54 protein-coding genes and 2 riboswitches (1 of these 56 cut by a window edge) are annotated in these 55,627 nt (G+C 61.7%); of the genes, 38 read left to right on the top strand and 16 right to left on the bottom strand.

Annotation, left to right across the window (positions count from 1 at the left end):
* The 20 genes from HMPREF1022_RS11755 to HMPREF1022_RS11660 all read left to right on the top strand — a co-directional run.
* A protein-coding gene (locus tag HMPREF1022_RS11755) for a PP-loop family protein (RefSeq protein WP_232221597.1) crosses the window boundary here: on the top strand, positions 1-280 show its 3' end. The gene continues 566 nt to the left of window position 1, outside the view; the window shows 280 of its 846 coding nt (coding positions 567-846); the start codon falls outside the window, past its left edge; the stop codon is at positions 278-280.
* Positions 281-898: 618 nt separating this feature from the next.
* Positions 899-1,291, top strand: coding sequence for an FmdB family zinc ribbon protein (locus HMPREF1022_RS11750; RefSeq protein WP_232221596.1), 393 nt, complete (start codon positions 899-901; stop codon positions 1,289-1,291).
* A gap of 306 nt (positions 1,292-1,597) precedes the next feature.
* Complete coding sequence (purB, locus tag HMPREF1022_RS11745) at positions 1,598-2,908, top strand: adenylosuccinate lyase (RefSeq protein WP_009303272.1); 1,311 nt, start codon at positions 1,598-1,600, stop codon at positions 2,906-2,908.
* Between the two features lie 15 nt (positions 2,909-2,923).
* Positions 2,924-3,481 (top strand): orotate phosphoribosyltransferase, encoded by a 558-nt coding sequence (pyrE, locus tag HMPREF1022_RS11740; protein ID WP_009303270.1) that lies wholly within the window; start codon positions 2,924-2,926, stop codon positions 3,479-3,481.
* 55 nt (positions 3,482-3,536) lie between these two features.
* A complete protein-coding gene (locus HMPREF1022_RS16660; protein ID WP_009303268.1) occupies positions 3,537-5,651 on the top strand; it encodes a L,D-transpeptidase family protein in 2,115 nt (704 codons plus the stop codon).
* Entirely contained in the window at positions 5,648-6,400 is a 753-nt protein-coding gene (locus tag HMPREF1022_RS11730; protein WP_009303267.1) for a hypothetical protein, read from the top strand. Before HMPREF1022_RS16660 ends, HMPREF1022_RS11730 begins: the two co-directional genes overlap by 4 nt.
* Before the next feature lie 735 nt (positions 6,401-7,135).
* The gene (locus tag HMPREF1022_RS11725) at positions 7,136-8,509 is read left to right on the top strand and encodes an alanine/glycine:cation symporter family protein (protein ID WP_009303266.1); all 1,374 of its coding nucleotides are present in this window, start codon (positions 7,136-7,138) and stop codon (positions 8,507-8,509) included.
* A 332-nt stretch (positions 8,510-8,841) separates the two neighbouring features.
* Entirely contained in the window at positions 8,842-9,369 is a 528-nt protein-coding gene (locus HMPREF1022_RS11720; protein ID WP_156802959.1) for a hypothetical protein, read from the top strand.
* Positions 9,370-9,407: 38 nt separating this feature from the next.
* Positions 9,408-9,551 carry a hypothetical protein gene (locus HMPREF1022_RS11715; protein WP_232221595.1) on the top strand — a complete coding sequence of 48 codons (144 nt, stop codon included), beginning with the start codon at positions 9,408-9,410 and terminating at the stop codon, positions 9,549-9,551.
* 5 nt (positions 9,552-9,556) lie between these two features.
* Complete coding sequence (locus HMPREF1022_RS11710; RefSeq protein ID WP_009303263.1) at positions 9,557-10,246, top strand: GGDEF domain-containing protein; 690 nt, start codon at positions 9,557-9,559, stop codon at positions 10,244-10,246.
* A 471-nt stretch (positions 10,247-10,717) separates the two neighbouring features.
* Positions 10,718-11,518: a cytochrome c3 family protein gene (locus HMPREF1022_RS11705; protein ID WP_009303262.1), complete on the top strand. Its 801-nt coding sequence runs from the start codon at positions 10,718-10,720 to the stop codon at positions 11,516-11,518.
* A gap of 7 nt (positions 11,519-11,525) precedes the next feature.
* On the top strand, positions 11,526-12,806 hold the full coding sequence (locus tag HMPREF1022_RS11700) for an electron transporter RnfC (protein ID WP_008682753.1): 1,281 nt from the start codon (positions 11,526-11,528) through the stop codon (positions 12,804-12,806).
* Complete coding sequence (locus HMPREF1022_RS11695; protein WP_035061508.1) at positions 12,803-13,759, top strand: RnfABCDGE type electron transport complex subunit D; 957 nt, start codon at positions 12,803-12,805, stop codon at positions 13,757-13,759. Before HMPREF1022_RS11700 ends, HMPREF1022_RS11695 begins: the two co-directional genes overlap by 4 nt.
* A gap of 2 nt (positions 13,760-13,761) precedes the next feature.
* Positions 13,762-14,337 carry an RnfABCDGE type electron transport complex subunit G gene (rnfG, locus tag HMPREF1022_RS11690; protein WP_008682750.1) on the top strand — a complete coding sequence of 192 codons (576 nt, stop codon included), beginning with the start codon at positions 13,762-13,764 and terminating at the stop codon, positions 14,335-14,337.
* 37 nt (positions 14,338-14,374) lie between these two features.
* On the top strand, positions 14,375-15,049 hold the full coding sequence (gene rsxE / locus HMPREF1022_RS11685; protein WP_008682744.1) for an electron transport complex subunit RsxE: 675 nt from the start codon (positions 14,375-14,377) through the stop codon (positions 15,047-15,049).
* A 53-nt stretch (positions 15,050-15,102) separates the two neighbouring features.
* Positions 15,103-15,678 carry an electron transport complex protein RnfA gene (locus HMPREF1022_RS11680; RefSeq protein ID WP_008682742.1) on the top strand — a complete coding sequence of 192 codons (576 nt, stop codon included), beginning with the start codon at positions 15,103-15,105 and terminating at the stop codon, positions 15,676-15,678.
* Between the two features lie 372 nt (positions 15,679-16,050).
* The gene (gene rnfB, locus HMPREF1022_RS11675; RefSeq protein ID WP_008682741.1) at positions 16,051-16,959 is read left to right on the top strand and encodes an RnfABCDGE type electron transport complex subunit B; all 909 of its coding nucleotides are present in this window, start codon (positions 16,051-16,053) and stop codon (positions 16,957-16,959) included.
* A gap of 12 nt (positions 16,960-16,971) precedes the next feature.
* The gene (locus HMPREF1022_RS11670) at positions 16,972-18,027 is read left to right on the top strand and encodes an FAD:protein FMN transferase (RefSeq protein ID WP_009303260.1); all 1,056 of its coding nucleotides are present in this window, start codon (positions 16,972-16,974) and stop codon (positions 18,025-18,027) included.
* A gap of 855 nt (positions 18,028-18,882) precedes the next feature.
* A complete protein-coding gene (locus tag HMPREF1022_RS11665; protein WP_009303259.1) occupies positions 18,883-19,869 on the top strand; it encodes a glycosyltransferase family 10 domain-containing protein in 987 nt (328 codons plus the stop codon).
* Between the two features lie 52 nt (positions 19,870-19,921).
* Positions 19,922-20,863, top strand: a complete 942-nt coding sequence (locus tag HMPREF1022_RS11660) for a glycosyltransferase family 2 protein (RefSeq protein WP_009303258.1) — start codon at positions 19,922-19,924, stop codon at positions 20,861-20,863.
* 9 nt (positions 20,864-20,872) lie between these two features.
* Here HMPREF1022_RS11660 and HMPREF1022_RS11655 read toward each other — a convergent pair whose 3' ends face one another.
* Together HMPREF1022_RS11655 and HMPREF1022_RS11650 are read right to left on the bottom strand one after the other, a co-directional pair.
* Positions 20,873-22,222 (bottom strand): sugar transferase, encoded by a 1,350-nt coding sequence (locus HMPREF1022_RS11655; RefSeq protein ID WP_008682730.1) that lies wholly within the window; start codon positions 22,220-22,222, stop codon positions 20,873-20,875.
* A gap of 10 nt (positions 22,223-22,232) precedes the next feature.
* Positions 22,233-23,369 (bottom strand): glycosyltransferase family 4 protein, encoded by a 1,137-nt coding sequence (locus HMPREF1022_RS11650; protein WP_008682728.1) that lies wholly within the window; start codon positions 23,367-23,369, stop codon positions 22,233-22,235.
* 226 nt (positions 23,370-23,595) lie between these two features.
* Here HMPREF1022_RS11650 and HMPREF1022_RS11645 point away from each other — a divergent pair, with 226 nt between their 5' ends.
* The 4 genes from HMPREF1022_RS11645 to HMPREF1022_RS11630 all read left to right on the top strand — a co-directional run bounded on the left by HMPREF1022_RS11645 (position 23,596) and on the right by HMPREF1022_RS11630 (position 26,790).
* Positions 23,596-24,618, top strand: a complete 1,023-nt coding sequence (locus HMPREF1022_RS11645; protein ID WP_008682727.1) for an SDR family oxidoreductase — start codon at positions 23,596-23,598, stop codon at positions 24,616-24,618.
* Between the two features lie 417 nt (positions 24,619-25,035).
* A complete protein-coding gene (locus HMPREF1022_RS11640; protein ID WP_008682725.1) occupies positions 25,036-25,419 on the top strand; it encodes a CidA/LrgA family protein in 384 nt (127 codons plus the stop codon).
* A complete protein-coding gene (locus HMPREF1022_RS11635) occupies positions 25,407-26,102 on the top strand; it encodes an LrgB family protein (RefSeq protein WP_008682724.1) in 696 nt (231 codons plus the stop codon). The genes HMPREF1022_RS11640 and HMPREF1022_RS11635 overlap by 13 nt, the downstream gene beginning before the upstream one ends.
* Before the next feature lie 19 nt (positions 26,103-26,121).
* Complete coding sequence (locus HMPREF1022_RS11630; RefSeq protein WP_009303257.1) at positions 26,122-26,790, top strand: YiiX family permuted papain-like enzyme; 669 nt, start codon at positions 26,122-26,124, stop codon at positions 26,788-26,790.
* An 85-nt stretch (positions 26,791-26,875) separates the two neighbouring features.
* On the opposite strand, the gene HMPREF1022_RS11625 is transcribed toward HMPREF1022_RS11630, so the two are convergent.
* Genes HMPREF1022_RS11625 through HMPREF1022_RS11615 form a run of 3 tightly spaced genes read right to left on the bottom strand, consistent with a single transcriptional unit; the run spans position 26,876 to position 28,775 of the window.
* Entirely contained in the window at positions 26,876-27,586 is a 711-nt protein-coding gene (locus HMPREF1022_RS11625) for a septal ring lytic transglycosylase RlpA family protein (RefSeq protein ID WP_009303256.1), read from the bottom strand.
* Positions 27,583-28,509, bottom strand: coding sequence for a hypothetical protein (locus HMPREF1022_RS11620; protein WP_009303255.1), 927 nt, complete (start codon positions 28,507-28,509; stop codon positions 27,583-27,585). Before HMPREF1022_RS11620 ends, HMPREF1022_RS11625 begins: the two co-directional genes overlap by 4 nt.
* Positions 28,506-28,775 (bottom strand): hypothetical protein, encoded by a 270-nt coding sequence (locus tag HMPREF1022_RS11615; RefSeq protein ID WP_008682719.1) that lies wholly within the window; start codon positions 28,773-28,775, stop codon positions 28,506-28,508. The genes HMPREF1022_RS11620 and HMPREF1022_RS11615 overlap by 4 nt, the downstream gene beginning before the upstream one ends.
* Before the next feature lie 431 nt (positions 28,776-29,206).
* Here HMPREF1022_RS11615 and dsrA point away from each other — a divergent pair, with 431 nt between their 5' ends.
* The 6 genes from dsrA to ribB all read left to right on the top strand — a co-directional run bounded on the left by dsrA (position 29,207) and on the right by ribB (position 34,133).
* Positions 29,207-30,520, top strand: coding sequence for a dissimilatory-type sulfite reductase subunit alpha (gene dsrA, locus HMPREF1022_RS11610; RefSeq protein ID WP_008682717.1), 1,314 nt, complete (start codon positions 29,207-29,209; stop codon positions 30,518-30,520).
* Between the two features lie 19 nt (positions 30,521-30,539).
* Entirely contained in the window at positions 30,540-31,685 is a 1,146-nt protein-coding gene (dsrB, locus tag HMPREF1022_RS11605) for a dissimilatory-type sulfite reductase subunit beta (protein WP_009303254.1), read from the top strand.
* Positions 31,686-31,740: 55 nt separating this feature from the next.
* A complete protein-coding gene (locus HMPREF1022_RS11600; RefSeq protein ID WP_008682714.1) occupies positions 31,741-31,977 on the top strand; it encodes a dissimilatory sulfite reductase D family protein in 237 nt (78 codons plus the stop codon).
* A 155-nt stretch (positions 31,978-32,132) separates the two neighbouring features.
* On the top strand, positions 32,133-32,366 hold the full coding sequence (locus HMPREF1022_RS18215; RefSeq protein ID WP_147568367.1) for a hypothetical protein: 234 nt from the start codon (positions 32,133-32,135) through the stop codon (positions 32,364-32,366).
* 45 nt (positions 32,367-32,411) lie between these two features.
* Complete coding sequence (gene amrA, locus HMPREF1022_RS11595) at positions 32,412-32,996, top strand: AmmeMemoRadiSam system protein A (protein ID WP_008682713.1); 585 nt, start codon at positions 32,412-32,414, stop codon at positions 32,994-32,996.
* Positions 32,997-33,066: 70 nt separating this feature from the next.
* Positions 33,067-33,219: riboswitch (FMN riboswitch) on the top strand.
* A gap of 233 nt (positions 33,220-33,452) precedes the next feature.
* Complete coding sequence (gene ribB / locus HMPREF1022_RS11590; protein WP_009303253.1) at positions 33,453-34,133, top strand: 3,4-dihydroxy-2-butanone-4-phosphate synthase; 681 nt, start codon at positions 33,453-33,455, stop codon at positions 34,131-34,133.
* Positions 34,134-34,248: 115 nt separating this feature from the next.
* Here ribB and HMPREF1022_RS11585 read toward each other — a convergent pair whose 3' ends face one another.
* Positions 34,249-34,440, bottom strand: a complete 192-nt coding sequence (locus tag HMPREF1022_RS11585; protein WP_009303252.1) for a hypothetical protein — start codon at positions 34,438-34,440, stop codon at positions 34,249-34,251.
* A gap of 187 nt (positions 34,441-34,627) precedes the next feature.
* Between HMPREF1022_RS11585 and HMPREF1022_RS11580 the strand changes: the two genes are divergently transcribed.
* From HMPREF1022_RS11580 to HMPREF1022_RS19185, 3 genes are read left to right on the top strand one after another with little or no spacing between them, the layout of a single operon-like run.
* Positions 34,628-34,972 (top strand): helix-turn-helix domain-containing protein, encoded by a 345-nt coding sequence (locus HMPREF1022_RS11580; protein WP_009303251.1) that lies wholly within the window; start codon positions 34,628-34,630, stop codon positions 34,970-34,972.
* Positions 34,973-34,980: 8 nt separating this feature from the next.
* The gene (locus HMPREF1022_RS11575; protein ID WP_232221594.1) at positions 34,981-35,697 is read left to right on the top strand and encodes an IS3 family transposase; all 717 of its coding nucleotides are present in this window, start codon (positions 34,981-34,983) and stop codon (positions 35,695-35,697) included.
* Positions 35,664-35,786 carry an IS3 family transposase gene (locus HMPREF1022_RS19185; RefSeq protein ID WP_009303249.1) on the top strand — a complete coding sequence of 41 codons (123 nt, stop codon included), beginning with the start codon at positions 35,664-35,666 and terminating at the stop codon, positions 35,784-35,786. Before HMPREF1022_RS11575 ends, HMPREF1022_RS19185 begins: the two co-directional genes overlap by 34 nt.
* 87 nt (positions 35,787-35,873) lie before the next feature.
* Here HMPREF1022_RS19185 and HMPREF1022_RS11570 read toward each other — a convergent pair whose 3' ends face one another.
* From HMPREF1022_RS11570 to aroC, 5 genes are read right to left on the bottom strand one after another with little or no spacing between them, the layout of a single operon-like run.
* Positions 35,874-36,977 carry a hypothetical protein gene (locus tag HMPREF1022_RS11570; RefSeq protein ID WP_035061503.1) on the bottom strand — a complete coding sequence of 368 codons (1,104 nt, stop codon included), beginning with the start codon at positions 36,975-36,977 and terminating at the stop codon, positions 35,874-35,876.
* An 8-nt stretch (positions 36,978-36,985) separates the two neighbouring features.
* Positions 36,986-37,273, bottom strand: a complete 288-nt coding sequence (locus tag HMPREF1022_RS11565) for a hypothetical protein (RefSeq protein ID WP_009303247.1) — start codon at positions 37,271-37,273, stop codon at positions 36,986-36,988.
* 48 nt (positions 37,274-37,321) lie between these two features.
* Complete coding sequence (gene recD2, locus HMPREF1022_RS11560; RefSeq protein WP_009303246.1) at positions 37,322-39,616, bottom strand: SF1B family DNA helicase RecD2; 2,295 nt, start codon at positions 39,614-39,616, stop codon at positions 37,322-37,324.
* Positions 39,616-39,921, bottom strand: coding sequence for a helix-hairpin-helix domain-containing protein (locus HMPREF1022_RS11555; RefSeq protein ID WP_009303245.1), 306 nt, complete (start codon positions 39,919-39,921; stop codon positions 39,616-39,618). The genes recD2 and HMPREF1022_RS11555 overlap by 1 nt, the downstream gene beginning before the upstream one ends.
* A complete protein-coding gene (aroC, locus tag HMPREF1022_RS11550; RefSeq protein WP_009303244.1) occupies positions 39,918-41,006 on the bottom strand; it encodes a chorismate synthase in 1,089 nt (362 codons plus the stop codon). Before aroC ends, HMPREF1022_RS11555 begins: the two co-directional genes overlap by 4 nt.
* A gap of 1,011 nt (positions 41,007-42,017) precedes the next feature.
* On the opposite strand from aroC, the gene HMPREF1022_RS11545 reads away from it, so the two are divergent.
* The 4 genes from HMPREF1022_RS11545 to HMPREF1022_RS11530 are packed head-to-tail and all read left to right on the top strand — an operon-like array spanning position 42,018 to position 44,995.
* Positions 42,018-42,656 (top strand): ABC transporter permease, encoded by a 639-nt coding sequence (locus tag HMPREF1022_RS11545; protein WP_009303242.1) that lies wholly within the window; start codon positions 42,018-42,020, stop codon positions 42,654-42,656.
* 14 nt (positions 42,657-42,670) lie between these two features.
* The gene (locus HMPREF1022_RS11540) at positions 42,671-43,588 is read left to right on the top strand and encodes a glycine betaine ABC transporter substrate-binding protein (RefSeq protein ID WP_009303241.1); all 918 of its coding nucleotides are present in this window, start codon (positions 42,671-42,673) and stop codon (positions 43,586-43,588) included.
* Positions 43,585-44,361 carry an ABC transporter ATP-binding protein gene (locus HMPREF1022_RS11535; protein ID WP_009303240.1) on the top strand — a complete coding sequence of 259 codons (777 nt, stop codon included), beginning with the start codon at positions 43,585-43,587 and terminating at the stop codon, positions 44,359-44,361. The genes HMPREF1022_RS11540 and HMPREF1022_RS11535 overlap by 4 nt, the downstream gene beginning before the upstream one ends.
* Positions 44,354-44,995: an ABC transporter permease gene (locus HMPREF1022_RS11530; RefSeq protein WP_009303239.1), complete on the top strand. Its 642-nt coding sequence runs from the start codon at positions 44,354-44,356 to the stop codon at positions 44,993-44,995. Before HMPREF1022_RS11535 ends, HMPREF1022_RS11530 begins: the two co-directional genes overlap by 8 nt.
* A 236-nt stretch (positions 44,996-45,231) precedes the next feature.
* On the opposite strand, the gene metK is transcribed toward HMPREF1022_RS11530, so the two are convergent.
* Entirely contained in the window at positions 45,232-46,404 is a 1,173-nt protein-coding gene (gene metK, locus HMPREF1022_RS11525) for a methionine adenosyltransferase (protein WP_009303238.1), read from the bottom strand.
* 30 nt (positions 46,405-46,434) lie between these two features.
* Positions 46,435-47,283 carry a pantoate--beta-alanine ligase gene (panC, locus tag HMPREF1022_RS11520; protein WP_008682686.1) on the bottom strand — a complete coding sequence of 283 codons (849 nt, stop codon included), beginning with the start codon at positions 47,281-47,283 and terminating at the stop codon, positions 46,435-46,437.
* Positions 47,284-47,435: 152 nt separating this feature from the next.
* On the opposite strand from panC, the gene HMPREF1022_RS11515 reads away from it, so the two are divergent.
* Positions 47,436-48,005, top strand: a complete 570-nt coding sequence (locus HMPREF1022_RS11515) for a hypothetical protein (protein ID WP_008682684.1) — start codon at positions 47,436-47,438, stop codon at positions 48,003-48,005.
* A 141-nt stretch (positions 48,006-48,146) separates the two neighbouring features.
* On the opposite strand, the gene metE is transcribed toward HMPREF1022_RS11515, so the two are convergent.
* The 3 genes from metE to HMPREF1022_RS11500 form a co-directional block, all read right to left on the bottom strand.
* Positions 48,147-50,411 (bottom strand): 5-methyltetrahydropteroyltriglutamate--homocysteine S-methyltransferase, encoded by a 2,265-nt coding sequence (gene metE / locus HMPREF1022_RS11510; RefSeq protein WP_009303237.1) that lies wholly within the window; start codon positions 50,409-50,411, stop codon positions 48,147-48,149.
* A gap of 286 nt (positions 50,412-50,697) precedes the next feature.
* Positions 50,698-50,875, bottom strand: a riboswitch (cobalamin riboswitch).
* 178 nt (positions 50,876-51,053) lie between these two features.
* Positions 51,054-53,282 carry a bifunctional diguanylate cyclase/phosphodiesterase gene (locus HMPREF1022_RS11505; protein ID WP_009303236.1) on the bottom strand — a complete coding sequence of 743 codons (2,229 nt, stop codon included), beginning with the start codon at positions 53,280-53,282 and terminating at the stop codon, positions 51,054-51,056.
* Between the two features lie 111 nt (positions 53,283-53,393).
* Positions 53,394-55,583 carry a putative bifunctional diguanylate cyclase/phosphodiesterase gene (locus HMPREF1022_RS11500; RefSeq protein ID WP_035061494.1) on the bottom strand — a complete coding sequence of 730 codons (2,190 nt, stop codon included), beginning with the start codon at positions 55,581-55,583 and terminating at the stop codon, positions 53,394-53,396.
* Positions 55,584-55,627 lie beyond the last annotated feature (44 nt).

Here is a 55,627-nt window from a genome sequence, read left to right as displayed (position 1 = left end):
CTACGGCCTTTCCCCGGATGCCGGAACGCTGGCGCGGCTGGCGCGGGCCGAATCAACCCTGGCGCAATTGTCAGCGCCTGGGCACGCGCCGGGTGGTACGCCGGACAGTGCGCCGGTTTGGGGAGACTTTCGTCTGCGCCTTACGCCCGCCCCCCTGCTCCAGGTCACGCGCCTGCCCGGCAATGCGGGGCCTTTGGCCGAAGCTGTTTTGTCCGAGCACGGTTTCACCCCCTGCGAGATATGCCTGACGGACAAGATCAGCGGTTTTTTTGACGGGTAATGTGCGGCCTGTGACAGCGGAATCGGGCCGGGGCTGGACTTTGCAATTGAAAAGGTCTATGAATAACAGCTTAATCATATGGGTTCATCTGGAGGAACTATCATGGCACATAAGAAAATCGAACGGAAAAAAGAGCTGGATCGTCGCCGTCAACGTCGCGCCGAGCGCCTGAAGCTGCGCGCGCGCGAAGCCAAGGCCGCAGCCAAGGCCTAGGGCAACGCAGCCTTTCAAGGCCACTTTGTTCCGGCGGCTGCGGAATGTCGTCTTTTCATGGGGCGAATGTCGCGGGGGATGCGCCTTATAACGGGTTCATCGCCTTTCGGTCAGCGGTTTTCCGCAGTGCCAACAACCGGTATGCCGCCCGCTCTGCGCCGTCCGCGCTCCTCTCGCGGGGCGCGTGCATTCGGTGTGGATTTTTCTGCTTATTCCGGCGGATCCCGTGCTGACAGGATCCTCGCCCCTTGACGGGCGACGGAAAAGCCGTATCTGCTGTGGCGGTAAGCCGCAAGGCGGCGCGGCGGCGGTCGCCCCGCGGACCTTCGCGCCCGGTCCGAAGGGGCGCGTCACTCCAACACAGCGGTTGTTCCGTTAATGGAACAGGCCGTCATCGGCGTCATCATGCCTATTTACGAATATCAATGTCCCAAGTGTCAGCGCGTGTTTGAGGAGTGGGTCAAGGCGTCGGACGCGCATGGGCAGGAACCCTGTCCCGACTGCGGCACGCCTTCACCCCGGATTATTTCGCAGACGTCCTTTGTGCTCAAGGGCGGCGGTTGGTATGTGAGCGACTACGGTTACCGCAAGGGCATTTCTGAGGACGGCGGCGCTCCGGCTGGTTCCGCTTCCGACGCGTCCGCCGGAGAGGCCAAGCCCGCCGAGGCGGCCAAAACCGACAAGGCCGAGGCTGCGCCCGCAACTGCGGAAAAGAGCGCCCCGGCGGAAAAAACCGTCGCTAAAGCCACACCCCCGTCCCAGGCCGCTAAGGCCAAGGGCGGCGCGGCGGCTTCATAGCCCGGAACCTGGTGTCTGATCTGAAAAATTAGACACACAAAATTCGTTAGGGTTGTGTGGCGGCGCAGCCGCCGTGGGTCAGCTAAAATTGAGAGCATAGCTACGCTCGAAATTTTTGCAGTAGGACACCAGGACAGTTGCGGCGGCAACGGCGCTTTGTGCGGCTTTTTCGGGAAAATTTGCGGCGCGAATCCTTGCCGCGTAATGCGAGCTGGCGAGCTTTGCTCGTCGTAAACAAGCATTCAAGTGGTAAATGCTCCAACGGCGCGCGGCAATCTCAAGCGCAAGATTTCTAAAGGGGAAGCCATGATCGAACGCTACACCCGGCCGGAGATGGGTCGGATCTGGACCCTGGAAAACCGTTATCGGGCTTGGCTCGCGGTGGAAGTGGCCGTGTGCGAGGCCTGGGCCGAGCTGGGGCGCGTCCCGGCGGAAGCCGTGAAGACGATCCGCGACAAGGCGGACATCGATGTGGAGCGCATCCTGACCATTGAGGAAACCACGCGCCATGACGTCATCGCCTTTCTGACTTCCCTGGAGGAAAAAGTGGGGCCCGAGGCCCGCTTCATCCATCTGGGCTGCACCTCCTCTGATATCGTGGACACGGCCAACGCCCTGTTGCTGGTCCAGGCCGGGGATCTGATTCTCAAGGATCTGCGCGCCCTGCTGGAAACTCTGGAAGACCTGGCCCGCCGCCACAAGGGCATGCTCTGCATGGGCCGCACCCACGGCATCCACGCCGAACCCACCAGCTTCGGCCTGAAAATGGCCGGCTTTTACGCGGAATTCGCGCGCCATCTCAAGCGGGTGGAAGCGGGCCTGGAAAGCGTGCGCGTGGGCAAAATTTCCGGCGCGGTGGGCACCTATGCCTTCCTTTCGCCGGAGCTGGAGCAGAAGGCCCTCAGCCGTCTGGGTCTCAAGGTGGACCCGCACTCCACCCAGATCATCCAACGAGACCGCTACGCCCATTTCTTCACTTCTCTGGCGATCATGGCCGGGGGCGTGGAGCGGCTCTGCGTGGAGCTGCGCCATCTCCAGCGCACCGAGGTGCTGGAGGTGGAAGAAGGTTTCGCCAAGGGCCAGAAGGGCTCTTCGGCCATGCCGCACAAAAAGAATCCCATTTCCGCCGAAAACATGAGCGGCCTTTCGCGCCTGCTGCGCTCCAACGCCCTGGCGGCCCTGGAAAACCAAGCCCTCTGGCATGAGCGCGACATCAGCCATTCCTCGGTGGAGCGGGTGATCATGCCCGATTCCACCATTCTGGCCGATTACGTGCTGACCCGCCTGGCCCGTCTGCTGTCCGGCCTGGTTGTCAAGCCCGAGCGCATGCGCGAAAATATGGAGCGTTCCTTCGGCCTGTATTTCTCGCAGCGGGTGCTCACGGCCCTGATCGCCGCCGGACTGCCCCGCCAGCAGGCCTATGAGGCCGTGCAGCGTCTTGCCATGCAGAGCTGGGAAACCCGCCGTCCCTTCCCGGACCTGGTGCGGGAGAACGCGGACATGCGCGCCCGCCTGGGCGAAGCCGCCCTGGCGGAGTTGTTCGACCCGGCCTATTATCTGCAACACGAGGACGCCGTCTTCACGCGCGTCTTCAGCGCCGATGCGGCGGAAAACTGAGCCGGGAGCAACGCCATGCTGGAACTCAAGCGCCGTCTGGCCCGCCTGCTGGTGGAAAAATCCTACCGCGAGGGGGATTTTGTGCTGGCTTCGGGCCGCAGGAGCGATTACTATTTTGACTGCCGGGTCACTGCCCTGCACGCCGAAGGGGCCTGGCTCATCGGCACGCTGTTCAACGACATGCTCAAGGGCCTGGACATCAAGGGCGTGGGCGGCATGACCATGGGCGCGGACCCGCTGGTTTCTGCCACCACGGTTATTTCGCATGAGCAGGGGCGGCCGCTGCACGGGCTGCTGGTGCGCAAGGAGGCCAAGGGCCACGGCACCGGACAGTTTGTGGAAGGGCTGGGCAATTTCAGCGCCGGCGATTCCGTCGCCATGCTGGAGGATGTGGTCACCACAGGCGGTTCGCTGCTCAAGGCCTGTGACCGGGTGCGCGCGGCCGATTTGTCCATTGCCGCCGTCTGCGCCATCCTGGACAGAGAGGAGGGGGGACGTGAAAAGCTGCAAGAGGCGGGCTACGACCTGCTGGCGCTTTTCACACGCAAGGAGCTGGTCGATCTGGCCTGCTGAGGCCGGAGGCGGGCTACCCTGCCGCGCCGCTGTTGCGGCGTCTCTTCGCGCGTCCATGTCCAGGTTGCTGGCGGGGCTGGCGTTGTCCTTGGTGCTCGCCGTCGTAACGGTTGCTCCGGCCCGCGCCGACAACTGGCAGGCCAATCTGTATAACGAAGGCCTGCCTTCCCATCTGGTGGCGGTGGACAAAAATCGCCGCGCCTTCCTCTTCTTCGAGAAAAAAAGCCCTCTCAAACTCAAATATTCCTTCCCCTGCGTCACGGGCCAGCTGGCGGGCGACAAACAGGAGCTCAATGACCTGCGCACGCCCGAGGGCATCTATTTTGTGGAATACAAAATCGCCAGCGGCCTGGACTTCAAGGAATACGGGGGCATCGCCTATACCCTCAACTATCCCAACCCTGTGGACCGGCTGCGCGGCAAGACCGGGCACGGCATCTGGATTCACAGCAAGGGCTTCGGCCTGGTGCCCACGCGCGGCTGCGTGGCTATCGGCCTGAAAGAAATCGACACGGTGGGCCCGCAGCTCACGCCCGGCACTGCCGTGGTGCTGGCCGAGCAATTTGACGAAAGCAGGGTTCCCCAGCCGGACAACGGCACGGCGCGCGAGCTGCGCCGTCTGATGCAGGCCTGGAGCAACGCCTGGGCCGCGCGTTCGCGCAAGATGTTCGACTATTACGACCCCGAATCCTACTCCAAAGCCACCGAGAACTTCTCGGCTTTCCGTCAGAACAAGGAACGCCTGTTCAAGATGCTCGGCTTCGTCAAGATCTATAATCGTGAGATCCATGCCCTGGAAGGGCCGGGCTACTGGGTGACCTGGACCGAGCAGTTCTACGCCGCTTCCAATCTCTCCACCGAAGGCGTGCGCCGTTTGTACTGGCAGCGCGGCAAGGACAAAAAATTCCGTATCGTGGGCATGGAATGGACCCCGCGCGATGTGGGCATGCGCGCCGATTTCCAGAAAGGCCGCCTGGTGGCCGCGAGCGTGCCCGCGGCCACGGATGCTTCTTCCGAAGCGCCCCTGCCGCCGCGCCTGGACATGCCCGAAGCCCCGGACGAAAAAACCGCGCCCGCCGCGCCTCCGGCGGCCGTGGCCGAAAAACTGCTGGCCGTCAGCGAACCCCTGGTTCCCCGCCGCGCTCCCGCGCCGCCGCCCGCTGAAATCAACTGGGGCGCCAAGCCGGGCATGGATGCCGCCCAGGGGGAACCCCCCGCCGCCGCGCCCGCTCCGGTTCCCGCCGCGCCCGTAGCTCTCTCGGCTCCCGAGACCTCGGCTGCCCCCGCAGCGTCAGCGTCATCCGCGCCCGTTACGCCCGAAGCCCCGACCCCTGCCGCGCAGCCGGTGGCTCCGGTCCTGACTCCGGAGACGCGCGTCGAGCTGGAAAAGGCCGTGCAAGCCTGGAACAAGGCCTTTGCCGCGCGTTCCGCCGACATCGCCGCCCTGTATGACCAACAGCAGTATAATCGTGTGCCCGGCGTGCCGCGCGGGCATTCCTACAACAGCGTGCAGCGCGAGTTGGAGCGTCAGTTCCGCGCCCCCTGGCTGAGCCTGATCAGCCGCGCGCCTGTTCTTGAGATTCAGGGGCCGTTGGCCGTAAGCCGCAGCGAACAACTTGTGGTCGGGCCCACCGGCACGGAGCAGGGCGTGCGCACCTTCTGGTGGCGCAGGGAGGCGGACGGGAGCTTCCGTATTGTGGGGTCGGAATTCAAGCCCGCCGAACTGGGCTTGGCCGCCAACTATCTGGAGGACGTCAGCGCCGCTGTCAGCGCGGATCTGGAATCCTGGCGCAAGGCCTGGGAGGCGGGCCGCCTGGATGACTACATGGGTTTTTACGCCGCCGACGCCGTGCAGCAGGGCCGCTGGGGAGCCAAGAACATCCGCCGCCAGAAGGAAACTCTCTGGGCGCGGGTCAAACCCACCTTGGTGCAACTTTCCGGCCTTCGCCTGGCCATGGACAAGCACGGCATCCGTGCGGACATGAGCCAAACGTATGCGGACAGCGCGGGCCACACCGACCGGGGCACCAAGACCTTGTTGTTGCGTTTTGACGGTAAAAACTGGCGCATCCAGCGCGAGGATTGGGCCCCCCAGGCTCCGGCTGCCCCGGCCCCGGCCGGACAGAGCGCCGCGGCATCCCGCCGGAGTGCGCAGAGGACTCTGCCTTGAGATATCGGGAGCGGCTCTGCATCATCTTTATGCGTGACAACGGCCCCCGGCACAGCTTTCGCGTGCGCCGGGGTCGTTTTTTCCTGATGCTGGCCTTTTTCGCCTGCCTGCCGCTGGTTTGCGGCGTGCTGGGCTGGCAGACCTGGCGGCTCTGGCAGGAAAACAAGGCCCTGCGCGAAAACGTGCTGCGTTTTGAAAGCGACTACCAGACGGCCCAGGCCACAGCCGAGCGGCTTGAAAATCTGGAGGAACTGCTGCGCGAGGAAGGCGTGCAGGGCCGGGAGCTGGTCTTGCGCAAACTGGCCAGCGCCGAGCAGGCTGAAACGCCGCCCCAGGCCTCCGGCGCGGAGGCCGCTTCGGCTCCCGAAGGCGCTCCGGCCATGAGTGAGGGGCCGGGCCATGAGGAATTTCCGGCCATCGACACGGGCTATGTGAAGGTGGGCAATGTACAGGCCCGCGCCCTGCGCGGCGGCAAGCTGCGCATTGCCCTGGATCTGCGTAATGCCGACGCTCAGAGACTGGCTTCCGGCACGGTGCTGGCGACCCTGGTGACGGCGGACGGCCAGAAGCACACGCTTTCTTTTGACCCGGACGACGTGGGCAATTTCCGCATCAGCCGCTTCAAACGCACGGTCATGGTGGCCCGCCTGCCCGAACGCTTGAGCCTGGTCAACGCCCAGATCATCCTGGAGGTCAAAAGCCAGGACCGGGCTGTGGCTTACCGCAATATTTTCGCTGTGGAGCATTAGGAGCTGTCGTCACGAACGTCTTTTCGGTTATCGCCGCGCCGAACATCGCCTTTTATTCCGGTCGCACACTCCCTGCATACTTTAGGGTCTGTTGGCACTACGTTTTTTTGTCCGCTGGCTTTGTTGAACTTCGCCTTTTATTCCAGTCGAGTACCATAGCTCTGCTGTCCTCATCCGTAAGCAGCTTCGCTGCAACGGCTGAGGCAAGAGTACACTCCTTTCATAAAAGGCTCGTTCTCCTTGCCAGCGAACAAAATCCCAGTAGTGTCATCAGCCCCTAGCCGTTATGCGAGGACGGGCATTACGGATAAGGACAGCAGCTCTAACAGGCTCGCTCTCCTTGGTATAACGCAAAAATCCATCTCGTGACGACAGTCTCTAGAATAATCCACATTTCAAGTGTGAGCTGCTGCAGAGCAGGGCATGGCACTGTTCACTCTGTGGATCCTGTCGAAAAGCAAACTCCCGCTTTGTTACTGCCGCCATTGGGCAGTCCCGCTTCTTTCACGCACGTGCGGTGAAACTTTTTTGCGTGCATGCCTTGTGGTATGACAACCCGCTTGCTCTGCCGTCGGATTCCATTGATCGAACACTCAATAGTAAAAAGCGCTTGCCTCTTTTCTTTTTTCAGGTGTACCTTCGTACTATTCCATAAAACGTGTGAGGGGGCGTTCTCTGCGGGAACGATGCCGGTCTGCGGACCGGCGCTGGAATTGTGAACAAGCGGAGGTGGCGATGGAAGCATTGTACGGTTTTTTGCAAGAGGTCAGCAATGTGGTCTGGGGCCCGATCATGCTGGTCATGCTGGTGGGCACGGGCCTGTATCTGACTATCAGCCTGCGGTTTTTCTCTTTCCGGAACTGGATTACGGCCTATAAATGTCTGTGGCAAGGCCGCAAGCACCAGTCCGAGCACGGCGAAGTTTCACCCTGGAACGCCCTGATGACCGCCTTGGCGGCGGATATCGGCACCGGCAATATCGTGGGCGTGGCCACGGCCATCGCGCTCGGCGGGCCGGGCGCGCTGTTCTGGATGTGGGTGACCGCCCTGGTGGGCATGATGACCAAATTTTCGGAAGTGCTGCTCTCCGTGCACTTCCGTGAAAAGACCCCGGCCGGTAACTGGGTGGGCGGGGCCATGTACTTCATCAAGAACGGCCTGGGTAAAAGCTATACCTGGCTGGCCACATCCTTCGCCCTGTTCGGCATGATTGCCTGTTTCGGCATCGGGGCCATGGTCCAGGCCAACGCCATCAGCGTGAATCTGGCCAAGACCGTGAGCGTGCCGGAATGGGGCACCGCGCTGGCTCTGCTCTTCTTCGCGGGCATCGTGCTCATCGGCGGCGTCAAGCGCGTGGGCGCGGTGGCCGGCAAGCTGGTGCCCTTCATGGCCGTGCTCTATATCATCATGTGCCTGGTCATCATCTTCATGAACATCCACCGCGTGCCTTCCGTGTTCTGGTGGGTGGTTTCCGACGCCTTCACGCCTACGGCGGCCCAGGGCGGCTTTGTGGGCGCCTCGGTGATGATGGCCATCCGCATGGGCATGGCCCGCGGCGTCTTCTCCAATGAAGCCGGTCTCGGTTCCGCGCCCATGGCCCACGCCGCCTCCACGGCCGAATCCCCCCTGGTACAGGCCTCTATCGGCATGCTGGACGTGTTCATCGACACCATCATCGTCTGCAGCATGACCGGCTTCGTGATCCTGGTATCTCTGGACCCCGCCGGTCAGCCCCTCTGGAGCTCCGGCATGGGCGGCGGCCTGCTGACCGCGGCGGCCTTCCAGTACAACCTGCCCGGCTTCGGAGAATACGGCGTGACCTTCTGCCTCACGCTTTTTGCCTTCACTACCGCTCTGGGCTGGTGCGTCTATGGTGAGCGTTGCGTCATTTATCTCTTCGGCGACAAGGCCCAGAAGCCCTTCCGCGTCATCTACGTCTGCGCGGTGGCTTTGGGCGCCATTCTGGCCCTGGACCTGGTCTGGCTGCTGGCCGACATCGGCAACGCCCTGATGGCCTTCCCCAACATCATCGGCATTATCCTGCTCAGCCCCATGCTGTTCAAGATCGTGCGCGAGGAAGTCAAGAAGGACCCGCGTTTCGTCCTTTAGGGCAATTCCCGTTTGTGAGGCACCGGCATGGCGGCTTGCCCGCCGTGCCGGTGCCTTGTTCAGGCCCGGACATCCCAGCATGCCGGGCCTGATTTTATTTCATAAAAATTCAGGTTGGCCGTCTCAAAAAGTACATTGAATTCCGTATGGATATTTGCTGCATTTCGGTATAACTTTTTTATCCGTCATTATTTATTTAATCACATAAAGTTATCGAAAAGTGATATTTTCCCAAAAAGCATATTCCGCCGGGATGGCAAGCAGGCTTTTTTCAAAAAGCCTCTGGCTGGTATTCGCGGCATTCGTCTGCATCAGCCTCGACAGCACGCTCTATGCCGGATACCTTTTCATCAAGGCCACGGCCGGGGACTCCACCAAAAGTGCTGGCCGACAACCTCACATCCCGGCTTGAGGCGACCTACAATCTGCTTGAGGGCATGAGCAAGCAGCCTCTGATCCAGGATACCGGCGTCTCGGTCATGGACCGGGCCATGAGCATGAAAACCTATGCCGACGCCTTCAAATTCTGGATGATCGGCGTGGTGGACCCGGACGGCACCATTTCCAGCACACTGCGGCCCAAAATCGGCAAGGTGGAGCGTGATTACATCCCCCGGATCATGTGCACCGGCACACGGGAACTCAGTGACCCCTTTTCCGCCGGAGCCACGGACGAGATGATCTTCACCCAGTTCATGCCGGTAAAAAAAGACGGCAAAGTCGTCAGCATCTGTTTCGTCTCCATTCCGCTGACCCATATGAGTCGGCTCCCACCGTTTCGCGCCCGCACTGAAACGGTTATTTTCTTCTGCTGGACGGTCGGCATTCGATCATCGCCCATCCGGACGCCGGTAAACTGATGGCCAACATAAAAAGCATGGTCAATGAAGAGACTTTTTTGTTCGGCAGCGACCGGCAGCAGTTTCTCGAAGATCTTGAAAAGCGGCGCAGCGGCAGCTTCCTTTGTTTTTTTGAGGGCCGGCTGACCTTCACCGCCTTCACCAATGTGGCTGACAGCAGCTGGATGCTGATCCACCGCTGATCGCCATGTTGCTGAGTTTCGGCATCCAGACCCTGCTCTACGCCCTGTTCTTTGTGCTGCTCCTGCGTTACGGCCGTAAGTTCTTCGCGCCGGTCGACAATATCGTCCGCCATGTGATGGACCTGAACAAGAACATCCACGATTCCGAGCCGTTCTCCGTGGAAAATGCCTGCGGCCTCATCGAGATTTCGCGTCGTGGCCTGTTTGATATGCTCACCGGCTTGCCCACGCGCCATCTTTTCCATCAGCAGGTCGACGAAATTCTTGAAGCGGCCCAGGACCGGCTCTACGGCATCTTCTTTTTCGATATGGACAGGCTGAAACCCATCAACGACAATCTGGGCCATGAGGCCGGTGACAAGGCGCTGCGGGGATTCGCGGACAGCCTTATGTCGTTTGCGGAAGAGCATCACGGTCTGGCCTGTCGCTACGGCGGCGACGAATTCGTGCTCTTCGCGCCTCTGCAACGTGCCTCCGATATCACGGAACTCGCCGAAGAGCTGCTCAAAAACCAGCGGGGCAGGGTCGAGGGACGCGGCAAAAGTTATGTCTACGGTACGAGTATCGGCATATGCCCGTATCCCTGCGGCGCGTTCACCTTTGCCGAAGCCCTGCGTGCCGCGGATCTGGCCCTGTACAAAGCCAAGTCGCGGGGCAGGGGGAGCTTCTCCGTCCACAAGCCTGGCCGGGAATGAACGGGGTGCCCGCGCCTGTTGTTCCCGTTTCCGGCGAGGGTGGAGGAACATTTTTTTGTGTATTCATTGAATAAACAAACAATTTGTGACGCGGCCAATCGCGCGGTTTTTGTTTTGCATGGCGCGGCTCGTGAAAAATGGAGCAGCATGAATTTGTGTAACATGCCTTCCCAAAAGGAAAAAACTTTGCTATAAAACACAAAGAAGTCTCACCACAATATGGTTTCACTGTTGCGTCGCAATGGACAAGAGCGGATTCGCTTTGAAGTTGTATCCAACTTCAAGCTGGGTGGCCTTCAACCGTAAACCGCAATGCGATAACGGCTGAAGCGGATCCACGCCGCTCCGGGTCAGCGGCGGAAAATTGTCGCGGTTTTCGGGACGGAGAGGCCGGACGGCCGCAAGGCCGCTCCGCGCGGACCGGTAGGCGGCTCCGCGTCGCGCAACTGTTCTTACTGAAGGGGTGCAGCGTTGCAAAAGCGTTATATTCCCATAGCGTTGTTGACAGCCGTTCTGGCGGTGGTGGCCGTGGTGGGCTATGTGCTGCCCGAGCCGCACGAGGCCGTGCCCCAGCGCGTCCTGTTGGACAACGCTGGCGGGCCGGTGGTTTTTCAGCATGCGGACCATGCCTTTCAGCAGAAAATTCCCTGTCAGAAGTGTCACCATGAAAGTCCGGTCAAGCGGGAAAACGTGCAGCGCTGCGAATCCTGTCACGGCGCGTCGTTTGACGCGGCCTTCAGGAAAAATCACGTGGCGGCCTTCAACGACAACGCTTCCTGCGCCACCTGTCATCACTATGAGCTCGGGGCCAAGAAGTGGGGGCACAAGAAGCATCAGGAAGAATACGGGGTGGACTGCCGCGAATGCCACCACAAGAATATCGACATCGAACCTGAGCCGCAGAACTGCGCGGACTGCCACGACTCCGGCGCGCCCACGGGCCAAAAGGCCGAAAAGGGCACGCCGCCCGACCTGGCCGACGCCGTGCACGCCCGTTGCGTGACCTGCCATGAGGAGATGTTCGCCGCCAAGGCCAAGGGCTGCGCCCAGTGCCACAGCCAGACGGCCGTGCGCGACATTCTGCCCAAGCAGGGCCTGGTCAAGCTCAATCCCATGTTCACCAATTGCGCCGTCTGCCACGGTCTGCCCGCGGAAAAGCTCATTCCCGGCCGCATGGACGCCTATCACAAGCTGTGCATGGGCTGCCACGAAAAGCTGAAGAAGGGCCCCTACGGCAAGCAACAGTGCGCGCAGTGCCATACCAGCAAGTGAGGCGGGGATGAAAGAGTTATTCCAGATGTTGAACGACCCTCGTTTCCATCTGCTGTATGGGGTGACGCAGCGTTTCAGCACCGGGCCGGAGCCGCGCTTGGTGCGCCTGAACCGCGAGGGTTTCAAGCTGGTGGAAGGGGTGACCAAGAAAACCCTGGTCCATCCGCGCATGCGCCTGGCCGTGCACCCCTCGCCGCTCAAGGGCGACGCTTTTTCGCCCATTTTCGGCCGTATTTGCGAAATCAACGAGCGCAGCATCTTTGTGGAGGCCGTGGAGCCCAACGAGGAACAGCGCCTGGCCGCCGAAGCCGTGGAAAGGAACAAGCTGGATCTGCTTTCCCTGCCGGAGCGCGGCGCGGAGCTGGGCCTGGTTCTCAAGAGCCTGGGCCTGAACACCCGTTCCCTGGGCCAGGACTGCAAGACCCTGATCATCAACGGCCTGAATCCGGACCCGGGCGTGACCTGGGCCGAGCCCATGCTGCTCACCCACCTGGACAATCTCAAGGCCGGTCTGGAAGTGCTGCGCCGCCTTTCCCCGGCGGAAAAAATTCTGCTGGCCGTGCCCAAGGAAATGCGCCTGCACCACCATGATATCGAGGTGGCGCCCGTGCCGTCCCAGTATCCGGCCAGCATCAATGCCCTGGTAATCAAGGCCGTCACCGGCAAGGAAAATCCCGAGGGCGTGGGTATCGTGGGCCTGCACAATGTCTGGAGCCTGGGCCGGGTGGCCCGCACCGGCCTGCCGCTCATCGAAACCGTGGTGACCATCGGCAGCTTCGAGCACTCGGGCAATTACATCGTCAAAGAGGGCAGCACCATCGGCGAGCTGCTGGAGTTCGCCAACATCGAGCTGAAAAACGGCGACACCCTGGTGCGCGGCGGCCCGTTGCGCGGCGAAAGCCTGGACAAACTGGACCGCAGCGTGACCAAGGGTTCCACCGGTGTCTTTGTGGTGGAGGCGGGCACCATTCCGCCCATGGAGGGGCACAGCCCCTGCATCAACTGCGGCGCCTGCACACTGATCTGCCCGGCCCGGCTGAGTCCCGGCTTTCTCAGCCGTTACGCCGAATTCGCCCTGCACGAGCGCAACCGCGCCGAACGTATCGAATGCTGCCTGGAGTGCGGGCTGTGCGGTTATGTCTGCATTGCCCGGCGGCCCGTGCTGCAATACATCCGCCTGTCCAAGCATAAACTGGCCCAGGCCGACGCTGCGGCCAAACTTCAGGAATTACGGCCCCTGACGCCGCCCTTCAGCGACGGGGCCGCCGCCAAACAGGGAGGTGAATGATGTCCGCAGCCGCCACGCCCGTGCTTCTGGCCATGAGCGCCCCGCCTTACTGGCACTGCGGGCGCACCATCCGCCAGACCAGCCTGTATATGCTGGCGGGCCTCGCCCCGGCGATCATCATGTCCATATGGAATTGGGGCCTGCCCGCGGCGCGGGTCATGGCCCTGTGCGTGGCCACCGCCGTGCTCACCGAGGCGCTCTGCCAGAAAGCCATGGGCCGCGAACTCTCGGTGGACGATTTCACGGCGGTCAATTCCGGCTTGCTGCTGGCCTTTCTGCTGCCCGCCGCCGCGCCCTGGTGGCTGGTCATGCTGGGCGCGTTCATCGCCGTGACCCTGGGCAAAATGGCCTTCGGCGGCCTGGGCGCCAATCCGGTAAACACGCCGCTGGTGGGCTGGGCCGTGCTGTTCGTGTCCTTTCCCCTGCTCATGGATCCCAACGCCATGCAGCTCGCCACGGATTTCGCGGACCCGCTGATCCGGCTCAAATATTTCGGCCCTGCGGCGGCGGAGTCCATTCCCTTCATGGATCTGCTGCTGGGCAAACAGATCGGCGGCCTGGGCGCGACCCAGGTGGGCGCGCTGTTCTTGGGCGGTTCCTTCCTGGCCGCGCGCGGCATCATCCGCTGGCAGATTGCCCTGGGCTTCTTTCTCGGCGTGGTCGGGTTGGCGGCCCTCTATAATATGCTGGACCCGGCCGTGGACGCCTCGCCCTTTTTCCATCTCTGCACCGGCTCGGTGATGCTGGGCGGCTTCTTTCTGGCCACGGAGACGGCCAATGCGCCCTCCAGGCCGCTGCCCATGTTCATTTACGGCCTGATGGGCGGCACGCTGACCATCATAATCCGTAAATACGGCATCTATGCGGACGGCACGCCCTTTGCCATTTTGCTGGTCAATCTGCTGACCCCCTTCCTGGATCTGATCCGTCCCAAACCTTTTGGAGCGCGTTAGTCATGATCGGCATGTTGCGAATGGTGGTGGTGCTTTCGGTGCTGTGCGGGCTGTCGGGCTTTGCGCTGTCCTATCTCAAGATGGTCACGGCTCCGCGCATTGAGGAACAGGTGCTGACCTACGTGCAGGGCCCGGCTCTGGCGCGGGTTTTCACCCACACCCAGAATTCACCCATTGCGGACCGCCGCAAATTCCCGCTGGACCACGGCTCGATCACGGTGTTCCCGGCCCTGCGCGACGGCAAGCTGGTGGGCGTGGCCCTGGAAGAGCAGGGCAAGGGCTACGGCGGCGAGATCGGCGTCATGGTGGGCTTTAATGTGGACAGCGACACCCTGGCAGGCATCGGCATCACCACGCTCAAGGAAACGCCGGGTCTGGGCATGCGGGTGACGGAACAGGCTTTTTCCGGACAGTTCGCCGGGGCGCGCACCCCTGTGGCGCTCGCCTCCCAGGGGGGCTCCATTGATGGAGTCTCCGGGGCCACCATTTCCTCCGGCGGCGTGGTGACGGCCGTGAACAAGGCGGTCCAGGTCTACAGCCGACTTAAACCGGAAATTCTCAAAGTCTGGTCCAAATAGAAGCGCATCGCGCCGATTTTGCCGCAAGGAGGCAGCCATGACCGTCATGCAGGAATTCACCAAGGGGCTCTGGAAAGAGTTGCCGCCTTTCCGCCTGGTGCTGGGGCTCTGTCCTACCCTGGCCGTGACCAATTCGGCGGACAACGGTCTGGGCATGGGCCTGGCGGTTATTTTCGTGCTGGTGCTCTCCAATATGTTGATTTCCATGGTGCGCAGCATCATTCCCAAGAAGGTGCGCATCGCCTGCTTCATCGTCATCGCGGCCTCGCTGGTGGTGGCCGTTGAACTGCTTATGCAGGCCTATGCCTATCCGCTCTACCAGCGCCTGGGCATCTTCGTGCCCCTTATCGTGGTCAACTGCATCATTCTGGGCAGGGCTGAAGCCTTTGCCGCCAAAAACGGCGTGGCCGCCTCTGTGGCCGACGGTCTGGGCATGGGCCTGGGCTTCACGCTTTCCCTGACATTTCTGGGGTCGTTGCGGGAAATTTGGGGCAACGGCACCTGGTTCGGCCATGCCATCATGTGGGACGGCTTTGAACCTTTCCGGATCATGGTCAAGGCGCCGGGCGCGTTCATTTGCCTGGGGCTGATCCTGGCCGGAATGAATCTGATCAACTTCTGGCAGGCCCGGCGCAAGGGCCGTGAGCCCCGGCCCCTGACTGAAGGCTGCGGCGCCTGCCAGGCCTGCAATATGGCGGCTCGCGAAGGCTAGGGCCGCCTCAGGCCGTCTGCCGGAGCATCGCGGATTTTTGAAAGGAGCGGCGCATGGAAATTTTTGCGATCTTTATTTCCGCCATCTTCGTCAACAACATCGTGTTGGCGCAGTATCTGGGCAACTGTCCCTACCTGGGCTGCTCCAAGGAAAAGAGTGTGGCTCTGGGCATGGGCGGGGCCGTGATTTTCGTTATCATCGTGTCCACGTTCTGCACCTGGCTCATGCAGCGCTATGTGCTGGACCCCTATGACCTCGGCTACTTGCAGACCATTGTGTTCATTGTGGTCATCGCCGCCCTGGTGCAGTTCGTGGAAATGTTCCTGAAAAAAGCCGTGCCGCCGCTCTACGCGGCCCTGGGCATTTTTCTGCCGCTGATCACCACCAACTGCGCGGTTATGGGCGTGGCCATCCTGGTGCAGCGCGAAGGTTTCGGCCTGTTGGAATCCGTGATCTGGGGCGCTGCCTACAGTGTGGGCTTTACGCTGGCCCTGCTGCTCATGGCCGGTATTCGTGAGCGGCTGGACACCTGCCGTCTGCCCAAAGCCATGGCCGGAACGCCCATCGCCTTGGTCATGGCCGGGCTGATGTCGCTGGCGTTCATGGGCTTCAAGGGTATGGGCCATTGAGAAGAGGCGTCTTTTGCCCCCCCCGGCGGCGTCAGGCGTCGCGTCGCGCGCCGGTCATGTATGTTTTGATACACTCCCGTCGCGCAACGCTTGCCTTCCTTGCCGGGAAACAAAATCCGCCTCTTCTCCAGAGCCCCGGGCCGCTTGTTTTCCTTGCCGACGAACGAACTTGACGACGCGCCCGCAGGGCGTTGCGGATAGAAAGAAAAGCCTTACCTGATAGTTAGAGTAGTCGACGCATGAAATGCGTCAACCGGCCTGCAAGGATTTGTCTGCAAATCCTTGCCACGGAATGCGAGTAGAAGAGCATTTCACGTGTTAAATGCTCTCGAAGTTATTTGCGTTGTTGTTACGTTAGCCGAGGTTGCCGTTATGGTCTTTGTATCCATTATGACCCTGTTCGCCCTGGGACTCGCGGCCTCAATCATCCTGGCCGTGGCTTCGCGTGTCTTTTACGTCAAAGAGGACCCCAGAGTGGAGGCCGTGGTGGAGGCCTTGCCCGGTGCCAATTGCGGCGGTTGCGGCTTTGCGGGTTGCGAGGGTTATGCCACGGCGGTGGTCAATGATCCTTCGGTGCCGGCGAACAAATGCTGCGCCGGCGGCGCGGCCACCAGCATCGCCGTGGGCGAGCTCACGGGCAAGACCGTGGCCGAGGCCGAGCCCCTGTATGCCTTGCGGCGTTGCGACAAGCTGGCAGGCAAGGTGGCTCCGCGCTACCAGTATCAGGGCATGCCTTCCTGCGCCGCCGCGGCTCTGATGCGCGGGGGCACGGACGTCTGCGTCTATTCCTGCCTGGGATTCGGCGACTGCGTGCAGGTCTGCCCCTTCGGTGCCATGGAAGTGCGTGACGGCCTGGTACGCGTGGACCGGAGCAAGTGCACGGGCTGCGGCGTGTGCGTGGCCGCCTGCCCGCGCGGCATTCTGGAACTGACGCCCCAGCGGGGCCGCGTGGCGGTCTACTGCAACACCAGGGACAAGCTGCGCGCGGTCATGGATGTCTGCGACGTGGGCTGCATCAAGTGCGGCAAGTGTATCAAGACCTGTCCGGCCAAGGCTGTGCGCCTGGAAGACAACCGCATTGTCATTGACCATCTCCTCTGCCTTTCTTACGGCCCCATCTGCGAAGAAGCCTGCGTGGGCACCTGCCCGCGCCATATTCTGCGTTCCACCCGGAGCCCCCTTGTGCCCCGCGCCGTTGCGGACGCGGACGACAAGGCGGCGACGCCGCCCGCGCCCGAGGCCGCCGCTTCGGAGCAATCCCGGCCCCAACCCCAAGCCTGAGAGGGAGGCAGCATGCCGTCCATTTACAGTCGCCGTCATTTTCTGCGGGCCGCGCTGCTGAGCGGCGGGGCTCTCACCGCCGCCACCCTGACGCCCGCCTTTCTGCCGCTGGCCGCCAGGGCCGGTGGACTGTTGCCGGGCGGCGCGCCCGCGGAGCCGCTGCGGCAGACCAGCCTGTTCATGGGCACCATGGTCAGCATCAGCGTGGCCCAGGTCGAGCCGGGCCGGGCCGAGGAAGGCATGGCGCGCGCGTTCGCCCTGGGCCGCCGCATGGCGGACGTATTCACCCGTTTTGACGCCTCGTCGCCGGTGGGCGCGCTCAATGCCGACGGCGCGTTATCCGACGCGCCGCCGGAGCTGAACGCGCTGTTGCAACGCGCCATGCGCGTGGGCCGCCTGACGGGCGGCGCCTTTGATGTGACGGTACTGCCTTTGTTGCGCCTGTTGGACGCCCACCGCAATCCCACAGGCAGCCTGCGCCTGGCCGAAGGCGAGTTGCGCGAAACCCTGGAACTGGTGGGCGCGGAACATCTGGAAGCGAGCGGCAAGGCTTTGCGCTTTACGCGTTCCGGCATGGGTCTGACCCTGGACGGCATTGCCAAGGGCCATATTGCCGAGGCCATGTCGCGTGAACTCGCGGCCGCCGGTTGCCCGGATCACTTGGTCAATGCCGGCGGCGACATGGTGGCGCGCGGCCGCAAAGCTCCGGACGCGCCTTGGCGCGTGGCCGTGGAAGACCCGCAAAAGCGGGGCAAATATCCCCAGGTGGTGGAACTGCCCGCGGGCGGGGCCATTGCCACGTCCGGCGGCTATGAGGTTTTTTACGACGCCGCGCAAAGCCACAGCCATCTGGTCAGTCCGGCCACCGGCCAAAGCCCGGCTCTGGCCAGCGTGACCGTGACCGCGCCCGAGGGGCTCATGGCCGATGCCCTGGCTACGGCCCTGTCGGTCATGCCGCCGCGCGAAGCTCTGGCCCTGGCCGACGCCCTGCCCGGCTGCGCCTGCTGCCTGTTGCGCCGGGACGGGCTGGCGCGGGTATCTGGTCGCTGGCAGGGGCGACCGGTCTAGGGCCTGTTGACACTATGCCTTTTTGCCCGCTCGCTACGTCAGATTTCACCTGTTTTTTCGGTCGAGTACCAAAAGAGTACACTCCCTCAAAACAGGCTTATCTTCCTTGCGGGCGAACAAAAATTCTATAGTGTCGACAGGCCCTAGGCCGCGCTGCGGGATCATTCTGTTCTCCTCCCGTAGGCAGAATGATTTTGTATTTAGAGTAGGTTATTTTTCAAAGATAAATTGTTTTAGTGGGCTTGTCATACGGATGAGATATTCCGAGCCCTGCGGGCGCGGCTTTTTCGCCACGTTGCGGCTTGGGCCGCCTATCGTTGCTGCCTTTAGCGGCAGGGGGGCCGGGGACGGCTGTCCCCCGGCCCCCCCTACCAAGCCCCTGCCCCTGCTGCACGTCGTAACGCGATGACGCGGCGTACAACGGGTCTTGCTCGCGTGGTTCGCTACGCCCCGAAATCGCCGCGCGTCAATTTCCGGCAACGGACGACTTTTTTACTCGAAGCCCGGCTGTCAATGGCAATTGCGCGGCGCGGAGGGAGATCGCCTGAGCGTAGCGAAGGAAGCTCCCGCAGCAAAAGCCGCGCTGCCCTCGTAGCTCACGCGGGGGGAAGGGGTTGCAAGAGGCCTGGGGAGTCGCGCAGGCCACCCGGCCCCTGCCCGCGCCGGGCTTCAGCCGTTGGCGGCAAGGCCGCCTTACGGATGAAGGCAGCAACGATAGGCGGCCAAAACGACAGCGAAGCGAAAACTGTAACGCCCGGAGGGCAGAATAAAACAACGGGCGGAGAACAGAATGACCTTGGCCGCGCTGCGGAGCGCTTGCCCGACCTGTCCTTCCGAGTGTAAGAAAAGTGGGTGATGGACTGCTTTTTCTGCACCGTGCACGCGGCTTGGCCCTGGCTGCGCCAGACGGAAGACGGATCGGGCCGCATGGGGGACGTGCGCTTTGTCCTGGAGGACAAGGACGGCAGCACTCCCTGGCTGGTGGTCTTTGACGAGCCGCCCGCGGGCGCGGCCACCCGCGTTCCGCGCGAACGGCGTGTGCTCTTCGTCACCGAGCCGCCGGAAATCAAGCGTTACCCGCGTTCCTACCTGGGCCAGTTCGGCACGGTCATTTCCCCCTATGCGTTCCGGGGCGTGGAGTCCCGTGCCCTTCTTTTGGAAAATCCCTGCCTGAACTGGCACTACGGGGTCGCCACGGGCCACGGCGCGCCTGTATCTCCGGCCCTGCGCCGCCTCGGCGATATCCACAATCTGCCCGTGCCGCCCAAGTCCAAAAAATGCTCGGTCATTTGCTCCACCAAAACGGCCACGGAAGCGCAACGGCGGCGCATCCGTTTCGTCCGGCGCCTGAAAGATATCCTGGGGGACGATCTGGATGTCTTTGGGCGGGGTTTCCGTCCCGTGTCCGACAAGGCCGAGGCCATTGCCCCGTATGCGTACCATCTGGTGCTGGAAAACAACTACATCGACAATTTCTGGACGGAAAAGCTGGCGGACGCCTGGATCGGCTGGGCGCTGCCCCTTTATCTGGGCGCGCCCAATCTGGCGGCGGCCTGCGGCCTGCCGGACGGTTTTGTGGCGCTTGACCCGGACGACGAAGAAGGCAATCTGGCCCGCATTGCGCAATGCCTGGGGCGCCCGCTTTGGGAAGAGCGGCGGGAGGCCCTTGCCCGCTGCCGATCTTGGTGCCTGCAAGGCACCAATGTCTTTGCCAGGACGGCCGCGCTGATCCGCAATGCGCCGCCCGGCATCCAACGCCTGCCCATGTCCACGAGGCCCGAAAGCCTGTACGGCACGGACCGTCAGGCTGTTGCCGCCTTGTACGGCCGGGCCCGGGCTTGAGGCCTTGCCCCAGCCTGAACGGCTCTGACACTATTTCTGGGGGAATTGCAGCGTGCCGCTGATCACTGTCGCCATGCCCGCCCACAACGCCGCCCCGTATATCGGGGAAGCGCTGGATTCCATTCTGGGCCAGACCTGCCGGGATTTCGAGCTGCTGGTGGTGGACGACGGTTCCACGGATGAGACCGCGCAACGCGTTGCGGACCGCGCGGACGCGCGCATCCGTCTGATTCGCCTGGGAACCAACCAGGGCCGGGCAGCTGCGCGCAATGTGGCCTTGGACAACGCGCGCGGCGTATATCTGGCCTGGATGGACGCCGACGACATTGCCGTGCCCCGGCGTCTGGAAAAGCAACTGGCCTTTCTGGAAAGCCATTCGGATGTGGCCGTTTGCGGCGGCTGGCTGCAATACTTTCACCAGTCCACGGCCTTGGAGCGTTTTCCCCGGACGCCGGAGGATATCCGCGCGGCCACGGTTTTCGGCACGTCCGTGGTCAACGGGTGCAGTCTGCTGCGCCTGGACGCGCCGCGCGCCCACGGTCTGCGCTATGATCCGGCCCTGGCCCGCGCCGAGGATTTCGCCTTCTGGGGCGATCTGCTGCTGGGCGCGGGTCAGCGCGCCGCCAATCTGCCGGAAGTGCTGCTGCACTACCGCTATGTGCGCCGCCCCTTTGTACCGCGCTGGCATGTGCGGGCTCTGCTGGGGCACGTCTTTCCCCATCTGGGCCTGGAGGCCGACGTCGCTGAGGCCGCCCTGCATGCGGGCCTGGTCTACGCCCCGCTTAAAACGCATTGCGCCCGCGCGGGCGCACGCCCGCTGCTGGCCTGGCTGGACAAGCTCTGGCGCGCCTGGGCCGCCTCCTTTGGGGATGACCCGGCCATGCGGCGTTACATTCTTTTTTTCGCGGCGAAAATCCTTTCCCTGGCTCCGGACAGGGAGGATGCGGCCGCTTTTTTCCGCAGCCTGGATATCGCCGGGCTGACAAAAGATTAGAGACAGCTCCTAGCGCGCCCCCTTGGGAAAGAGCACCACGCCGATGGTTTTGAAGATAATGTGGATGTCCAGCAGAATGGACATATTCTTGATGTAGTAGAGATCGTATTCCAGCTTGCGGCGGGCGTCCTCCTCGGACGCGCCGTAGGGATAGCAGACCTGGGCCCAGCCCGTCAGGCCCGGCTTCACCGTATGGCGCAGGCTGTAGTAGGGAATGTCCTTCTTGAGCTGTTTGACGAAGGCCATGCGCTCGGGCCGGGGACCGATGAAGCTCATGTCGCCCTTGAGGATATTCCAGATCTGGGGCAGCTCGTCGATGCGCACCTTGCGGATGAACTTGCCGAAGCGGGTCACCCGGTTGTCGTGGGCGCTGGCCCAGACCGCGCCGTTTTTTTCCGCGTCCGCGCGCATGGAGCGGAATTTGTAGACCGTGAATTCCTTTTCGTACAGGCCCACGCGGTCCTGGCGGTAGATCACCGGGCCCGGCGATTCCAGGCGCACGATCAGGGCCGTGAGCAGCATGACGGGCGTGGCCGGAATCAGCAGCACCAGCGAGATCAGCACGTCCAGAGCCCGTTTCAGCCGCCGCAGCGAGCCGCGCGTGTTCAGGGAAAAACCCTCGGTCTGCAACAGCCATTCGTCGTTGATCTGCGAAAGGGGCAGGCGCTGCACCACGTGCTCGTAAAAAGTGCGGATGTCCACCACCATGCTGCCGCGCAGCTTGGCTTCCAGCAGATCGTGGGCGATGTCGTCGTCAATGGGCGCGTCGGGCAGCAGCAGGATCATGGTGGCCCGCTTTTCCCTGGCCACGTCCAGGGCCTTGAAGGGCGGCCCCAGGCAGGGGCCCGCGTCCGGGCCCTGATCCCGTTCGCCCACATAACCGATGATGGTCGCCTGGGGCAGGCCTTCGGCCAGCAGTTGGCGCACCTTGCCCGCGCGGTCCACGCCCACCAGCAGGATGCGCAGGGGGTGGGTCAGCTTGTCCGCATTGCGGTAGTAAAGCCAGCGCCAGCCCAGGCTGAAGGCCAGGGACAGGGTAAAGAGCATCAGCAGGGTTTCGCGGTCGAAACGCCAGTGGTCAAAGGAATAGGAAGCCGTGGCCGAGGAGATGATGCCCAGCACGCAGGCCACCAGCACCCGGCCCGAGGTTTCCCTGAAATCTTCCCGCCCCACGCTGTAGGCGTCCAGAATGTAGAAAAAGAGCATGTAAAAAAAGACCGTGAACAGCGAAGCGCCGGTGTAGTCGTGAAACACGCTCAGATCCGGCGCGATGGTGGTCACGCCGGTGATGGTCAGCGCCAGCAGCAGGCAGAAGATGTCCAGAGCCTGCAGGAGCGCCATGCGGTACGTACTGATCATTGCCCTTCCTTTATGCCCCGGCGGGCACATGCATGTCCCGCAGAATGCGGGCCGCCACTTTTTCGGCGTCGAATTCCCTGACGGCCAGCTCGCGCCCGGCCTCGCCCATGCGCGCGATAGTTCCCGGCGCGAGGATAAAACTTTCCATGGCCCCGGCCAGGGCCTCGGGATCGCGCACGGGCGTCATGCGTCCGTTGACGCCGTCGCGCACCACTTCCCGGCAGCCGGGCACATCCGTGACCACGGCGGCGCGGCCCATGCTCATGCCTTCCATGATGGACGTGGGCGTGCCTTCCCGCCAGGAGGGCAGCACCAGCACGTGGGCTGCGGCCAGATAGGGCCGCACGTCCCTGGTTTCGCCCAGATATTCGATGCCGTTCTCGCGCTCCCAGGTTCTGACCTGGTCAAGGCTGACGCTGCCCAGGCCCTGTTCCGGCGGGCCCAGCAGCTGAAAGCGGGCTACGGGGTAGCGGGCCTTGAGCAGACGCGCCGCCGCGGCGTATTCCGGCAGGCCCTTTGCTTCCAGCAAACGACCCACCAGCAGAAAGATGACCGGTCCGTCAGGCGGCAGCGGGGGCAGGGGAGCCTGCGCGAAACGCCGGATGTCCACGCCCGTGCCGCGCGCCGTGAGCACGCGCGCGCCGGGACCCAGAATGCCCGACTCGCGGAAGATGCGGATATCGTCCTGATTCTGAAAAAAGACGCCTTCCGCGTTTTTGAGCGCCTGCCGGTAAAGAAAGACGCTCAGACGGTTGACGCATTTCTTGAACAGGCTGTCGGCCTCAAAGGCGTAGCCCAGACCGGTGATGGTGGCGTAGACGTGCGGCACGCGCGCGCGGCGCGCGGCCAGGCCGCCGTAGATGACCGGCTTGATGGTCGAGGCGAAGAGCAGGCCCGGCTTCTCCGCATCGAATATTCGCCTGAGTCGGGCGAAAGAGCGCGCGTCATGCAGGGGATTGAGGCCTTTGCGGTCCAGCTCGTAGTGGAGCACGCGCGCGCCCAGGGTTTCCAGCGCCGCGTCGGCCTCCGGGTCGCCGGGCGGCACGCAGCAGAGCGCCTCATGCCCGCCCTGACGCATTTGGCGGATCAACACGCTCCAGAAATTGGACAAAGCCCTGGCCTGGTTGCCCAGGACAATGATTTTCATGCCGGTTTTTCTCCCTTCCGTCGCGGCGGCCCCGGTATGGTCTTGCCTATAGCACCTGTGCCCGGCCCTGAAAAGAGGGTGGAGCGTGCGGGGCCGCCCGCGTCTTTACAGGCCGCGCCGCGCGGAGTACAAGGAGAGCGACCCGCCGAGGCCGACCGGCGCGGGTCCGGAGGCGCGGGCCGCCGTTATAATCAACCCTCAGGAAACAATAAAACAGGACGCAACCATGAGCGTGTATGCCGCCTTGTGCGAAACAATGACCGCCGCCCCCTCCCGTTGGCTGGTGACCGGCGTGGCGGGTTTCATCGGCTCCAATCTGCTGGAGCATCTTTTGAAAATGGGCCAGACCGTGGTGGGACTGGACAACTTTCTCACCGGCTATCAGAAAAACCTGGATATGGTCCGCGACCTGGTGGGGCCGGAGGCTTGGAAGCGTTTTACCTTCATTGAAGGCGATATCCGCGACCTGGATACCTGCCGCAAGGCCTGCGAGGGAGCGCGGCACGTGCTGCACGAGGCCGCTCTGGGTTCGGTGCCGCGTTCCATCGACGATCCCCTGCTCTCCAACAGCTGCAATATCGACGGCTTTCTGAACATGCTGGTGGCCGCGCGCGACGCCAAGGTGGAAAGTTTCGTCTACGCCGCGTCTTCCTCCACCTACGGCGATTCGCCGGAGCTGCCCAAAGTGGAAGACAAGATCGGCCGTCCGCTCTCGCCCTATGCCGTGACCAAGTATGTGGACGAGCTGTATGCCGATGTCTTTGCCCGCTGCTACGGTTTCACCAGCATCGGCCTGCGCTATTTCAACGTCTTCGGCCAGCGTCAGGACCCCTACGGCGCGTATGCGGCGGTAATTCCGCAGTGGTTCGCCAGCCTGATCAAGGGCGAAACCGTGTACATCAACGGCGACGGCGAAACCAGCCGCGACTTCTGCTACATCGACAATGTGGTGCAGGCCAATCTGCTGGCGAGCCGCGCCCGCGCGGAAGCCCGCGACAAGATTTACAATGTGGCCTTCGGCCAGCGCACGACACTGAACGAACTGTTTCTGCTGATCCGGGAGGAAGTGGCCCGGCATCTGCCCGCCGCCGCCACGGCTGAAGCCGTGCACCGCGATTTCCGCGCGGGCGACGTGCGCCATTCGCTGGCGGACATCAGCCGGGCCGAAAAGCTGCTGGGCTATGAGCCGCGCTACGACGTGCGCGAGGGTCTGCGCCTGGCCGGGGACTGGTACGCGGCCAATCTGTAGGGCGGACTTTGTTTGAAATCGCATATAATTTCAAACAGGGATCCTTTCCTCAAACTCTCATTGTTCCCGTCGGTCGCGGCGGCGTTGTCCTGATTCCCGGCCGTGCTGTTCTTGCCTGCATGTTGCGTTGCAGCCACAGTCAGAGCAATTTCACTCTTGAAATTGCTCTGACGACGCACACGGTGCGGCGCGCCGCGAAGCGGCGTGGATTCTGGCGAAAACCACGTTTTTCGCCAGAATGTTAACTTTGAAATTTGTAAAATTTAAAGTTAATCTGCTCTAAGGCGCACGGCTTTGCCGTGCTTGGCTCGGGCAATCAGGGCTGCGTCGACGGCTGACGCGCGGCACAACGCTGTTTCGTCCCGCGTTCAGGCGCGCCCGTCAGCTCCGGCCGGAAGGAAGATAAAGAAGGTTGGCATGCGGCAGACTCTGACCCTGCTCTGGCAAATGGGCATCCTGGCTGCTTTCGCCTGGGCGGCGGACTGGCTGGCGCGGATGTGCGACCTGCCTATCCCCGGCAATGTGCTGGGCATCATCGTGCTTTTCCTTCTGCTCTGCACGGGCGTGGTCAAGGAAAGCCACATCAGCGAGGCCGCCAATTTTCTGCTCAAGCACCTGGTGTTCTTTTTTGTCCCCATCGCGGTGGGGCTCATGAACTGGGGCGGCGTCTTTTACGATTACGGCTGGGTTCTGCTGGCGGCCATTGTGATCAGCACGGCCCTGCCCCTGCTCGTGGTGGGCTGGCTGGCCGGGGCCCTGCGCCGCCGCCCTGAGAAAGGAGCGGAGTCATGTGGTCAGTGACGACCCTGCTCTGCGTGGCGGGCACGGTCTTTGTCTACGCGGTCGTGCGCCGTCTGTACCTGCGTTACAAGCATCCGCTGATCAATGTGGTGGGGCTCAGCGCCGCCGTTGTGATCAGCGCGCTGCTGCTTCTCGATGTGCCCTACGCGGCTTATGAACCGGCCAGGAAGATCATGACCGCGCTCATCGGGGCCGCCACGGTCAGCCTTGCCCTGCCGTTGTACCGCTACAGGAAGTTGCTGCTGCGCCATGCCGTGGCCATCATTGTCAGCGTGAGCGCCGGGGCTTTTGTGGCCATGTTTTCCGCCGGGCTCATCGCCCAGAGCGGCGGCCTGCCGCGTGAAGTGGTCATGTCCATCCTCTCCAAAGGTGTTTCCATTCCCTTTGCCGTGGAGGTCGCCAAAATCTACGACGGAATTCCTTCCCTGGCCGCCGCCTTCGTGGTGGCTACCGGCACTCTGGGCTCGCTGCTGGGCGTCTGGACCCTGAACCTTGTGCGCGTCAACTCCCCCTTTGCCCGTGGGCTGACCCTGGGCACAATCTCCCACGCCCAGGGAACGGCGGCGGCCCTGCAGGAAGGCGAGGAGGCGGGCGCCATGGCCGGTCTGGCCATGATTCTGGCGGGCATCCTCACCGCCGCCTTCGCGCCGCCGGTGGTCTGGCTGCTACGCGTCGCCGCCTGAACCCGGAACACATTCTTCCATGCTTCGTGAAGAAAAAATATCGCGGCCGCGTTTCTTTCTTTTCTTTCTCACCGGACTGCTTCTGGTAGTGCTGCTCGCGGCGATGCCGGACCGGCGGCCCGTTGCCGCCGCGACCGCGCCGGAGGTCCGGGAGGGGGACATCATTTTTCACGCCTCCACCTCGTCCCAGAGCGCGCTCATCCGCCTGCTGACCCGTTCGCCGTATACCCACTGCGGCCTTGTGATGCGCCACAAGGGGCGCTGGCTGGTGCTGGAGGCGGTGCAGCCGGTGAAGCTTACGCCCCTGGCGGCCTGGACGGCGCGCGGCGCGGGCGGGCATTATGTGCTTAAACGCCTCAAGAATGCAGACGCCGCGCTCACGCCCGACGTGTTGGAACGCATGCGGCGTCTCGGCCTGGGCATGCTGGGCCGGGCTTATGACCGGCAGTTTCGTTGGTCCGACGCGAAACTATACTGCTCGGAACTGGTCTGGAAACTCTATCGTCGCGGCGCGGGCATCACCCTTTGCAAGCCGCAGCATTTCAGAGATTTTAATCCGGCGCGGCCCTCCCTGGCCGGAGAGGCCGCCCGCCGATACGGGAAAAACATGCCGCCGCCGGACGAGCCCGTGGTCACGCCAGCGGCCCTGTATGACAGCCCCCTGCTGCGCATAGTGCGGGAGGAATAGGAGAACCTGAAAAAGCAGTTTGCATTGCGGCGTCCGGGCGGGAAGGCGCTTATACTCCAACGCTTTTGTTCCTCCGGCGTTACCATCAGTTTCCCCCCACCACAAAGGCGTGGGGGTAGAGAGCTCTGAACAGGTCCAGCATCTGCTGCGCGCCGTTGGAATCCTGCCAGGGGCCCACCTGCACGTTCCACATGTTGTTGCTGCCGAACTCCAGGCGGCCCTTGTGGCCGGACCGGGTCAGGATATTGATCAGTTTGTAGGCGTTGTTCTTGTCGGCAAAGGCTCCCACCTGCACATAGAAGGGGCCGCTCATGTCGCCGTTCTCCTGCAGTTGGGGAATGCCGCCCAGGCTCTGGACGCGCACTCTGGCCGTGCCCGTGCCCATCATGTTCAGGCGCGTGGCCGCGCTGCGCGAGAGATCGATGACGCGGTCGTCCACAAAGGGACCCCGGTCGTTGACCCGCACAATGATGGAACGGCCGTTGCCCAGATGGGTGACGCGCACCTTGGTGCCCAATGGCAGGATCTTGTGGGCCGCTGTCATGGCGTATTGATTGTAGCGCTCGCCGTTAGCGGTTTTTTTGCCGTGAAAGCCCGGTCCGTACCAGGAGGCCGTGCCCACTTCCACAAAGCCGTGGGCGGATTTGAGGGGATAATAGGTCTTGCCGCGCACGGTGTAGGGCTTGCTGCCCGGCACGCCGCCCTTGCGCCAGGAACGCGAGCCGCAGCCGGACAACAGGGCCGCGCAGAGCAGGAGTGCCAGACAGACCCGCAGCGCGCGAAAGGCCTTGTTCATGCGGCGGGCTCCGGCTCGGCCAGGCAGCGCGGCATGCCGTTCTGAGCGCAGGCCGCGCACAGCGCCGTGTCGGCCTCCCCGGCGGAGCCGCTTTCCAGACCGTGCAGGAGCTCCCGGCTTTCGTCATTGAGCAGGTTCCGCTCCCGCGCCCGCCGGAGCAGGGTCATGGCGGGCTCGTGCCGTCCCGATTCCAGAAAATCCCGGGCGGCCAGCAAATAAAGGCACTCGGGTTCGCCGTCGTACAGGGCCGTGAGCAGATCCGGATAGAGCGGGCCGAAAACCTCGCGGGCCAGAGGCTCCTCGCAGGCCAGCCAGCGGGCCAGGCGGCAGTTGCGGCCCTCTGCCGTCAGATAGCGGGTGAGCAGGAAAAGCCCGTGCGACAGGACGTGGATGATGCGCTCCAGTTCGCGCGCCGAGCTTTCGGCGGTCTGCGCGGCCAGGGCGCTCAAGGGGCCGTAGAATTCGCCGGTCACCGCCGGGTGACGGCCCAGCTGGGCCAGGCGGTTGGCGTAATGCTGGCCCTGGAAGGCGTCTTCCTTGAGCTTGGCGCATTCGTGAAAAGCGTAACCCACGCACCAGTCGATGAGGGCCTCCACCGGGCTCTGCACGGCGGTGCCGTCGGGATGGGGGCTGGCCGCGTACTGCCAGAGCATGATGCCCAGGTTTTCCGCCGGAGCCTCCGTAGCTGTCGCCGCCGTGCGGACCGTATTGCGGAACAGGTGGTGGGCCGTATCCTTGAGCCGCCAGAACACGCCCTTGCGCATGGCCTCGCCCAGCAGGTCGCGCAGGGCGGAATAGGAAACCGTGCCGTCGCGCTCAAAACGTCGCCGCTGGTCGGACAACAGGCGGAAGACCATGCAGTAGTCGCGCACCAGGTCGCGCACGAAAAAGGCCCTGTTGGCCAGCAGCCAACGCTCGCTCACGCCTCGTCCTCCCGCAGGAGCGTCCTGGCCACGGCCAGGTCGTAGAGCTTGAGCGGGTCGGCTTCCTGGTTGCGTTCCTCTTTGTACAAGCGGGCCGCGTTTTGCACCACGCTCAAGCTGAGCCAGGGATGGCGCTCCCAGACTTCGGGATGGTCCGCCTGCCAGAGCCGGAATTCCACTTCGCCGTCCCGGCCGCGCCGCACGTAAACCCGGGCGCGGCTGTTGCCCGCCTGGGGATGATAATACAAGCCGCGTTCGTCTTTCATGGCTGTCGTTATCCTTTACGGTGGAAAGTAAAACGCCCGTATCTTACGCTTAAAGCGCCGCCTTGGCAAAGGCGGCGCGTGCCCCCCCCCGCCGGGACCGGGGGCGACGCTGTGAAAATGTGGTCAATGTTCGACCCCGCCGGTTGTCATCAGAGGAAAAATGAGATATGCAACGAAAAGACCGCGTTGCGGCCCGAGGGGCCGAGGCTTTGGCTCGCCCGCTCGTTCGTGATCCCTTGGGGCGTTCCGCTTTTGCGGAGCGGGCGCTGCGGCGGCTTTGCGGGAAGTTGCCGGGGCACCGAGGCGGGATGCGTTCCCGCCGCGCATCGGCACACGCGCAGAAGTCCGTTTTGCGATGCTCCGGGATCGGCGCACCTGAACGGCATGTCACGCGATGGCGTGATACAACCAAACCATGTGGAGGTATGGCAATGGCGAAATATGCAACCCCCAAGTTGGACGAGCTTGAAAGCGGCCCTTGGCCGAGCTTTGTGTCCGACATTAAACAGGAAGCGGCCGCGCGGGCCAAAAATCCCAAGGGTCTTGACTATCAGATCCCGGCGGACTGCCCCGAAGACCTGCTGGGCGTATTGGAGCTTTCCTACAACGACAAGGAAACCCACTGGAAACACGGTGGCATCGTGGGCGTGTTCGGTTACGGCGGCGGCGTTATCGGCCGTTACTGCGACCAGCCCGAACAGTTCCCCGGCGTGGCCCACTTCCACACCATGCGTGTGGCCCAGCCCGCCGGCAAATACTATGACACCAAGTTCCTGCGCGACCTGTGCGACATCTGGGATCTGCGCGGTTCCGGCCTGACCAACATGCACGGTTCCACGGGCGACATCGTGCTGCTGGGCACCCAGACCGTCCAGCTGGAAGAAGTCTTCCACGAGCTGACCCACAAGATGAACGTGGACCTCGGTGGTTCCGGTTCCAACCTGCGCACGCCCGAAGCCTGCCTCGGACAGTCCCGCTGTGAGTACGCCTGCTACAATACGCAGGATATGTGCTATCAGCTGACCATGGACTACCAGGACGAGCTGCACCGCCCGGCTTTCCCCTACAAGTTCAAATTCAAATTCGACGGCTGCCCCAACGGCTGCGTCTGCGCCATGGCCCGTTCCGACTTCGCCGTGGTGGGCACCTGGAAGGACGACATCAAGATCGACCAGGAAAAGGTCAAAGCCTACCTGGCCGGCGAAATCAAACCCAACGCGGGTGCGCATGCCGGGCGCGACTGGGGCAAGTTCGACATCCAGAAGGAAGTCATTGACCGTTGCCCCAGCCAGTGCATGAAGTGGGACGGTTCCAAGCTCTCCATCAAGACTGCCGACTGCGTGCGCTGCATGCACTGCATCAACACCATGCCCCAGGCCCTGCACATCGGCGACGAGCGCGGCGCCAGTATTCTGGTGGGCGCCAAGGCCCCGGTGGTGGACGGCGCGCAGATGGGTTCGCTGCTTGTTCCCTTCATCTCCTGTGAAGCCCCCTATGACGATGTCAAAGAAGTCATCGAAAAGATCTGGGATTGGTGGATGGAAGAAGGCAAAAACCGCGAGCGCGTGGGTGAAACCATGAAGCGCCTCTCCTTCCAGAAGCTGCTGGAAGTCACCGACACGCCGGCCATGCCCTGCCAGGTGAAAGCGCCTCGTGCCAATCCCTTCATCTTCTTCAAGGAAGAGGAAGTGCCCGGCGGCTGGAATCGCGATCTCGCCGAATTCCGTAAACGCCATCAACGCTAGTTATAAGGGGGAAACGAACATGGCTTTTATTTCTACCGGGTACAATCCCCAGAAACCCATGGAAGGCCGTATCTCCGACATCGGCCCTCATAAGTACGACGACTATTTCCCGCCGATGATCAAAAAGAACTTCGGCAAGTGGCTCTATCATGAAATCCTGGAGCCCGGCGTACTGATGCACGTGGCCGAAAGCGGCGACAAGGTCTACACCGTGCGCGTCGGCGGCGCCCGTACCATGTCCATCACCCACATCCGTGAGCTGTGCGACATCGCCGACAAGTACTGCGGCGGCTATCTGCGCTGGACCACCCGTAACAATATCGAATTCATGGTGGACGACGAAGCCACCATGAAGGCCCTGCGCGACGACCTGAACTCCCGCAAGTTCCCCGGCGGCTCCTTCAAGTTCCCCGTGGGCGGCACGGGCGCCTGCGTCTGCAACATGATCCACACCCAGGGCTGGGTGCACTGCCACACGCCCGCCACCGACGCCTCCGGCCCGGTGAAATGCGTGATGGACGCCCTGTTCGACGAGTTCGATCACATGCGCATGCCCGCGCCCGTGCGCGTGTCCCTGGCCTGCTGCATCAACATGTGCGGCGCCGTGCACTGCTCGGATATCGGCCTGGTGGGCATCCACCGCAAACCGCCCATGATCGACCACGAATGGGCCGACCAGCTCTGCGAAATCCCGCTGGCCGTGGCCGCCTGCCCGACGGCCGCCGTGCGTCCCACCAAGGTGGAGCACAACGGCGAGAAGGTGAACTCCATCGCCATCAAGGAAGACCGTTGCATGTACTGCGGCAACTGCTACACCATGTGCCCGGCCCTGCCCATCGCTGACAGCGAGGGTGACGGCATCGCCATCATGGTGGGCGGCAAGGTTTCCAACCGCATCTCCATGCCCAAGTTCTCCAAGGTGGTTGTGGGCTACATCCCCAACGAACCGCCGCGCTGGCCCAGCCTGACCAAGACCGTGAAGCACATTGTCGAGGTCTACGCGGCCAACGCCGAAAAATACGAACGTCTGGGCGAGTGGGCCGAGCGCATCGGCTGGGAAAGCTTCTTCAAGCTGACCGGCCTTGAGTTCACCCACCACCTCATCGACGACTTCCGCGATTCCGCCTATTATACCTGGCGTCAAAGCACCCAGTTCAAGTTCTAGGCAGTTTGCTTAACCCCGGCGGCGCGGCACGCGCCGCCGGGCCAGGAGAACGCTCATGGCTGACGATAAAGAGATTGTTGTTGAATTTCTGAAAAGCAAATCCGCGGCCAAGTCCAAGTTCTACTTCAAGGACTTTCTGGAACTCTTTCCGGACAGGGGCCCCCGCGACGTGAAAAAAGTCCTCACCAAGCTGATCAATGAGGAAGTGCTGGAATTTTGGTCCTCCGGTTCCACCAGCATGTACGGCCTGAAGGGTGCGGGCAAGCAGTCGCACGCCGAGGGCGAAGACTAGCCTATTTGGCCTTTTTTGTCGCTGGCAGCGTCAAATTTCACGGCGCGGCTCGGTTATACGGGCGGCTTTTTGACCGTTACAACGCAGGACGTTGCGGCCAAAGGCAGCAATGCCGCAGTCGGTGATTCGTCCAGGTAAAGGCTGTCGCTATCTGTATGCCGTTCACGGTAACAGTTTATAGCGCCGTCAGTGTGCCGCTTATTTTTCTTGCCAGCGGCAAAAAACTCAAATGGCGCAACCTCTTTTGCGCAAGATCTGCCGCAACGTCTGTTGTGGCATTTCTTGTTTCGGGCCTGGTTCACCTGCCGCCCTTTGCTTCAGCGGCGGATGAGCGCGCAAATTGGGATGCTTCGATGCGTCTTGCCATAGGCACGCTATTTCAAGCATGACATGGCGTTCGGGCAATCGGCCCGGTCAGGATCCAGGAGGTGATCATGGCGCTTTCCTTTTCCTTGAATGCCGAGGAGCGGGCCTTTCTGGCCCGGCTGGCCCGTTTGGCCATTGAAAGCGCTCTGGCGGGCAAGGGTACGGCCCGGCCGCCGGAACCGCCGGAGAAAGGCGACGCGGTGAGGGAGAGCGTCGGCACATTGCGCCGCCCGCTGGGCTCTTTTGCAACCATCACTCTAAACGGGCGGCTGCGCGGCTGCATCGGCACCATTGTGGGCCGCGAGCCTCTTTACCTCAATCTCTGGCGCATGGCCCGCGCCGCCGCCTTTGAAGATCCGCGTTTTCCGTCGCTGACCCTCCGGGAATGGGCTGGAGCGGCCCTGCACATTTCCGTACTGGACGAACTCACGCCTTGTCCGGACCCGGAAGCCATTGAAGTCGGGCGGCACGGTCTGGCCCTGCAATATCTGGGGCACAGCGGCGTTTTTCTGCCTCAGGTGCCGGTGGAGCAGGGCTGGGATCGTCTGTCCTACCTGGAAAATCTCTGCTCCAAGGCGGGCTTGCCGGGCGGCAGCTGGCGCGCGCCCGGCGCGCGTTTGTTCTGGTATGAAGCTCTAGTTTTCGATGCCTGAGCCGGACTGCGCCTGCCTCGCTTTGCCCCTGCCGCCGTCTTGTCATGCGCCCAGGCCGGGCGTATGTTGGCACTATTCTCAGGGCGGGGTGCAAGTCCCCACCGGCGGTGATGCGGTCGCGCCATGCGCGCGCCGCCAGCCCGCGAGCGCCTTCCGTGAAGGGTCAGCAGATTCGGTGTGATTCCGGAGCCGACGGTAACAGTCCGGATGGAAGAGAATGGTCAAGTATATCGCGTGCGTGAGTGAACAAGCCGCCCCGGAATCGGAAAGCAGATTCTTTTCCTTTCCTTCGGCGTGGGTGTCAGCTTGAGCTGCCGCCTGGCGGGGCCGTAAGGTTTTGTATGGAATTGCTTTGGTATTTTCCTGCGGGAGAACACCACATCCTTCACGCGCGCGATATCCAGCCACGCCCTGATGCACCATCTCCCGGCCATTGTGGCCGGACAAGGAGCTGTCATGCATCAGTCCCAATCCCCCCTTGTGTTGTTCGGTTCTTCCACGGAGCGGATGCGCCGCGCCCTGGATGCGGTGCGCGCCGGTCAGGGCGTCTGCATCGTGGATGACGAGGACCGCGAAAACGAAGGCGATCTGGTTTTTCCGGCCCAATTCCTCACCGTGCCGCAGATGGCCCTGCTGATCCGGCATTGCAGCGGCATTGTTTGCCTCTGCCTGACTGACGAGCGCATCCGCCGCCTGCGTCTGCCCATGATGACGGAGGTCAATACCAATTCGCAGGGCACGGCCTTTACCGTGTCCATTGAGGCGGCCGAGGGGGTGACCACCGGCGTTTCCGCCGCTGATCGTGTGGCCACGGTACAGGCCGCCGTCAGCCCGGAGGCCCGGCCGGAAGATCTGCGCCGCCCCGGCCATGTCTTTCCGTTGCGGGCGCGTCCCGGCGGCGTTCTGGAGCGTCGCGGCCATACCGAAGCCACGGTGGACCTCATGGCCCTGGCCGGTCTTGAGCCCTGCGGGGTACTTTGCGAACTGACCAATGAGGACGGCAGCATGGCCCGTTTGCCTCAGGTGGCGGCCTTTGCCAGCGCGCACGCCATGCCCCTGCTCAGCGTGGAGGATATCGCCTCCTGGCGGCAGGCCCCGGCCGGGGAAAAAGCGCGTCCTGCGGGCCGGGTGGCTTAAGCGTCGCTGGAATAGTGAATGAACGCTAGAAGGCGGCCATATGGCCGCCTTCTGTCCGCGTACAGACGCGGAAATGATTTCTTCGAACGCGCGGACGGAACCGCCCGCCGAAGCGTCATTTTATTTTGGTAAAGCCCTGGCTTTCCAACCAAGCATACAGTTTTTTATGCGTCCAATGGCTGATAACGCCGTCGGCGCATTTTTCCTTGAGAAGTTCACGGACTTTCTGTTGTTCCAGATATAAGGACGCAACATAATTGATCTCGTGGTCCTGGTCGCAATTAAAAAGGGCGTTGTCGCTGGGCATGGCGCACCTCCCATTTTTTTTACGATTGACCTAAAAATGTATTTTGTCAATATAGAGTGAGCTAATTGGTTCTATGACAGTTATCCGGCGTAAAAAAGAAAGGGCCGCGTCTGATATGCCCCCATCAGAGTAGACAACGACAAAAAGGCCACATAGGCTAATCGTTGTAACCTGATGGGGGTATTTTATGGCAGGCGGTAAAAACGCATTTTACTGTGTGGAGTTTAAACAGGAGGCGGTACAGCGATACCAGGAAGGCGGCATCGGCTATCGCGAGTTAAGTGAGCAGTTGGAGCTCAAGAGCAAGACTCAACTGCAAAAATGGGTGGCTGCTGTCAGGCGCGGAGATTCCCTTGAAGATACCCGTGGGAAAAATGCTGAGCGCCGTAAAGGCCGCCCGCGTACAACGTTCTCCTCTGTGGAGGAAAAACTGGCCTATGTGGAAGCTGAGCTTGAATACGTAAAAAAGTTGTATCGCTCCCGGTTTGGGCACGAATGGGGAGCGCACAAAAAAGAGTTCTTTTCAAAATAGTTGGTGAGATGCGTGTCAGATATCCGCTGTCAATCTTGTTGCATTTTTCCGGCCTATCCCGCTCCGGGTACTATAAATGGAAAAATGCAAGCACCAAAGTTGACAACAACGAAGATATCACGGAGCACATCAAAGCCATCCACTCGTTGCGCCCTTTCTACGGCTACCGGCGTGTGGCAGCGGCTTTACGCCGTGAAGGCTTTGCGGTGAATCACAAGCGTGTTTACCGAATTATGCGCGAACGCAGTATGCAATCGATTATCCGTAAAAAACGGCGATACTTTGGCAGATCGGGTAGTGTCGTCTTCCCAGACCTTTTAAAGCGCGATTTCAAAAGTGTTGTTCCTGGTAAAAAACTTGCGACGGACGTCACATATCTGCCGACAACGAGTGGTTTTATTTATTTGTCCGCTATTCAGGATTTATACAACAACGAGATTGTTTCTTACAGCTTCTCAGCCAGAAACACGCTCGATCTTGTCTTTACCAGTCTGAAGAGACTTCCGGCCATGGATGGCGCGATACTGCATTCCGACCGGGGATTTCAGTACACCCACAAGCTTTATCAAGCAGAACTTGAGCGTTTCGGCCTGCGAGGCAGCCACTCCCGAAGGGGAAATTGCTTAGATAATGCTTGCATGGAATCATTTTTTTCCCACCTCAAGACAGAAACTTTTGCAGGAAAAACGTTATGCGCGCCGAGCAGACGATCGCACTTGTGGTAGAACATATCCGTTTCTATAACACGGAACGGTTTCAGAAAAGGCTCGGCCAGCTTTCCCCGGTGGAGTACCGGAAAAAACTGGCCGCTTGATTACGCCATGGACCTTTTTACTTGTCTATTTGACAGGGGGCAGACCATTCAGCGGCCTCCGGTATAGTGTTCGCAGCATATTTGAGATTATTGTTTCAGTGTTTTTAAACGAGCCTCTGCCGTCGGAATGGCGTCGCGATCAAAAAGTAGAATAATTGTATCATCCACAATGCCGATAGACCCCTGATGTGGAAAAGCTTGTTTGTCGCGCGCAAAATGTAGAGCTTTTTCCATAAGATTCGGTCGCTTCTGGATTTCTTCATTAAGCCTGTCTCCCAGTTTGAGATATTTAGAGAGCAGCCAAAGCTCAAAGCCGGGATTCCAGGCTTGAGATATTGTTCGGGAAGACAGGGGCGTCAAAGGGCCAACCCGAGGGGTATCTTGGAGGTAAGACTTGGTACGGCCCAGTTGAACAAGATTGTATGTTTTGTCAGGGTCGAAATTCGGCAGGCTTTCTATGCGCCCAATGACACGATTGAGCACCGCCAGATCATGCTCTGTGGAGCGCACATGACGGATTTGTTGGTCCAGACAGTTGACGGCCATGCACGGCAGTAACAGAATAAAAAGCAAAAGACCGGCATTGCGTATGGGCGTTTTGCTGTCGGCAAGCAATGTCAGAAGGAAAAAACTGTATACATAGCTGAGACCCATCGCCAGAAAACGGTAAAGGTACCAATTGCTGTTGTTGCTGACCAGAAATTGCGACTTGGCGGCTACCGGGAAGAGTGCAATGGCCACTATGAGAATGGAAACTTTCAGGAGCTGGTGTTGTGTCACATGCACCGCCCTGCTCAGCATGGCTGCCGCGCCTCCCGCCAGAGCGCAAAGTAGAAGGATTTTAAGCCATAGAGACATAAAACCCTGCGGCACGACAAGATGTAGCCAGGATTGGCGCACCAGCTCCCAAAGGCGCTGCGGCAGATCGGTGAACACGACGGTCTGAAACTGGTATAAATCCAGAGAGAAGCCTACCAGGGGATAAAGGCGCAGGCTTACTGCATAGAGCAGGCAAGCCGCCATAAGGCAGAGCAATGCCGGACAGAGCGCTTTGCACAAAACATATAGCGCGCTCAACCTGCCGTCCCATTCCAGAAGTTTGATCAGAACTAAGCCCCAGAAGCAGGTGGTCCAGGTCATGATGGAAGATTGATAGCTGGCCAATGCACATGTCGTCAGAACGACGGCCAAAGCATAGCTCAGCAGGCGATGTCTTCCCGGTTTCTGGCTGGCGTGTAGGGCGAAGACCATTGTAGAAAGGGGGTAAACCAACGGCCCGTTCGACCTCCGCTCAAGAGAGGAATGCCGTCTTCATAACCTACGTCGTGATCGCCAAGAGGAAATTGTGCCAGATCAAAGAAATAGACGATGATATTGATCAGCATTGCCGCGATAAAAGCCTTTTTCCAATCTACGGGAATGCGCTGCCACAATTTCAGCAGGTCTTCGCGCCAATCGGATCTTATCAGCAATGCTCTTTCATTCATGTCTCTTCTTTCCTTAATAAGTAGCAACGAAGACGTTCGACCTTGCTCCTAGCCCTGCGGCGCCAAGCGCCAAGCCAGGCGCGTATAGCGCTTGCGCGTCTTGTTGTTTTTGACGGCCATATGCAGGGCGCGGGATTCGCCCACCAGCACCACCAGCTTTTTGCCGCGCGTCACTCCGGTATAGATCAGGTTGCGCTGGAGCAGCACGTAATGCTGCATCATGATGGGAATAACCACGGCCGGGTATTCCGAGCCCTGGGACTTATGGATGGAAATGGCGTAGGCCGGGGCCAGTTCGTCCAGTTCCTCAAAGTCGTAGGGCACCACGCGTTCGTCAAAACTGACGCTCAGGGTGCGCTCCTTGGAGTCCAGAAAGACAATGCGGCCCATGTCGCCGTTAAAGACATCTTTCTCGTAATTGTTGCGCACCTGCATGACCTTGTCGTGCAGGCGGAAGGCCCGGTCGCCGCGCCGCACCTCCAGGCCGTTGGGATTGAGGGCTTCCTGCAGGCGGGTGTTCATCTGGCCCGCGCCCACGGCGCCCTTGTGCATGGGCGTGAGCACCTGGATGTCGTCCACCGGGTCCAGGCCGAAACGGCGCGGGATATGATTTTTGACCAGATCCACCATCAGATCGGCCACCTTTTCCGGGTCGTTCTGATGGATGAAGTAAAAATCCGACAGCCGTTCCTTGCTGGATTCCAGGCAGGGAATCTCGCCGTGGTTGATGAGGTGCGCGTTGCAGATGATTTCGCTCTCGGCGGACTGGCGGAAAATTTCGGTCAGCTCCACCACCGGCAACACGCCCGAGGAAATGATGTCCGACAGCACATTGCCCGGCCCCACCGAGGGCAACTGGTAGACGTCGCCCACCAGCACCAGGGTCGCGCCCAGGGGCACGGCTTTGAGCAGATGGTAGAAGAGCAGGGTGTCCATCATGGAGGCTTCATCCACCACCAGCAGGCCGCAGGCCAGAGGATTGTCCTCGTTGCGGGCGAAGCCGTCCTCCTTGGGGCTATACTCCAGCAGGCGGTGGATGGTGCGCGCCTCGCGGCCCGAGGTTTCGGCCATGCGTTTGGCGGCCCGGCCCGTGGGCGCGGCCAGCAGGATGCGCGCCCGCACTTCACCGAACAATTTGATGATCGCGTTGATGATGGTGGTCTTGCCCGTGCCGGGGCCGCCGGTGAGCACCATGACCTTGCTGCGCGCCGCCGTGCGCACGGCTTCCAGCTGTTCCGGGGCCAGGGCGATGGGCAGCTCGGCCGTGACCTTGTCCACCAGCGCGTCCGGATTTTCAAAGCGCACGGCCTTGGGCGAGTGCAACAGGCGTTGGAGATAAAAAGCGGTTTTGGATTCGCAATGATGATAGCGACGCAGATAGACGCCCACTTCCACGCCGTCCCCGGCATCAAAGTCGTCCGCGCCGTCCTGGCCCTCGGAATCTTCGGGCGCGTCCATGGCCTCGCGTACCAGGCGTTCGTCCTGTTCCAGGGCGGCAATGGCGTCCCGGGCCTGTTCCGGCTCCACGCTCAGCTGTGCGCAGACGTCCCGCACCAGCTTGTGCTCGGGTAGGTAGACGTTGCCGTCATCCGTGGCCTTTTGCAGAATATAGAGCGTGCCCGCCTGGATGCGCAGCGGATTGTCCGCTTCAAAGCCCAGCTTGGCGGCGGCCGCGTCGGCGGTCACAAAACCGATGCCGTGAATGTCCATGGCCAGGCGGTAGGGATTTTCGCGCACCACGTTAAGGGCCTGGCTGCCGTAGGCCCGGTAGATGCGCACGGCATAGGCCGGGGTGATGCCGTGGGGCTGCAAAAAAAGCAGCAGATCGCGCATGCCCCGGTGTTCGGCCCAGGAGTCGCGGATGCGGCCCAGGCTTTTGCGGCCCAGGCCGCGCACTTTGAGCAGGCGCTCGGGTTCCTCGTCCAGCACGCGGATGGTGTCCGTGCCGAAGGCTTCCACAATGCGCCCGGCCAGTTCTTCGCCCACGCCCTTGATCAGGCCCGAGGCCAGATAGAGACGGATGCCCTCGCTGGTGGCGGGCAGCACTTCCTCGGCGGTGTTGAATTCCACCTGACGGCCGAAACGGACGTTGTTCACCCAGCGCCCGGCCACCTTGAGCTGGACCCCGGCCTGCGGGTCCACCATGTGCCCCACGCAGGACACGGGATCGCGGCTGACGGTACGCGGCGGCGCGCCCGTTACCTTGGCCTCGCCGGTCAGGCCCTTGTCGGGCAACAGGCGAAGGACAGTGTAGCCGTTTTCTTCATTGTGGAAGATCACGCGCTCCACCGTGCCGGTGAGTTCCACGGCGTCGGGATCGCGCAGCAGGGGCAGATCGGCCATCAGTCCTCCGCCTTATCCGGCTTGGTCGCCTTGCGTCGGCGCGACCACCAGAACCAGTCGCACTGCTCCGGCGGCAGATACGGATCGCGGGCCTGCGCCGCAGCGCAACAAAAAAGATCGTACTGGCAGATGTCCACGCTGACGCCCTTCAGGCGGCAAAGGCGCTCGTAGAGTTCACGCGGGTCGCGGGCGGCCAGAGCCGCCACGCTGCTTACGCCCAGCAGGCGGAAGTCCGCCAGCGTGGCCTTGCCCACGGATTTCAGATCCGCCAGAGCGCGTCCATCCGTTGCGGGGCACGGGCTCACAGGCCGTGCCCCATGCGGCTTTGCAGCAACAGGGCGTCGGCCAGGGCCAGGGCGGTCATGGCCGAAAGCACGGGCACAATGCGCGGGATGGCGCAGAGGTCGTGGCGGCCCCCGATACGCACTGTGGCGGCGCGGCCTGTCGTGTCCACGGTATGCTGGTCGTGCGCGATGGAGGCGATGGGCTTGACGGCCGCGCGCAGTATGATGTCCTGACCGCTGGAAATGCCGCCCAAGATGCCGCCGGCGTGATTGGAGGCGAAGCGCACGGATTCAATGGCGCCGTCCGCGCCGGGCAGCAGGGGATCATTATTCTGTGAGCCGCGCAGGCGGGCCGCCGCGAAGCCTTCGCCCACTTCCACGCCCTTGACCGCGCCCACGCTCATGACGGCATGGGCCAGCACCGCCTCCAGCTTGTCGAAGACCGGTTCGCCCAGTCCGGCGGGCACGTCGCGGGCCACGATCTGCACAATGCCGCCCAGGGTGTCCCCGGCCTTGCGGGCTTCGGCCACAGCCGCGTCCCAGAGGGCCGGGCCGGCGTCCGAAGCCGCGAAATACGGGCGGCGTAAAGCGCCGTCCATATCCACGGCGGGCACGGCAATGCCGCCCAGCTCCACGCAGGCCGCCAGAACGGTCACGCCCCGGCGGGCCAGAATTTTTCTGGCGATCACGCCCCCGGCCACGCGTGCGGCTGTTTCCCGGCCCGAGGAGCGGCCGCCGCCGCGATGGTCGCGGATGCCGTTGTATTTCTGAAAATAGCTCCAGTCCGCATGGCCGGGCCGGAAGATTTCGGCCAGATTGCCGTAGTCGCGCGAGCGCTGGTCTTCATTGGCGATATAAAAGGCAATGGGCGTGCCTGTTGTGCGGCCTTCGAACACGCCGGAAAGCAGGCGCACCCGGTCCGCCTCCCTGCGTTTGGTGGCTGTGGGGCCCTGGCCGGGCTTGCGCAGGTCCAGGTCGGCCTGAATGTCCGCCTCGCACAGCTCCAGGCCCGCCGGACAGCCGTCCAGTATGCCGCCCAGGCCGGGCCCGTGGGATTCGCCGAACGTGGTCAGGCGCAGAACGCGCCCGAAAGTGTTGCCCGCCATGGTTACGCCCTGTCCGCGGCCGTGCCGGTGAAGATGTCCGGGAAGAGAACGGGAAGAGGGCAACACGCGAAAAGGCTTGGGGAATTGTTCTGGCTCATGGGGCTCCTTGGGCTGGCGTTGCGGTGGAAAGGCCCGTCCGCAACTGGTCCGGTTTCGCAGTATATGAAAGGCTCCGGCCACTGGCAAGGTTCAGGTATTTCACGCGCCGGACGTGTTGCGCGTCATGCATAAACGAGCGCCTGTGACATTGCATGGCTGTGCGGGTAGGCAAAGGGCTTGCTCACATGCAGCCGGTCGTATTCAGCTCTCTCTCAGGCGACCATAAACGGAAGAAATATGAAGAGGAAAGGTTAAGACGGGTAAAGGCGGTCTTCGGGGGATTCCGGCGCACGGAATGCTCGCGCGCAAAAATTTGATATGGCCCGTAATCGAGGAAGAAATCCGCATTATCCTGAAATCACGAGATAATCTCGGTTGTTGATTTGCCAAAATTTGATATGCGATATATATTATATTCTCAATCCTGAGAGGAGGCTTCTGTGTTTACGGAAGAGCGGAAACACGTTGGCGAACAAAAGGCGTAACAACAGCATTTCAATTTTGAAATGCTCCAACGCCGAACACGGTGAGGCGCGCCGCAAAGACCGGCCCGACGGGCGGCCCGTAGGGCCGTGCCTGTAGCCCAAAGGGCGTACAGGCATTGAGAGCAGCGCGGCGTGGATTCCGGCAAAGCGACCGAAGGCAGCCCGATGGGCAGTCCCCGTTGGCGACAACGGAGCCATACGGGGATCGGCAGCAGTGATAACCGAGCTTTTTGCCGGAATGAACCCTTTGAAACGGAAAGCGTTTCAAAGGTAATCTGCCCTATAGTGAAATTGATCCGCAAAAAGAAGAGTAAAAAGTATTTCTCAATGGGAACGGCAAGCCGGAACGCCGGACAAAGACGACTTTGGCATACTTGTCAATGCACCACGGCGAAGCGGTCTTTCGCCGAAAGACATTGAGGCCCGCATGCGTCAGGCGATAATCGCATACTTCATGGCCAATAGCGCGACTTTCTGGTCCGCGGTGCGGGAGCATGTGCTGATCAGCGCGGCGTCTCTCGCCGTGGCGCTGCTCATTGCCGTCCCCGGAGGATACTTGTGCGTGCGGTATGGCGGTCTGAAAAAAGCGCTGCTCGCCGTGTTCCAGACGCTTCGCATCGTTCCGAGCCTGGCGGTGCTTTTTCTGCTTATTCCTGTCATGGGCACGGGATTCATGCCCGCGACCGCCGCGCTTGTGTTGTTGGCCGTACCGCCCATCCTGCTGAACACCGTTGCCGGTCTGGACGGGGTGCCGCAAGGTATGCTGGAAACAGCGGCGGGGCTGGGCATGACCCGGCGGCAGGTCTGGCGGAAAGTACGTTTTCCCCTGGCTATGCCCATGATTTTGACAGGCGTGAAAATCGCTGTCATTGAAATAATAGCGAGTGCGACCCTTGCGGCGAAAATCGGCGCCGGAGGGCTGGGCGAAATTATTTTTACCGGTCTTGGTTTGAACAGAATCGATCTGCTTCTCATCGGCGGTTTCTCCGTCGCGGTTCTCTCGCTGGCCGGCGGATTGACGTTCGCCGTCCTGGACAAAGCGCTGTTCCGGTACAGAGAGGCATGAGAGCGGGAGAAAGCATGAAAACCTGGAAAAAGGCCGTCATGGCGGCAATGGGAATTTTGGCGGCGGGGATGCAGCTGTTCTCGTGCGGCGGCGAGACAAAAGGGACGGCCATCAGGGTCGGAACCAAGGATTTTACGGAAAACCTGGTCGTCGGCGAATTGTATGCCCTCGCTCTTGAAGACGCCGGATATACGGTAAAGCGCGTTTTTACTATTGCGGGATCGGTGGTGCATGCCTCCATTGTGAACGGCGAGATTGACCTCTATCCGGAATACACCGGGACGGGCCTGCTGACGGTGCTGAAAATGGAAGCCATGGCGGACCCCGCGCAGGTATACGCAACGGTCAAACGGGAGTATGCCCGGCGCTTCAACCTTGTCTGGCTTGAGCCGTCCCGCGCCAACGACAGCCAGGGCCTGGCCCTGAAAACATCCGTGGCCCGCGAGTTCGGCATAGCCACCATCTCCGATCTGCAACGGAATGCCCACAAGATCCGCTTCGCATCCCAGGGAGAGTTCGACCAGCGCGCCGACGGCCTGCCCGGCCTGGAGCAGGTGTACGGGCCGTTCCGCTGGAAGTCTTCGCGGGTTTTCGACAACGGCCTGAAGTATCAGGTTCTGCTGGATGATGAGGCTGACCTTGTTCCCGCCTATACCACCGAGGGCCGTTTGGCGGACACCGAAAAATTCACGCTTCTGCGGGACGACAAGCACATGTGGTCGCCGTATTACCTGGCTCCGGTCATTCGTGCCGACGTGCTGGCGACGCATCCCGACATTGCGGGTATCCTGAACCGGGTAAGCGCCTCTCTTGACACCGGCACCATGACCGCGCTCAACGCCAAAGTGGATGTGGACAAAAGGGAGATCGCGGATGTGGCGAAGGAGTTCTACCTCGGGATACGGCCGCAACCCGGCGGAGAAGGGCGGTGAGCCGATGCGCCATTTTATTTGACGGCGTCAGCAAGCGTTTCGGCCGCTCCGGGCCGTTTGCCGTCGATCATGTGCATCTTTCCATTAACGAGGGGGAGTTCATCACCATTCTCGGGTCGTCAGGCTCCGGCAAAACCACCCTGTTGAAAATGGTGAATCGGCTGTATGAACCGGACACCGGGTCCATTTATCTTTTCGGCGAGAACGCGCGGGATGTCGATGTGATCAAGCTGCGGCGGCGCATCGGTTACGTCATCCAGCAGGCGGGCCTGTTCCCTCACATGACCGTGGCCGGGAACATCGCGACGGTCCCCGAGCTGCTCGGGTGGAACCGGCGGCGCATCGCGGCGCGGGTGGAGGAACTGCTGCGTCTGGTTGGCCTCGAGCCGGACCTCTTCCGTGCCCGTTACCCAGGACAACTTTCCGGCGGCCAGCAGCAGCGGGTCGGACTTGCCCGCGCGCTGGCGGTGGACCCCAAGATCATGCTTCTGGATGAGCCGTTCGGTGCCATTGACGCCATAACCCGGAACAGTCTTCAGGATGAATTGCTCCGATTGCACGGCGGCCTGAAGAAAACATTCCTTTTTGTCACCCATGATATTGCCGAGGCCGTCAAGCTGGGAGACAGAGTGGTTGTGATGAACCAGGGCAAAGTCTGCCAGTTCGACACGCCGATGAATATCATCCGGGAACCGGCCGATGACTTTGTGGCCTCCCTTGTCGGCTCCGCGCGGCAGCAGCAACGGCTCTGGGTAGGTTTTGCCGATGCTTGACTATCTGTTCAGCCAATACGCCACGCTTGGCCGGGCATTTCTCGAGCATCTGTGGATGGTTGCCGTTGTTCTCGGGCTCTCGCTGGCTGCTGCGGCGGTTTTGACCGTGACGGCCATGTATTCGAAGGTCTGGTCCGCCTTTCTGGTAAACCTCTTTTCCGTGATTTACGCCATTCCCAGCCTGGCGTTGTTCGCCATCCTCATTCCCGCCACCGGCCTGGGGACGACCACGGCGATCATTGTTCTCATCCTCTACAATCAATATGTGCTGCTGCGCAATTTTCTTGCCGGTCTGCGCGGGGTGGACCCGGCGGTGCTCGAGGCCGCCGCCGGAATGGGCATGTCCACGTTGCAGGTGCTGTACAAAATCCGCCTGCCCCTGTCGCTCAATCCCCTCTTCGCCGGACTCCGCCTTGCCGCCGTTTCGACCATCGGCATAGCGACCATCGCCGCGACCATCAATGCGGGCGGCCTGGGCAGCATTTTGTTTGACGGCTTGCGCTCCATGAATATGTATAAAATCATGTGGGGTGCCCTGCTTTCCGCCTGCCTGGCCATAGGGGCGAACCATCTGCTGCTGTGGCTGGAAAATAAAGTGGCCGTAGCCGTTCCAGGAACGAAAGACGGCGTATGAAGAGGGGACGTTGAGGGACCGGCGTCGACGTGGGGCCGGAGCGTCCTGCGGGAAAAGCGTTTTGTTGCTTTTTAGAGCATTTCAACGTTGAAATGCTCTAATATGGAAAAACATCCGCGGGTCAGGGGCGGCGAAGAATGCCGTCCCTGACCCGCGGATGTTTTTTTCAATTTTTCAATCCGGCCGGGAGCTGAAAGGCGTAGCCCCAGCCATCAAAGCAGACGTATGACGCCGCGCTAAACCTTGGCGGCGGTGCGCAGGTCGGCCGCCGCGTCCGTGGCTTCCCAGGTGAACTCCGGCAGCTCGCGGCCGAAATGCCCGTAGCAGGAGGTCTTGGCGTAAATGGGGCGCTTGAGGTTCAGGCGCTTGCTGATGAAATAGGGGCGCAGGTCAAAGACTTCGCGCACGGCCTTGGTCAGGATTTCGTCCGGGATGTCGCCCGTGCCCTGAGAGGACACCAGCACGCTCACCGGCTGGGCCACGCCGATGCAATAGGCGATCTGCACTTCGCAGACCGGCGCGAGACCGGCGGCCACCACGTTCTTGGCAATGTAGCGGCCCATATATGCGCCGGAGCGGTCCACCTTGGAAGGGTCCTTGCCGGAAAATGCGCCGCCGCCGTGATGGCCGCTGCCGCCATAGGTATCCTGAATGATTTTGCGGCCGGTCAACCCGCAGTCGCCCATGGGGCCGCCCACTACGAAGCGGCCCGTGGTGTTGATGAAGATTTCGCAGTCCTTTTCGTCAAAATAGCCCGAGGGTCCAAGAATGGGGCGGATGACCTCGTTTTTCACGGCTTCGGCCACTTCGCCCTGGCTGGCGCTGGCCGCGTGCTGGGTGGAAACCACCACGTTGTTGATGCGCACGGGCTTGCCGTCCTGATACTCGAAGGAGACCTGGGTTTTGCCGTCCGGGCGGAAGAAGTCAACGATGCCGTCCTTGCGCACGCGGGCCAGCTGTTGCGAAAGCTGGTGGGCCCAGTAGATGGGCGCGGGCATCAGGGTGGCGGTTTCATTGCAGGCGTAGCCGAACATCATGCCCTGGTCGCCGGCGCCCTGGTCTTCGGGCTTGGTGCGCAGCACGCCCTGAGCGATGTCCGGCGACTGATGGTCGATGGAGGAGATCACCGCGCAGGTCTGCCAGTCAAAGCCCATTTCCGAGCTGTTATAGCCGATGTTCTTGATGGTATCGCGCACCACCTTGGGCAGGTCCGCATAGCCGCGCGTGCTGATTTCGCCGGCAATGACGGCCATGCCCGTGGTCACCAGAGTTTCGCAGGCCACGTGAGCTTCCGAGTCCTGGGCCAGCAGGGTGTCCAGCACGGCGTCGGAAATCTGGTCGGCCACCTTGTCGGGATGTCCCTCGGTCACGGATTCGGAGGTGAAAAAGTATTTGCCCTTGGTTTGCATTGTCGTCTCCTTGCGAAATGGAATGTCGTCTTATGAACGCAGCAGAATATTGTCAATGAGCCGGGCCTTGCCCATGCGCACCGCGCAGGCCATCAGGGCCGGGCCGTTTACCTCGTTGAGCTGAGCCATGGATTCGGGATGCACAATGGAAAGATAGTCCAGACGGCCCAGAGGCAGGCGCTCGGCCCAGCGCCGCAGCACGGCCTCGCGCAGCAGGGCCGCGCTGGTTTCGCCTTCCTGCGTCAGCTTTTGGGCGTAGAGCAGGGCCGCGCGGATTTCCGGGGCCTGGGCGCGTTCCGCGGCGGTCATATAGACGTTGCGGGAGGACAGGGCCAGACCGTCGGCCTCGCGCACCGTCGGACGGGCCTCAATGCGCGTGGGCACGTTGAGGTCGCGGACCATACGGCGGATGATGGCCTGCTGCTGCCAGTCCTTCTGGCCGAATACGGCGACATCGGCCCGAGTGAGCATAAAAAGTTTGAGCACCACGGTGCAGACCCCCCGGAAATGGATGGGTCGGCTCTGGCCGCAGAGGCCTTTCGCCAGTTCCGGCACCTCCACCCAGGTGGCGTGGTCCGGCGCGTACATGGAACCCGGCTCGGGCATGAAGAGCACGTCCGCGCCGTGGCTTTCGGCAATGGCGGCGTCGCGCTCGGCATCACGGGGGTAGGCTTCCAGATCCTCGCCGGGGCCGAACTGCGCGGGATTCACGAACAGGCTGACCACCAGGCGCTTGGCCAGGCCGCGCGCGTGGACCATCAGGTCTTCATGCCCGGCGTGGTAATAACCCATGGTGGGAACCAGGGCGATATCCTCGCCTTGGGCGTGCCAGGCCCGGCATTGGGCCGCCAATTCTTGGGGATTGGTTAATATCTGCATATCAAGGTATTGTGATATAGTTGATGAATGTCCTTTTATACATGCGCGCACCAGGCTTGTAAAGGAAAACAGGCCGGGAAAGCTCGGGGCGCGCGGCATGTCCGCCTTGACCCCCCCTAGGCTTGCGGGCATAACAATGCGCGGAGGCTTGCATGGTTAAACCGTTTTATCAGGGCAAACTGGATACCTTCTGCGCCATTTACGCGGTACTTAATGCTCTGCGCCTGACCCACGGCATCCGGGTGCTCAAGGCGCGGGACATTCTCAACGAAACCCTGCTGGCCCTGGCAGGCGCGCCCGAGGCCTTCAGGGCCGTGCTGGATCAGGAAACAGATTATCTCAATCTGGTGGACGGCATGCTGCGGGCGCAGAGCCGCGCCTTTCCCCTGGAGGTGCGCAGGCCTTTTGCCCCGGAGGAGCAGCCCACAGTGGACGAGCTCTGGCGGGCCTGCCGGGAATGGCTCGCGCCGGAGCGCGGCCGCGCGGTCATTTTCCGCTTTCTGCGCAGTCTGACCCCGGAGGGCCCGCCGGTGAACCGCCACTGGACCACCGCCGACCACATGAACGATGAAATCCTGCACCTCTTTGATTGCAGCCACGAGGCCGAAGCCATTCTGAACATCCGCAAGGACAGTTTCGTCACCCGGCCCGAGGCCGTGAGCCAGGGCCGTCTGCTCTATATCCAGCCCGACAGCCTGCGTCTGCTGCGTCTTCCGTTTTAAGGAAGCGCTGACTACCGGTCTTTTTGCCCTCTGCCCGCGTCAGGCCCGCTCCGTCGCCCTCGGCAAAGAACAACATCCTCAGTAATCAGCACTTCCTTACCAATCTATGGGACAGGCAGGTTTCGACCCGTCCGGTACGCGTCAGCGCAGGCTTTCACGTACCCGCAAAGCGGCGGCGACCATATTCTCAAGAGAAGGATATGCCTCGTCCCACTGGCGGGTTTTCAGGCCGCAATCGGGATTTACCCACAACTGTTCCTTGGGAATGTGGCGCAAGGCCCTGCGCAGGAGATCCGTCATCTCCTCCACGCCAGGGATGCGCGGGCTGTGGATGTCGTACACGCCCGGCCCCACTTCTCCCTGATAGTGGAACGCGGTGAAGGCTTCCAGCAGTTCCATGCCGCTGCGGCTGGATTCAATGCTGATGACGTCCGCATCCATTTGGGCGATCCAGGGCAGAATGGCGTTGAACTCGCTGTAGCACATATGGGTGTGGATCTGTGTGGCGTCCTCCACGCCGGACGCGGCCAGACGGAAGGCGTCCACCGCCCGGCGCAGATAGTCTTCCGCCGCAGCTTTGGTCAGGGGCATACCTTCCCGCAGGGCCGCTTCGTCGATCTGGATGATGCGGATGCCCGCCTTTTCCAGATCCAGCACTTCGTCGCGGATAGCCAGGGCGATCTGTTTGCAGACTTCGCCGCGTTCCAGGTCCTCGCGAACGAAGCTCCAGCAGAGAATCGTCACCGGGCCGGTCAGCATGCCCTTGACCGGTTTTTGCGTGAGCGACTGCGCGTAGAGAATCCAGTCCACGGTCATGGGCCGCTTGCGGTACACGTCGCCGTAGATGACGGGCGGCTTTACGCAGCGGCTGCCGTAGCTCTGCACCCAGCCATTCTGCGTAAAGCAGAAGCCGCCGAGCTGCTGGCCGAAATATTCCACCATATCGTTGCGTTCAGCCTCGCCATGCACAAGGACGTCCAGGCCCAGTTTCTCCTGCTTTGCGATGCAGTTTTTGATTTCTTGTCTGATGGCGGCCAGATAGTCCGCTTCCGGCATGTCGCCCCGCTTGTAGTCCAGGCGTGTTTTACGGATGGCGGCGGTCTGCGGGAAGGAGCCGATGGTCGTGGTGGGCAGCGGGGGCAGGTTGAGCCAGGACTGCGCGGCATGCCGTTGCGGATAGGCCGAGCGGCGGGAAAGCTGGTCCGGCGTGACGGCGGACGCGCGTCGGCGCACGGCGTCAATGCGGCTGTCGGCATGCCCGGCAGCCGCCCGCAATACGGCGGCATTGGCCGCCAGGGCCGCGTGGTCGCTGTTTTCCGCGATGTTTCGCAGGTCGGTCAGCTCCGCGCACTTCTGCACGGCAAAGGCCATGCGGTTCCGGATGTGCTCCGGCAGGGTTGTTTCTTTCTCCAGGTCCACAGGGCAGTGCAGCAGCGAGCAGCTTGATCCCAGCAAAACCCGTTCCGTGCCGAGCGCGGCGACGGCCCGCGTGACAAGGGGCAGGATTTGGGCGTAATCGCTTTTCCAGATATTGCGTCCGTTCACCACGCCGAGCGAAAGCGCCGTGTCGGCGGGGAGCTTGTCCAGAACGGCATCCAGTTGTTCCCTGCCGCGCACAATGTCCACATGCAGCGTTGCGCAGCCGGAAGCGAGGGCTAGATCCAGATTCCGGCAGAGCGGGCCGAAATAGGTCGTCAGCATGAGCTTGCCGTTGCCGGCCGCGTTCAGGGCCGCGTAGACCTCCCGAAAAGCCACGCTCGCCTCTTGCGGCAGAAGTTCCGTGCAGAGCACGGGTTCCTCAACCTGGATGCGGTCGCACAAGGGCGCAAGAAGCGTAAAAAGGTCGGCATAGGCGGCCGTAACCGCGTCCAGACGCTCCCACTTGCGCGCGCCGTTGCGGGCTTTTGCCAGGGCCAGCCAGGTGAACGGACCGATCAGGGCCGGTTTCGGCGAAAAGCCGAGTTCCCCGGCCAGCCTTGTATCCGCGACCAGCGGGTGCTCTTCGCGATGCCAAGGCGTATCGGCATCGATTTCCGGCACAAGATAGTGGTAGTTGGTGTCAAACCACTTGGTCATTTCCAAGGCCGGGATGTTGCGCCGCGCATCGCCGCGCGCCATGCTGAAATACAGATCCGGGTGCGCGTCCTTGAGGCAGGGGGCAAAGCGGGGAGGCATTGCGCCGAGCATGCGGGTTATGTCCAGCATGCGGTCATAGAGTGAAAAATCGCCTGTGGTCACATAGTCAAGACCGGCGTCTTGCTGGATGCGCCAATGGCGTTTCTTCAGCGCCGTGCAGGTTTCGGCAAGCGCTTCAGCGGCAAGATCGCCTTTCCAGAAGGCTTCGAGAGCCTGTTTCAGCTCCCGCTGTTTTCCGATGGACGGGAAACCGAGAATGTGAGTTCGCATGGGATGCTCCTTTCAAAAGAGTTGAAAGGGCAGTCCATTTCACGTGCGTCCGGAGCCGGAATACAGGGATGCATCCGGAGAGGGCGGTCCGACTTTGTGCGGGACAAACCGCTCCGCGCGGGCTTTCAGGAAAATCCGCGCCGCGAAATTGCCGCACGGCGCATCCGCCGGTGGGCCGTGGAACGCAAAACAGCGGAGATGCCGGGCCGTTGGGCGGCAATTTCAAACGTAAGCTCCAGTCCGGGCAAATGCCTATACGCGAGACAGTACTGCCGTGCCGCACCAATCGCGGCCATTGTGACAAGTCGTCTCCTGACTTCCGGCCCGTGCTCGCCTTGCCTTCCCGTTCGTCCGTGTCGAACAGTGGCTTCGGTTGGGTTTGTCCCGGTTACAGTGGCGCGTCCGTAGCGGATTTACACCGCTTTCCGTTTATCATCACAATATCTAGATAAATTGATATATGCTTTGGCCTGCGCTGTCAAGCATTGCCGAGGGACAAGCCCACGGGGCGAAGGCGTGGAAAATCGCCGCACGAGGGCGGTGTTCAATGGGGGGGCGGGCATGAATTGGGAGCGGCGTTGCCCCCCGACGGCCTTTCCGAGAGGCGCACGGATCAGGAAAAGCTTCCGGCAATGCGGCGGTTCAGTATTCCCGGTCCGGAGCGTTCAAGCCCAGGGGCAGGTTCAGGCGGCGGGCTTCCTCCTGGAGGCTGGGGTCCACCCAGAAGGCCTTTTCCTGCACAAAGCTGAGCACCTCGAATTCTTCGGGATCCACCGGGCGCGAGTAATAGTAGCCCTGGGCGTAATTGCAGCCGATGCTGAGCAGAAAGCGCGCCTGCTCCACAGTTTCCACGCCTTCGGCGATGATTTTCATCTTGAGCTGGCGGGCCAGGGTGACGGTGTTGCGGGCTACGATCTGGCCGCGTTCATTGTCCGTGCCGTCACTGATGAAGGTGCGGTCCAGCTTGACGATGTTGAAGGGCAGGGCGCGCAGGGTGCTCAAGGAGGAATAGCCCGTGCCGAAATCGTCCATGGAAAAGACGAAGCCCTGTTCCTGGAGGTCGTTCATGACCCGGATCAGGGTTCTTTCGCTTTCAAAAAAGGCGCTTTCCGTGAGTTCCAGTTCCAGCAGGTGCCGGGGCAGGCGGTATTTGTCGGTCAGGGTCAGCAGCTTGCCGCAGAAACGGTCGTCGTTGAAGTGCATGCGGGAGACGTTAATGGACACGGGCGTGGGCCGATAGCCCTTGTCCAGCCAGAGGCGCAGCATTTTACAGGTCTGTTCCCAGATGTACTCGTCAAAACGGACGATGAAGCCGTTGCGTTCGAACAGCGGCACAAAGCGGCCCGGCAGGATCAGCCCGTCCGTGGGGTGTTGCCAGCGGGCCAGGGCCTCGGCCCCCACAATTCGGCCGCTGGAAATCTCCACCTTGGGCTGGAGGTAGAGCACGAACTGGCCTTTTTCCAGGGCCTCGTGCATCTGGTCCTTGATATTATTTTCATCCAGCAGCCGGGCGCGCAACTCGCCGTCGTAAAAGGCGTAGTTGGTCAGATCGCTGCCTTTGACGGTTTTCAGGGCCAGATGGGCCCAGTCGCAGAGCACGTGCACCGGGGTCCTGCGTTTTTCCACCGGGCAGATGCCGAAAAAGAGCATGACACGGTAGGATTGGGTATATTCGCGCAACTGGCGCGAGAGCCAGCCCACAAAATGTCGGACCCGCTCGCGGTCGCCCGCGAGGCAGGCCACAAACACGTCGCCGGACAGGCGGGCGAAGGTTTCCAGCCGTTTGTCGATCTGTTCGCGCACAAGATGGGCGATGGCCCGCAGCAGGCGGTCGCCTTCCTCCAGGCCGAACATTTCGTTGATGCCTTTGAAGCCCGCCACGTCGAAACGCACGATATGCCGCGGCCCGTCGCCCTGGCGGATCAGCAGGTCGGCCTTTTCAAAAAAGGTCTGCATGTTGTACGCGCCGGTCAGGGGGTCGTATTCAGCCCTGAAGTGCAGGGCCTGCGTGGCCCGGGTGACTTCGTCCACGTCGTTGATGGTGCCGATGTAGCGGATGCCGAGGTCCGGGTCGGTCAGGCAGGTATAGGTGACCCTGCACCAGATGAAGCGCCCGTCCCGGCGGCGCAGGCGCACGGTCATCTCGCCCGAGGAGGCGCCCTGTTCCAGCGCGTTCAGGCAGTCCTTGAAGATCCCCCCGTCCTCCGGGGAAAGCACATTGTCCTCGCGCCAGACGTCAAAAAGCCAGCGGCCGTTGTAATCGCCCGCCAACAGTTGCGGAATGTGCGGCGAGGTGTAGGTGGGCTGATTGTCGCGCCATTCGAACACCAGGGTATTGGTGTGGTCCAGCACGGCCTTGTAACGCAGCTCGTCCAGCCGCCGACGCTGGAGCAGGGCGTTTTCGCGGGCCAGGCCGACGGCGCGTTTCTGTTCGTCTACATCCTGCACGCAGATCATATGCAGAGGGCGGCCGGAAGCGGCGCAGGCCAAGGGAAAGACCGTGAAGCGCGCCCAGCGGTATTGCCCGTCGCGGCATTTTTTGCGCACGTCGCCGGAAGCATAGCCCTGTTTGAGGCTTTCTCCCTGGTGCAGGGTCTTGGGATTGAGCAGGTGCAGGAAAATTTCCCGGTCTTCAGGATGGATGAGCGTCTCGGCAATGGCCCGCAGGGTGGCGGCCACGCCCATGCCGGGCGGCGGCGGGCAGAAGAGCACGTCGCCCATGTGGATCAGGCGGTAGCTGTCGCCGCTGAAATCCACTTCAAAGATTTCGCCGAAGATGCTGCGCAGCACGCAGTTGTAGCGGGCCTGCTCCATCTCGTCCGTCGCCGGTCCCAGCGCCGGGGCGGCCGATGTCTGAACCCGCTGTTCCATTACGCATCCTCGACGCGGTCGGCGTTTGGAAACCCATGTCAAGGGGCTTCGTTCAGTTTTTTTCTAGCATTCCCGCCAATCGTTGGCAATCCGGGCACGTTGCGACGTGGTTTATTCTTCCGCGGCTTCGTCGGGTTCCGTGCCGGGGAGGCGGTCCTGAAGGCGCGGGTCCACCCAGAAGCTTTTGCCGCGCACGAAACTGAAGACCTCGAATTCCCGCGCGTCCATGGGGCGCGAGTAATAAAAGCCCTGGGCGTGGTCGCAACCCATGTTCCGCAGAAAAAGGGCCTGCTCCACGGTTTCCACGCCTTCCGCGATGATCCGCATGCCGAGCTGCTTGGCCAGGACGATGGTGTTGCGGGCCACAATGCGGCCGCGCTGGTTGCCCGTGCTGTCGCTGACAAAGGCGCGGTCGAGCTTGACGGTATTGAAAGGCAGGGCACGCAGGGTGTTCAGCGAAGAGTAGCCGGTGCCGAAGTCATCCATGGAAAAGGCGAAACCGTTCTCCTGAAGGCTGTGCATGGTTCGCTGGAGGATTTTTTCATTTTCAAAAAAGGCGCTCTCCGTGAGCTCCAGTTCCAGCAGATGCCGGGGCAGTCGGTATTTGTCGGTCAGGGCCCGCAATTTGTCGCAGAAGCCGTTGTCGTTGAAGTGCATGCGCGAGACATTGATGGACACGGGCAGGGGACGGTAGCCCTTGTCCAGCCAGGAGCGCAGCAGCTTGCAGGCCTCCTCCCAGATGTATTCGTCCAGCTGGATGATGAAGCCGTTGCGTTCGAAAAAGGGCACAAAACGGCTCGGCGGGATCAGGCCCCGTTCCGGATGTCGCCAGCGGGCCAGGGCTTCGGCTCCCACAATGCGCCCGCTGAATATTTCCACCTTGGGCTGGAGGTAGGCTACGAACTGGCCTTCGGCCAGGGCCGTGTACATCTGGTCCTTGATGAAGAGTTCGTCCAGCACCCGGTTGCGCAACTCGTCGTCATAAAAGGCATAGTCGGTCATGCCGCGGCCCTTGACGGACTTGAGGGCCAGATAGGCCCGCTCGCAGATTTCGCGCACCGGGGTTGCCGGGTCATCCACCCGGCAGACGCCGAAAAAGAGTTCGGGCCGGTAGGCCTTGGCGTATTCCGCGGTGCCGTAGCGCAGCCATTCCATGAATTTCCAGACGCGTTCGTGGTCGCCCTCCAGGCAGGCCAGGAAAATATCGCCGGAGAGCCGGGCAAAAATCTCCCGGTCCGCAGAGAGGTTCTCTTTGGTCAGGTAGGAGATGGCCCGCAAAAGGCGCCTGCCTTCTTCCTGGCCGAAGCGTTCGTCGATGGATTTGAAGCCCGTCACGTCATAGCGCACGATATGGCGCGGCGTGTCCGGATACCTGCGCAGCAGCCGTTCGGTTTTTCCCAGAAAGGTAGGCATGGTGCAGGCTCCGGTCAGGTCGTCGTATTCCGCCTGCTGGCGCAGGGAGTGCGCGGTGTGGATGGCCTTGTCCACATCCCGGAGGCTGCCCACATAGCGCGCGCCGGTCGCGGTGTTGTCGATCCGGGTGCAGGAAACGACGTACCAGGTGAACGCGCCCGTCCTGCGGCGCAGGCGCACGGTGACCGCGCTGGAGAGATCGCCGGCGGCCAGAGCGCGCAGAAAATTTCCGAACATGGGGCGGTCTTCGGAAAAAAGGACGCTGTCTTCGCGCCAGAGGTCAAAGAGATGTCGGCCGTCGTAACTTCCTGCCAGCAGCCGGGGAATCGCGGCGTCCACATAGGTGAGCGTCTGTTCCTGCCATTCGAAGACCAGGCTGCGCGTCTGTTCGGTAATCGCCCTGTAGCGCAGGTAATCCAGGCTCTGGAGGTGCAGGATGACATTTTCGCGGGTGCTGGCGCCGAGGTGTTTGTAACCGTCGATATCCTGAAAGCAGATCAGATAGCGTTCCCGCCCGCTCTCGTCGAAAGGAAAAACCATGATGCGCACCCAGCGGTAGCTGCCGTCCAGGCATTTTTTGCGGTATTCGGCGCCCGTGCTTCTGCCGGTGGTCGCCAGGGCGCGGCGCAGTTCCTCCCGCCGGAACATCTGCCGGAAGCCGGCCTTGTCCTCGGGATGGATCAGGGTGTCGGCGGCCGCTTCCAGCATGACGGCGAGGCCGCGGCCCTCCGGCGGCGCACAGAATTTTTCGCCGCTCTGAAAGACAGAACGGTAAAAATCGGCGTTGAAATCCAGCTCGTAGATCTGGTCGTAGAAATTGCTCAACAGGCGGGCATAGCGCCTTTCCATAGCCGCGGCAGCCGGGTCATCCGACGCATACGGCCTCATGATGCTCTCTCTCTCTCTCTCTCTCTCTCTCTCTCTCTCTCTCT

Source organism: Desulfovibrio sp. 6_1_46AFAA (assembly GCF_000224635.1).
Classification (GTDB): Bacteria; Desulfobacterota; Desulfovibrionia; order Desulfovibrionales; family Desulfovibrionaceae; genus Desulfovibrio; species Desulfovibrio fairfieldensis.
Note: the sequence above shows the minus strand (reverse complement) of the source record. Positions and strands in the feature narration are given on the sequence as shown.

What these genes read in the sequence shown, in the direction of transcription:
- HMPREF1022_RS11630 (WP_009303257.1), top strand. Translation starts at nt 26,122, where the DNA reads ATGCTTCGTGAAGAAAAAATATCGCGGCCGCGTTTCTTTCTTTTCTTT.
- HMPREF1022_RS11725 (WP_009303266.1), top strand. Translation starts at nt 7,136, where the DNA reads ATGGAAGCATTGTACGGTTTTTTGCAAGAGGTCAGCAATGTGGTCTGG.
- aroC (WP_009303244.1), bottom strand. Translation starts at nt 41,006, where the DNA reads ATGGCGGGCAACACTTTCGGGCGCGTTCTGCGCCTGACCACGTTCGGC.
- HMPREF1022_RS11585 (WP_009303252.1), bottom strand. Translation starts at nt 34,440, where the DNA reads ATGCCCAGCGACAACGCCCTTTTTAATTGCGACCAGGACCACGAGATC.
- HMPREF1022_RS11665 (WP_009303259.1), top strand. Translation starts at nt 18,883, where the DNA reads ATGGACTGCTTTTTCTGCACCGTGCACGCGGCTTGGCCCTGGCTGCGC.
- HMPREF1022_RS11650 (WP_008682728.1), bottom strand. Translation starts at nt 23,369, where the DNA reads ATGAAAATCATTGTCCTGGGCAACCAGGCCAGGGCTTTGTCCAATTTC.
- HMPREF1022_RS11680 (WP_008682742.1), top strand. Translation starts at nt 15,103, where the DNA reads ATGGAAATTTTTGCGATCTTTATTTCCGCCATCTTCGTCAACAACATC.
- HMPREF1022_RS16660 (WP_009303268.1), top strand. Translation starts at nt 3,537, where the DNA reads ATGTCCAGGTTGCTGGCGGGGCTGGCGTTGTCCTTGGTGCTCGCCGTC.
- HMPREF1022_RS11670 (WP_009303260.1), top strand. Translation starts at nt 16,972, where the DNA reads ATGCCGTCCATTTACAGTCGCCGTCATTTTCTGCGGGCCGCGCTGCTG.
- rsxE (WP_008682744.1), top strand. Translation starts at nt 14,375, where the DNA reads ATGACCGTCATGCAGGAATTCACCAAGGGGCTCTGGAAAGAGTTGCCG.
- HMPREF1022_RS11695 (WP_035061508.1), top strand. Translation starts at nt 12,803, where the DNA reads ATGATGTCCGCAGCCGCCACGCCCGTGCTTCTGGCCATGAGCGCCCCG.
- HMPREF1022_RS11515 (WP_008682684.1), top strand. Translation starts at nt 47,436, where the DNA reads ATGGTTAAACCGTTTTATCAGGGCAAACTGGATACCTTCTGCGCCATT.
- HMPREF1022_RS11640 (WP_008682725.1), top strand. Translation starts at nt 25,036, where the DNA reads ATGCGGCAGACTCTGACCCTGCTCTGGCAAATGGGCATCCTGGCTGCT.
- HMPREF1022_RS11700 (WP_008682753.1), top strand. Translation starts at nt 11,526, where the DNA reads ATGAAAGAGTTATTCCAGATGTTGAACGACCCTCGTTTCCATCTGCTG.
- metK (WP_009303238.1), bottom strand. Translation starts at nt 46,404, where the DNA reads ATGCAAACCAAGGGCAAATACTTTTTCACCTCCGAATCCGTGACCGAG.
- ribB (WP_009303253.1), top strand. Translation starts at nt 33,453, where the DNA reads ATGCATCAGTCCCAATCCCCCCTTGTGTTGTTCGGTTCTTCCACGGAG.
- HMPREF1022_RS11545 (WP_009303242.1), top strand. Translation starts at nt 42,018, where the DNA reads ATGCGTCAGGCGATAATCGCATACTTCATGGCCAATAGCGCGACTTTC.
- HMPREF1022_RS11600 (WP_008682714.1), top strand. Translation starts at nt 31,741, where the DNA reads ATGGCTGACGATAAAGAGATTGTTGTTGAATTTCTGAAAAGCAAATCC.
- HMPREF1022_RS11655 (WP_008682730.1), bottom strand. Translation starts at nt 22,222, where the DNA reads ATGATCAGTACGTACCGCATGGCGCTCCTGCAGGCTCTGGACATCTTC.
- amrA (WP_008682713.1), top strand. Translation starts at nt 32,412, where the DNA reads ATGGCGCTTTCCTTTTCCTTGAATGCCGAGGAGCGGGCCTTTCTGGCC.
- HMPREF1022_RS11750 (WP_232221596.1), top strand. Translation starts at nt 899, where the DNA reads ATGCCTATTTACGAATATCAATGTCCCAAGTGTCAGCGCGTGTTTGAG.
- HMPREF1022_RS11645 (WP_008682727.1), top strand. Translation starts at nt 23,596, where the DNA reads ATGAGCGTGTATGCCGCCTTGTGCGAAACAATGACCGCCGCCCCCTCC.
- dsrB (WP_009303254.1), top strand. Translation starts at nt 30,540, where the DNA reads ATGGCTTTTATTTCTACCGGGTACAATCCCCAGAAACCCATGGAAGGC.
- HMPREF1022_RS11565 (WP_009303247.1), bottom strand. Translation starts at nt 37,273, where the DNA reads ATGAATGAAAGAGCATTGCTGATAAGATCCGATTGGCGCGAAGACCTG.
- HMPREF1022_RS11505 (WP_009303236.1), bottom strand. Translation starts at nt 53,282, where the DNA reads ATGGAACAGCGGGTTCAGACATCGGCCGCCCCGGCGCTGGGACCGGCG.
- HMPREF1022_RS11625 (WP_009303256.1), bottom strand. Translation starts at nt 27,586, where the DNA reads ATGAACAAGGCCTTTCGCGCGCTGCGGGTCTGTCTGGCACTCCTGCTC.
- HMPREF1022_RS11615 (WP_008682719.1), bottom strand. Translation starts at nt 28,775, where the DNA reads ATGAAAGACGAACGCGGCTTGTATTATCATCCCCAGGCGGGCAACAGC.
- rnfG (WP_008682750.1), top strand. Translation starts at nt 13,762, where the DNA reads ATGATCGGCATGTTGCGAATGGTGGTGGTGCTTTCGGTGCTGTGCGGG.
- purB (WP_009303272.1), top strand. Translation starts at nt 1,598, where the DNA reads ATGATCGAACGCTACACCCGGCCGGAGATGGGTCGGATCTGGACCCTG.
- HMPREF1022_RS11710 (WP_009303263.1), top strand. Translation starts at nt 9,557, where the DNA reads ATGTTGCTGAGTTTCGGCATCCAGACCCTGCTCTACGCCCTGTTCTTT.
- HMPREF1022_RS11575 (WP_232221594.1), top strand. Translation starts at nt 34,981, where the DNA reads ATGCGTGTCAGATATCCGCTGTCAATCTTGTTGCATTTTTCCGGCCTA.
- HMPREF1022_RS11720 (WP_156802959.1), top strand. Translation starts at nt 8,842, where the DNA reads ATGCCGGATACCTTTTCATCAAGGCCACGGCCGGGGACTCCACCAAAA.
- HMPREF1022_RS18215 (WP_147568367.1), top strand. Translation starts at nt 32,133, where the DNA reads ATGCCGTTCACGGTAACAGTTTATAGCGCCGTCAGTGTGCCGCTTATT.
- HMPREF1022_RS11530 (WP_009303239.1), top strand. Translation starts at nt 44,354, where the DNA reads ATGCTTGACTATCTGTTCAGCCAATACGCCACGCTTGGCCGGGCATTT.
- dsrA (WP_008682717.1), top strand. Translation starts at nt 29,207, where the DNA reads ATGGCGAAATATGCAACCCCCAAGTTGGACGAGCTTGAAAGCGGCCCT.
- HMPREF1022_RS11635 (WP_008682724.1), top strand. Translation starts at nt 25,407, where the DNA reads ATGTGGTCAGTGACGACCCTGCTCTGCGTGGCGGGCACGGTCTTTGTC.
- HMPREF1022_RS11500 (WP_035061494.1), bottom strand. Translation starts at nt 55,583, where the DNA reads ATGAGGCCGTATGCGTCGGATGACCCGGCTGCCGCGGCTATGGAAAGG.
- HMPREF1022_RS19185 (WP_009303249.1), top strand. Translation starts at nt 35,664, where the DNA reads ATGCGCGCCGAGCAGACGATCGCACTTGTGGTAGAACATATCCGTTTC.
- HMPREF1022_RS11540 (WP_009303241.1), top strand. Translation starts at nt 42,671, where the DNA reads ATGAAAACCTGGAAAAAGGCCGTCATGGCGGCAATGGGAATTTTGGCG.
- recD2 (WP_009303246.1), bottom strand. Translation starts at nt 39,616, where the DNA reads ATGGCCGATCTGCCCCTGCTGCGCGATCCCGACGCCGTGGAACTCACC.
- pyrE (WP_009303270.1), top strand. Translation starts at nt 2,924, where the DNA reads ATGCTGGAACTCAAGCGCCGTCTGGCCCGCCTGCTGGTGGAAAAATCC.
- metE (WP_009303237.1), bottom strand. Translation starts at nt 50,411, where the DNA reads ATGCGAACTCACATTCTCGGTTTCCCGTCCATCGGAAAACAGCGGGAG.
- HMPREF1022_RS11580 (WP_009303251.1), top strand. Translation starts at nt 34,628, where the DNA reads ATGGCAGGCGGTAAAAACGCATTTTACTGTGTGGAGTTTAAACAGGAG.
- rnfB (WP_008682741.1), top strand. Translation starts at nt 16,051, where the DNA reads ATGGTCTTTGTATCCATTATGACCCTGTTCGCCCTGGGACTCGCGGCC.
- panC (WP_008682686.1), bottom strand. Translation starts at nt 47,283, where the DNA reads ATGCAGATATTAACCAATCCCCAAGAATTGGCGGCCCAATGCCGGGCC.